The organism is Enterobacter sp. BIDMC 27, from assembly GCF_000534415.1.
GTDB classification, from domain to species: Bacteria; Pseudomonadota; Gammaproteobacteria; order Enterobacterales; family Enterobacteriaceae; genus Enterobacter; species Enterobacter hormaechei_C.
Genome location: NZ_KI973178.1, coordinates 3,345,256 through 3,402,926, shown reverse-complemented (window position 1 = coordinate 3,402,926; position 57,671 = coordinate 3,345,256). Strand labels below are relative to the sequence as shown.

Sequence of the window (57,671 nt, the reverse complement as noted above, 5' to 3'; positions counted from 1 at the left end):
GGATAAAGCCATGGCATTGTTAAAGAAAGGCGCTGCGGCCGATCGCAACAGCGCGCGCATCTCGATCATGATGGGGCGGGTCTTTATGGCTAACGGTGATTACGCCAAAGCCGTGGAGAGCCTGCTTCGCGTTATCGATCAGGACAAAGAGCTGGTCAGCGAAACGCTGGAAATGCTGCAAACCTGCTATCAGCAGTTAGGTAAGCAGGACGAGTGGGTTGCGTTTCTGCGTCGCTGCGTTGAAGAAAACACCGGTGCCACAGCCGAGCTGATGCTGTCCGACGTCGTTGAAGAGCACGAAGGGAGTGATACCGCCCAGGTATACATTACCCGTCAGTTGCAGCGTCATCCTACCATGCGTGTTTTCCATAAGCTGATGGATTATCACCTTAATGACGCAGAAGAAGGGCGTGCTAAAGAGAGCCTGATGGTGCTGCGAGACATGGTGGGTGAACAGGTGCGAAGCAAACCGCGCTATCGCTGCCAGAAATGCGGCTTCACCGCCTATTCGCTTTACTGGCATTGCCCTTCCTGCCGGGCGTGGTCCACCATTAAGCCAATCCGAGGTCTGGACGGGCAGTGATTTTTTAAAACGCCGCATTTTAGTTACAACATACTAATGCTTGCAGTGATTTCGTCAGCACCGTGCGGTCTGAGGTTCGGCAGGAAAATCATTCGATTCTGTTCATTTACCCCGAGGGCAGGTAGAATGCACGCCGTTTATCTGTTCCGCGCCGCTGCGCGCCCATAGACGAAAAGGGCTGGTCATGACGTCTGTTACATCCTCCACTTCCCGCGTAGTTACCGATTCTCCCGTAGTTGTCGCTCTGGATTACAATAACCGTGACGCCGCACTGGCCTTTGTTGATGGCATTGATCCCCGCGATTGCCGTCTGAAAGTAGGCAAAGAGATGTTTACGCTGTTCGGCCCGTCAATCGTCCGCGATCTGCACCAGCGTGGCTTCGACGTTTTCCTCGACCTGAAATTCCACGATATTCCGAATACCACTGCGCACGCCGTAGCTGCGGCGGCTGAACTGGGCGTGTGGATGGTTAACGTTCATGCATCCGGCGGGGCACGCATGATGACGGCTGCGCGCGAAGCGCTGGTGCCGTTTGGCAATGACGCTCCGCTTCTGATCGCCGTCACCGTGCTGACCAGTATGGATGAATCCGACCTGCGCGATCTGGGTGTGACGTTGTCACCTGCCGAACACGCGGAGCGTCTGGCGCGCCTCACGCAACAGTGTGGTCTCGATGGCGTGGTCTGTTCGGCTCAGGAGGCGGTTCGCTTCAAATCTGTGCTAGGCCGCGACTTTAAACTGGTAACGCCAGGTATCCGTCCGGCAGGCACCGATTCTGGGGATCAGCGACGCATCATGACGCCAGAGCAGGCGCTGAGCGCGGGTGTAGACTATATGGTGATTGGTCGCCCGGTGACGCAATCCGCTCATCCGGCAGAGACCCTGAAAGCGATTAATGCATCACTGAAAAAGGGGGCATAATGCGTGACGCCAACAGTCGTCTGGTCTATTCAACGGATACCGGGCGCATTGAAGAGCCAAAAGAGAAAGCTGAACGTCCAAAAGGCGATGGTATCGTGCGAATTCAGCGCCAGACCAGCGGCAGGAAAGGTAAAGGGGTTTGCCTTGTCACTGGCATTGATCTGGATGATGCAGACCTGGTAAAGCTCGCCGCTGAACTTAAAAAGAAGTGCGGATGCGGTGGGGCAGTAAAAGACGGCATTATTGAGATTCAGGGTGATAAACGGGATTTAATTAAAACGCTGCTGGAAGCCAAAGGAATGAAAGTTAAACTGGCGGGCGGCTAAAATAAATGAGCCACGGACATTGCCGTGGCTCTTTTTTTTACGTGCGTAAGTCAGACCTGAAAATACAAAATATATTATTATACCGGTGAGAGCCGTTATGGTGATTATTTGCCCACCTGGTGACCGATAACACCACCTACGGCAGCACCACCTAATGTACCCAGCGTACTACCATCCGTTAATACTGCACCACCAAGCGCACCAGCACCGGCACCAATCGCGGTGTTACGGTCACGTTTAGACCAGTTAGAGCAAGCGCTCAGGGACATTGCTACAGTGATTGCCAGAACAGCGGCGGCTAATTTTTTGCTGGTAAAGGTCATAATACTTTCTCCTGAATTATGGATTCACGGAAAGGAATGCACTTTAAGTATAGACAATATCCATACTTAAATTCTGTTCCCGTGAAAGCTGGTCGCGCAGGTGTTTCATCATCACGCAGGTGATAGTCACTTCCTGTTATATCGCTAATATTAATTTTACGTGTTTAGAACGGTTTCAACAGGTAAAAACTCTTAAAGGCAGGGTCAGAATACTCTCAGAGAAAGGTTTAAGTGCGCCCATTATTCGGGCGCAGCAGGATAATCAGGCCGTTTTTTTCACGATATCGACAGTCAGGCCGTCTTGTTCTAATTGCTGGCGATATTCATCGCGCAAACGCTCATCCGTAATCACACGGCTGAAGCGTGAAGCCGGACCCATCGTATAAGGGTGTACGGCGCCAAACTTAGAGCTGTCGGTCAGCACTATCGCTTCACACTCTTTGGCGAGCACTGCGTTAACCACGTCTGAACGCATCATGTCGCGACCAGTAAAGCCGGTGTCGGGCTGCCAGCCGTCAATACCAATGAATGCTTTACTGAAGTGAACCTGCTGAACATATTGACGCGTTAATGGCCCCACCATGCTTTCGCTTTTCTTCTGGTAAATGCCGCCCAGCAGTATCACCTCGCACTGAGTTTCCTTCAACAGATGGGCGATATAGCTGCTTACGGTGATGATGGTAACGTCTTTTTGATCGGCGAGCGTGCGCGCCAGAAGGGCATTACTGCTGCCATTTTCAATAAAGACGGTCTCACCGCTATTCACTAAGGATGCAGCAAACTCCGCCAGCTCCCGCTTGAGCGCATAATTGTTCATCATGCGGGTTTCGACGTCGTCGCTGTCCAGTGGAACGGCATATCCGTGTGCACGCCGCAGGTAGCTCTGTTTTTCCAGCAGATTCAGATCCTGACGAATGGTGACTTCAGAAACGCCGGTGGCTTTAGCGAGATCGACCACGCTTACGCGTCCCTGATCGATCACCATCTGCAAAATGATTTGTTGTCGGGAATTCATAGCATCCATTTAAAAGGCAAGGGCGGAAACGACGTGGCTACACTTCCCACGGGGCTTTAGGTTGAGTGGATTCTGGAGCGTTATCAGCGCCGTTCTCAGCCAGCAGTTCAGACTTGAGGATTTCAAGGTTACGGATAGCAGAGTGATAATCGCCTGCGACAAGAATATCCAGCACAGTATCAATACGCTGTGCCACGGCTGTTGCATCAATGTTAGACATAAGCTCACCCTGAAGCGAAAAGTTAATATTATCAATGATGCAGAAAATTGATTCAAAAGAGAAGGTAAAAAATGCAATAACCAAAGTTCATAAATGAAAGTGATAAATTTGGCCCCCGTATGCTGCGGGTTGTAGGGGTGGATTAGTCTAAAACTGCGCGCAACGCGCTTTTTTATAAGAGGAATTCGACTATGACAGTTATCAACCAGACAACCTGCACATTGTTTACTGATGCTGAACGATTCACTCAACTGGCGGCTTATTATGAGGCCGAACGGCGTACGGTGTGGATGATGTTACGTGCCACGCCACGGCCTTGCTTCAATCATGCGCTGATCGAGGAGATCATGAATCTCTCCTGGCTGGTTCGACAGTCCGGATTTATCGTTGATTTTTGGGTCACCGGATCGCTGGTCCCCGACATCTACAATACCGGCGGTGATTTACAGTTCTTCGTTGAGTGCATCAAAAACAACCGACGCGAAGCGTTACGCGCCTATGCCCGGGCCTGTGTGGACTGCGTTCATGCCGCCTCGCGAGGGTTTGATACCGGAGCTGTCACGCTGGCTATGGTGGAAGGAAGCGCGTTAGGGGGCGGGTTTGAAGCCGCGCTGGCGCATCATTTCATTCTGGCCCAGCGCGATGCCCGATTAGGCTTTCCGGAAATCGCGTTCAATCTGTTCCCGGGCATGGGCGGCTATTCACTGGTGGCGCGTCGTGCCGGCATGAAAATGGCGGAGGCGCTGATCTACAAAGGTGAGACGCATACGGCGGAATGGTATGAGCAGCATGGTCTTGTGGATCTCTTATTCGAGCCGTTACAGAGCTATGTTTCGGTGCGGACGTTTATCGACACGCTACAGCCGAAGCTCAACGGCGTAAGGGCCATGCTGCGTGCACGTACGCGCGTGCTGCCACTTCCGCGAAGCGAGCTGATGGACATTACCGAGGATTGGGTTGATGCCGCCTTCTGCCTTGAACCGAAGGATATCGCCTACATGGAGCGGCTGGTTATGCTGCAAAATCGCCATCAGGCGACGGGCTTACGCAAAGCCAGCTAACGGACATTTCTGGCCTGATAGCGCTTTAGCCATCGCTCGAATGCGGCAGCGGGCATGGGCTTAGCAAAAAGATAACCCTGCCGTTCGTTGACGCCATTCTTCGTCAGAAAGGCGTCTTCTTTTGCACTTTCCACCCCTTCAGCAATGACCTGCAAATTTAACGCCTGCGCCACGGCGACTATCGCACGCACCAGCGACTGTGAAATGGACTGCTTATGGATGTCCCGCACGAAAGCCTGGTCAAGCTTAATGGCATCGATAGGGAAGCGCGCCAGCTGCGACAGGGAAGAGTACCCCGTACCAAAGTCATCCAGGTGAATTTGCGCTCCCAGGCGGCTAAATTGCTGGATCACTGACAGGGCCAGCTCTTCATTTTCAATGAGACAGCTTTCGGTCAATTCCACGTCAATCGGGCAGTATTCAAAACTCAGGTCTTTCAGCGCCTGCTTCAGGTCGCTGAAGATGGTCTGGTCCGCCAGCTGACGGGCGGAGACGTTGACCGCGACGCGAAGGTTGATCCCCTTGTCGCGCCATTTTGCCACCTGGCGCACCACATCAAGCATAACCCAGCGGCCCAGGGGCACAATCAGCCCTGACTCCTCAGCATAGGAGATAAACTCCATCGGCGGGATCAGGCCACGCTCTGGCGACTGCCAGCGCACCAGCGCCTCCAGACTTCTGACTTCGCCGCGCCAGGTTATTTTGGGCTGGTAGTGGATTAACAGCTGATCGTTATCCAGAGCTTTACGCAGGTTGGTATCCAGCCACAGGTATTCAAATACGCGCTGGTTCATCTCTGGCGAGAAGACGCAGAATTTGCCCCGGCCATTTTCTTTGGCGGTGTACATGGCGGTGTCGGCATTACGAATGACGCTTTCGCGATCGTTACCGTGCTGGGGCGCAAGCGCGATGCCCAGCGAGCAGCCGGTGTAAACCTCTATCAGCCCGATGCGGAAAGGCTGACGAAGTCGGGTCAGTATGCGCGATGCCATGGCTTCCAGCGCGCCCTGCGAGGTATCGGTGGCCAGCACGATAAACTCATCCCCACCCAGGCGCGCCAGGGTTTGTCCTTCGTCCAGGCAGCTCAGGATCGCCAGCGCAACGGCCTGTAGCAGCTGGTCGCCAAACATATGCCCATAGGCATCATTCACTTTTTTAAAATTATCCAGATCGAGATAAACCACGCCTACCTGGGTGTCACCCCTAGCGGTGATGGCATCAGAGATCAGCTCATGGATGGCGTTTCGGTTAGGCAAACCGGTAATCGTATCCGTATTGGCGAGTACGCGCAGGCGCTCCTGGGCCCGACGCTCTTCGGTTATATCGGTACCTGAACAGATGAGGAAGATTTCATTTTTCCCGCTGCCGCTGTGAACAAATTTATTTCTGAAGAGAAACAGGCGCTGCCCTTTGCGGGTCTTGATCCAGCGTTCAACTTCGTACGAGCTGCCGTTACGAAAAAAACCGGTGATGTTGCGTTTGGAGGCCGCGGCTTCGCTACGACTCATAAACAGTTTGAACACGTTTTGCCCGATAACTTCCTGTTCCTTCAGGCCCGTATATTCTTCACTTAAACGGTTGAAGCGCTGAATATTCCCGTTCTGGTCGAGGATCACAATCACGGAGTTAGCCTCGGACACTACCTGTTCGGCGAAGGAGAGCCCCTGCGCCAGGTCCCGCGCCACGGAAGGAGTATCGTTCCAGGCTGATGCCGTTCCTGCCCACTCATTTTTGTTAATTTTACGGCCGACAAGATGAACGGGAACGTCCACACCGTACAAGGGCAGGGTCATGGCAATGCTGGAGGTTATCACGGTGAGCTGGCGGATCAGCGCGGCCTGCTCATCATCCAGCGCCACCACCTGAATGATGTCAGCGCTTTCACTGGCAGCAAGATGCAGAGCATTGCTGTCTGCTGTCAGTCGCCACCAGGGGCTATGCGTACCCATGTAACGAAACAGCAAATTCTGCTCCAGATCGTCCATCACGTTTTCTCCCGCGGCTGCTGAGTAGCGCACAAATTATTCATTTGCAGTCGACAATGACGGCTCTCTTTTACTGTAGATAATTCTGGCGAAATGTGGCGATGGGAAACAGAAAAGTGTGAGAAAAAACGATGATTTTGCGGGAGATAATTCAGGAGAGAACTCCCGGCCACCCCTTAACGGAACGGCCGGAAGTTTACGCGGTTATCAGGCGGCAGGGCGCGCGATAATACTGCGGGTTTCCATGCGCACTTCAGCGATGGTGACATCAATCACGTCAGTGACCTTGTAAACCGTTTCGCCTTTAATTTGCACGGTCCCGTTTTCCTGGCTACAAACCAGTTCGTCGCGAACGGCATGCAGGAACGGGGCAGGAATAAAGGCAACGGCGCCATTATCCACCAGACGAACGCGCATACCGCCGCGGCTGATGTCAATGATTTCCGCCAGGAAACGGGTGTCAGTCCCTGCCTTATCATTCAGGAAGCGCGCGTACAACCAGTCGCCGACATCACGCTCCGCCATACGGTTGAGACGGCGACGTTCTGCCATCTGCAATGTCGTATCATCCTGTGGGCGGGCAACAGATTCCCCTTTGATGATCGCTTTCAGCAGACGATGGTTAACCATATCGCCGTACTTACGGATCGGGGAGGTCCAGGTCGCGTAAGCCTCAAGGCCAAGGCCGAAGTGCGGGCCTGGCTCGGTGCTGATTTCCGCAAAGGACTGGAAGCGGCGAATACGGCTGTCGAGGAACCCTGACGGCTGCGCGTCCAGCTCGCGGCGCAGTTTGCAGAAACCTTGCAGGGTCAGCACTTCCTCAGGATCGACGTGTACGTCATGGGTTTTCAGCAGGGCAGCCAGCGCTTCGGTGTTCGCTGGATCAAACCCGGTGTGCACGTTGTAAATGCCAAAGCCTAATTTGTCGCGCAGCACGCGGGCGGCACAAATGTTGGCGGATATCATCGCTTCTTCAACGATGCGGTTGGCAATACGGCGCGGCTCAGCGACAATATTCAGCACTTCACCTTTTTCACCCAGCACAAAACGGTAGTCCGGACGATCTTTGAAGACCAGCGCGTGAGTTTGACGCCATTCGCTGCGGCTCAGGCAGACGCGGTGCAGCAGACGAATTTGTGCGGCAATGTTGTCGGACTCGGGTTTCCAGCTGCCCGTGTTCTCCAGCCAGTCGGACACGTCGTCATAGGCCAGCTTGGCTTTGGATTCGATGGTGGCGGCGAAGAATTCAATATCTTCTTCAATGGTACCGTCAGCCGCAATGGTCATCCGACAGGCCAGCACTGGACGTACTTTGTGCGCACGCAGCGAGCAAAGATCGTCGGAGAGTTCACGCGGCAGCATCGGAATGTTAAAGCCCGGCAGGTAGTTGGTGAACGAGCGCACTTTGGCCATCTCGTCCAGCTTGCTGCCTTCGACAATCCATGCGGTAGGGTCGGCAATGGCGACGGTCAGATGCAGTTTGCCATCGGCTGTCTCTTCGGCATACAGCGCATCGTCCATATCCTCGGTGCTGGCGCTGTCGATGGTGACAAAGTCCAGCGCCGTCAGATCGCGACGTTCCAGACCTTCGTCCTGCATTTCAGTCGCCACGCCCTCAGGCGCTTCTTTTTCGAGGTTGTGGCGCGCCAGCGTCACCCACCATGGGACGAAATGGTCGTCGCCGAAGGTAATGTATTGGGTAAGCTCGGCGTAGAAACCGCGATCGCCTTTTAAAGGATGACGGCGCATCTCAGCAACCGCCCAGTCACCCTCAACAAAATCATGCTCAACGCCACGCGCGGCGCGGCACGGAATAGCATCTTTCAGGAGAGGATGGTCCGGCACGACAGAAAGACGATCGTCTTTTTTATGCACTTTCCCGACAAAGCGGGTCAGGAAAGGTTCGATCAGTGCTTCCGGCTCGGCAGACTCTCGTTCCTTTTCGGTATGAATAACGGCCGAAATGCGGTCGCCATGCATCACTTTCTTCATCTGAGGAGGCGGAATGAAGTAGCTCTTCTGCCCGTCAACTTCAAGAAAGCCAAAGCCCTTTTCCGTGGCTTTTACTACCCCTTCTGCACGCGGCGTCTGGGAATGCAGTTGCTGTTTAAGCTGCGCTAGCAGCGGGTTGTCCTGAAACATAATGTTCTATTTTCGTAGCCATTGAGCGGCTGACAGTTTTACGCGAATCTCACTGCTACAGCAAGCGCTCTTTAGGTAAAGAGTATGGTTATTCCTCTTTGCCGAGCGCCACGCGCAGACGGTCCAGCCAGCCATAAAATGCATCTCGGGTAAGCAGGTTGATGGCCTTCTCTGGCGAGAGACCTGACCCGGTCAGGGGCGTTAACTGGGCGGCGCTAAAGCGATCCGGAGAGGCGACAAGCAGCGCACGAGCGGCTGAGAGCATCGAAGACGCGGGGCCTTCACTTCGCGGATGGTTAAGCAGAATTTCGCCCGTCAGATCAAGCAGCATCGGCTCATGACACAGCACAGGAGTAAGCGCTTCAAGCGCCGGTTCCGCCTGCCAGCGTGAGAGCGCCTCAAGCTGAAGCGCACTGGCATATTTTAGCTCAACCGCGGGTAGCGTGGCGGTCCATCTGCTGAAGCTGACCGGCAGCGTATGGGGCTGAATGTGATGCCCGGGCAGCCAGCGTACCGGATGGCCAAGCAATGCCTGAAATACCGCGACCACTCGCGCCTGAAAACCGACAAAGCCGATGATCTGGTTGATAAGCACAATGTCATACGTTGTGAGTCCAACCTCATCAAGCTGGTTTTGGGCTTTATCATCGATGACATCGGGTGAGCTGGTTAACTGGCGGGCATACTGGGTAATTTCTGCAAGGCGTCGATTGCTTTCCCGGGAGGAGTCCGGCCCCGGAAGAGGGGCGAGCAGAGCAGCGTAGTGGTTACAGAGCCGCTGAACGCCACACGCCTGGGCAACCGTTAATGCCGTGCTCAGCCTGTCGTAGGCGCTGAGCGTATGCAGACGGTTCACGGGAGTATCAAGCGGGAACAAAAGATGACACAAGGTTCGGGCAGGCGTAAGCCAACCAGCACAGCTTGCGAGAATGTCATCGGGCAGGGCTAAATCGAGCAAAAAACGGTCGTCGACGTTAGCGGCTTCGGGCACCAGCGGCAGAACGTCCGTCTGCGAATGATTCGACTGGGTTTCATGATACCAGTGGCCTTTGCCGGAAAAACGGCGTTGTTCCATGGGCGTTCCTTGATCTCAAAATGGCGATCAATATCCTGGCGTAAGGCGGGTGAGGGGAAAAATATTGTTAGGTGATAACAAATAGCAGAACGGAATAACGAGGGGCGGGGCGGGGGAAACTCTCTTCCCTGACGGGAAGAGAGTGACAAGCTTATTTAATTTCCAGCTCGTTCATTGCAGCGATGTTGAAGCCGCCGTCAACGTGAACCACTTCGCCGGAGATACCTGCGGAAAGGTCAGAGCACAGGAATGCCGCAGAGTTACCCACATCTTCGATAGTAACGGTACGACGAATCGGGGTAACCGCTTCGCAGTGTGCCAGCATTTTACGGAAATCTTTGATACCGGAAGCGGCCAGGGTACGGATTGGACCCGCAGAAATAGCGTTAACACGCACGCCTTCAGGACCCATCGCGTTCGCCATGTAGCGCACGTTGGCTTCCAGAGACGCTTTCGCCAGACCCATAACGTTGTAGTTAGGGATAGCACGTTCTGCGCCGAGGTAGGACAGAGTCAACAGGGCTGCGCCCGGGTTCAGCATCGCGCGGCAGGATTTTGCCATTGCAACGAAGCTGTAGGAGCTGATGTCGTGGGCGATTTTGAAGCCATCACGGGTAACCGCGTTCACGTAGTCGCCGTCCAGCTGGTCGCCAGGAGCGAAGCCGATGGAGTGAACAAAACCGTCGAATTTCGGCCATGCTTTTGCCAGTTCAGCAAACATGCCATCAATGCTTTCGTCTTGTGCAACGTCACATTCCAGAACAATGCTGGAACCCAGCTGCGCGGCAAATTCTTCAACACGGCCTTTCAGCTTGTCGTTCTGGTAGGTGAACGCCAGCTCAGCGCCTTCGCGATGCATTGCCTGTGCGATGCCGTATGCGATAGACAGTTTGCTGGCAACGCCAGTCACCAGAATGCGCTTACCGGAAAGAAAACCCATAGCTTTAATCCTTATATTCATTGCTTATTTTGCCTTGTAATTCATAGCGTTACAGGCAGTATTTCAAAATCATTCGAAATTAGCTCGAAATTATAGCCCACTCACAGCCCCGTGTCACGATATTTCTCGCTCCTGCGCCGTGAATGGGCTCACGGAAGAGGTCGAACTGTCTCTTCATCAGGCTGTTTCGTGTGTATCCCAGCAGTATATCACCGCACGCAGGGTTCGCCTCATCCAACCAGAGACTGCCCGGAGCACAGCCGGATCTTAATTCGCTGACGAGGGGATTCTGGCGATAACCTTAATTTCGAAATCAAAACCCGCAAGCCAGTTAACGCCTATTGCTGTCCAGTTTGGGTAAGGAGCGTGGGGAAATGCCAGTTTTTTCGCCTCCATGATAACGGGGAACTGGTTTTCAGGATCGGTATGAAACGTCGTGACATCAATCAGATCGTCAAAAGTACATCCCGCGGCTGCCAGGATCGCCCGTAAATTATCGAACGCCAGCTGCACCTGAGCGGGGAAGTCGGGTTCAGGTGTGCCATCGCTGCGGCTGCCAACCTGACCGGAAACAAATAACAGATCGCCAGAGCGAATTGCAGCTGAATAGCCATGCTCTTCATAGAGGGCATGTCGGTTAGCCGGGAAGACGGGATCACGTGAAGGCATGGCTTTTCCTTTTCTGTCAGAGGTATTGTTGTGCTTACGCGGTAGAAGTAACATACGCGACGTATGTGAAAAATGTAATTCACATACGTCGCGTATGTCAAATTATAGTTATCGCTTAATTAAGGAAGTCCCATGGCTACAAAACGTCGCGCTGAAACGGCCCAGGAAAATCGCGAGAAAATGATTCAGGCGGCGCGAAAGGCATTTGCTGAAAAAGGCTATGCCGCAGCGTCAATGGATGAACTCACGGCAAGCGTGGGGTTAACACGCGGCGCGCTATATCATAATTTCAACGACAAGAAGGGATTACTGGCGGCGGTGGTCGCGCAGATAGACAGCGAAATGGCAGCAAACGCAAAAGCGATTGCCGCCGCCGCCGAAGATGACTGGGAGCGACTGCTGGCGGAGGGCATCGCCTATATCAAAATGGCGCTCGTTCCGGAAGTTCAGCGTATCGTCCTCCTTGACGGCCCGGCTGTTCTGGGCGACCCGGCGCAATGGCCCAGCCAGAACAGCTGCCTTGAGTCGACCCGTCAGACCATCGAAAAAATGATGGAGTGCAACGTAATCAAAAAGATGGATGCCAGAGTCGCAGCCCATCTGCTGAATGGCGCTGCTCTGAATGCGGCTCTGCTGATTGCCGCGAGTGAAGAACCGCAGAAGACCCTCCCGCATGCCATAGAGGTGTTTACTCTGCTGGCAAGCGGGTTACGCAGCGGCTAACGATCTTTACGCCACGCGTCCGCCGTCAACGCTTCACCAAAGTGGCCGGCAATCAGGCGTTTTGTCAGATCGTGGAGCGGGGAGGCCAGCACGTCAGCGGTACTGCCGCGCTCAACAACTTCTCCCTGGTGCATTACCAGCACCTGATCGCTGATGTGCTTCATCATGCCCAGGTGCTGAGTCACGTAGATATACGAGATCCCCTGTTTTTCCTGTAACTCCAGCATCAGGTTAATGAGCTGCGAACGCATCGACATATCCAGCGACGCCAGCGCTTCGTCGGCGATGATGACCTTCGGGCGCAGGATCAGCGCGCGGGCCAGACCGAGACGCTGTTTTTGGCCCGGGGCCAGCATGTGCGGGTAATAGCTGACATGGTCGGGCAGGAGGCCTACCAGACGCAGGGTTTCGACAATCCGTTTGCGACGCGCTTCCGGCTCCAGGTCGGTATTCAACCGCAGCGGGAAATCCAGGATCTGGGAAATACGCTGACGCGGGTTCAGGGACGTCGACGGATCCTGAAAAATCATCCGGATGCGCTGACTGCGAAAAGAGTAGTCCCCAAATTCCAGAGGATGATCGTCAATCAGTATTTCACCGCCGCTCGGCTCGACCATACCCGCGAGCATTTTTGCCAGGGTCGATTTGCCCGAGCCGTTTTCACCGATAATCGCCAGCGTCTGCTTTTCGCGCAGCGTAAAGCTCAGCGGTTTAACAGCCTCGACGGTCTGACGGTGAAACAGGCCGGTGCGATAGCGAAAGGTCTTACTCAGGTTACGTACTTCCAGTAAGGTTTCAACCATTTCACTCTCTCTCCATGTTCAGCGGGAAATGACAGGCAAACAGATGATTTTTCGGCCCTGTCAGGCGCGGTGTTTCGATGCATTTGCGCTGAGCATACGGGCAACGCGGACCCAGACGGCAGCCAATGGGCAGCGATTCCAGCAGCGGTATCGCGCCAGGCAGCGTATTCAGACGGCTTTTGTGCGGCATCGCGCTGCCAAAGTCCGGGATCGCCCTGATCAGCGCCTGCGTGTAGGGATGATGCGGCGTCGTCACCAGGTCTTCGCTTGGCGCGGTTTCTACCGTCTGGCCGCAATACATTACGTCAATTTTATCCGCCCACTTGCTCAGCATTTGCAGGTCGTGGCTGATCAACAAAATGGTGGTGTTGTTATTCTGGTTCAGACGCGTGAGCAGGCGGAAAATCTGGGCCTGGGTGGTTGGCTCCATCGCGTTCGTTGGTTCGTCCGCAATCAGCAGACGCGGCTGATTCGCCAGGGCGATGGCAATCATCACTTTCTGGCATTCACCGTCGGTCAGTTCGTAGGGGAAACTGCGCATCGCGTCTTTATGGTCTTTGATCCCGACACGGTGCAACAGCTCAATGGCACGGCGTTTACGCCAGCCGAAACGCTGCCACCAGCGGCCTTTATAGGTCCACCCGGGGATGTTCTGCATCAGCTGTTTCCCGACGCGCTCGGACGGATCGAGACAGGATTGCGGCTCCTGGAAAATCATCGAGACGTTATGGCCCACCAGTTTACGGCGTTCGCGCGGGGAGAGACGCAACAAATCGATGTCGTCGAAGCGCATACGATCGGCGGTCACCCGCCAGTTGTCCTTCGCCACGCCGCAAATGGCCTTGGCGATCAGACTTTTCCCCGAACCCGATTCGCCCACCAGCCCGCGGATTTCGCCCTCTGCGAGCGTAATACTGATGCGATCCACGGCCTTGACCCAGCCTTCGCCCGTTTTAATTTCGATCGTGAGGTTGCGGATATCGAGTAACGGCATTATTGCACCCCCGCATTGATTGCGCGGCGGATCCCGTCGCCCAGCAGGTTAACGAGCAGCACGCTCACCATGATGGCCGCGCCCGGCAGCATGACCGTCCACGGCGCAACGTAAATCAGCTCCAGCGCATCGCCAAGCATGGCGCCCCATTCCGGGGAGGGGAGCTGCGCGCCAAGGTCCAGGAAGCCCAGCGCTGCGATATCCAGAATCGCCATCGACAGGGCGCGGGTGATCTCCGTCACCAGCCCGGCGGCAATGTTAGGCAGCACGGCAAACCACAAAATATTAAACGTGGTGGCGCCATCCAAACGGGCGGCGACGACATACTCTTTCTCCAGTTCGTCGTGAACCAGGCTGTAAACCGAGCGCACCATGCGCGGCAGAATGGCCAGCCAGACGGCGAACATCGCATGGGTGAGGTGCGGCCCCGCGAAGGCCACGACGATAATCGCCAGCAACAGCGAAGGAATAGAGAGCAGGGTATCAAGAATATGGTTAAGCACAGCCGACCGCAGCCCGTGGGTTGAGCCGGCAAAAATGCCCAGCGCCAGGCCGCAGATTGCGGCAGCCAGGGTGACCACGAACGCGCCGCCTACCGTCGGTGCGGCGCCGCTCAGCAAACGACTTAGCACGTCGCGTCCGAGATCGTCAGTCCCCAGGAAGAACGAAACCTCCCCGTAGCGCGACCACGACGGCGGTAAAAGCTGATAGCCAAGGAACTGCTGATCGATGCCATACGGCGCAAACCACGAACCCAAAACGCACAGCAACACGAGGCCAATGCAGCCGTAAAAGCCGATCATCGCCGTGGTGTCGCCGTAAAAATTACGCCACACGGTGCGTAGCGCACCGGGCGTGCGCTTTTCGCTGTAGACGTTATCGTAAGGCATACCATTCCTTATGCTTCAATGGGTTGGCCATGGCACCCAAAATATCGGAAATAACGTTAACAATAATGACCAGCGAGCCAATCACCATCACGCCGGCGGAGATCGCCGCATAATCCTGCTGGCGAATGGCATTGATCATCCAGCGCCCAAGGCCCGGCCAGCTGAAAACCATCTCGGTGATCATCGCCAGCGTCAGCATGGTTGAGAATTGCAGCCCAAGACGTGGGATTACGGGGGGCAACGCATTGTGCAGCACATGGCGACGTAAAATCGTCAGGCGAGACAGTCCGCGCGTGGCGGCGGCTTTCACATAGTTTTGATCGAAGACGTCGATAGTGCTGATGCGCATCAGGCGGATCACCTCGGTCGTCGGCGCGACGGCCAGCGTAAGCACCGGCAGCACCATGTGGCGCAGCGCACTCACGATCATTTCGTCGCGCCAGACTGAATCAGAAAGCCAGGCGTCAACGATGGCGAAGCCGCTAACCGTTTGCACGTTATACAGCAGGTCAAAACGGCCAGATACCGGCAGCCAGCCTAACGTCAGTGAGAAGAAGAGGGTAAGCAGCAGCGCCAGCCAGAAAACAGGGATGGAAAAGCCAATTAAGGCAAGCGCGCTAATAAATTTATCCTGCCATTTATTACGATAAATTCCCGCCAGCATTCCCACCGGGATCCCCACCATGAGGGCAAAGCCAAAGGCGAGTATACACAGCTCCATGGTGGCCGGGAAAACCACTTTCAGCTGTTCGGAGATGAGCTGTCCGTTGATGCTGGACACGCCAAAATCCCAGTGCAGCAGGCCATTAAACCAGAACAGCCAGGCGTCCCAGAGAGATGAGCCCTGAAGCGGGGCGTGCGGCGTAAAGTAGCTCAGGCTAAAGCCGACAAAGGTCAGGAAGAACAGGGTCACCAGCAGTAACAGTAGCCGACGCAAGGTAAATATAATCATGGTTTCTTCACCTCTTGTTCTTTCTCACGGGTCACGCCCGCGAAGGAGGCGTTACCAAACGGGCTGAGTACCAGCCCTTTAATATCGTAACGGTAGGCCTGGAGGCGCAGGGAAGAGGCAAGCGGCAACACGGGAAGTTCTCTGGCCAGAATATTTTGCGCTTCATCGTAGGCCTCAATGCGTGAGGCAAGCTGTTGAGACGCCAGCGCTTTTTGCAGCACGGCATCAAATTCCCGGTTACACCAGTGGGCGTAGTTGGTCTGGGAGTTGATTGCCGCACAGCTCAGCAGCGGACGGAAGAAGCTGTCCGGGTCGTTACTGTCGGTGGACCAGCCAGCCAGCGTTAAGTCGTGATTCATGTCCATCAGACGCGCCTCCTGGAAACGGCCTTCGACAGGCACGATGATCACCTTAACGCCCACCTGCGCCATATCAGCCTGCAACAGCTCAGCCGTTTTCAGCGGGCTGGGGTTCCACGCCTGAGAGCTGGTGGGCACCCACAGCTGTAGCGTCAGGTTTTCTGCCCCCAGCGCTTTAAGCTGTTCGCGCGCTTTCGCCGGATTATATTCCGTAATCTTCGCCTCGCCGTCATAGGCCCAGGAGGCGCGCGGAAGAATAGAGGCGGCGGTTTCCGCGGTACCGTAGTAAATCGACTGCATCAGACGCTGGTTGTTGATCGCTAACGCCAGCGCATGGCGCACGGCCGGATTATTTAGCGGCGGCTTATCGGTGTTAAACGCCAGATAAGCGATGTTCATGCCCGGGCGCAGGGTCAGGCGCAGGCGTGGGTCGTCGCGCAAAATGGTCAACTGGCTGGCCGCAGGCCAGGCAAGCACGTCGCACTCGCCGGTCAGCAGTTTGGAGAGTCGGCCTGTTCCACCTGAACCCAGATCAACAATAACCTGCGGCATCAGCGGCTTGCCGCGCCAGAAACGATCGTGGCGTTGCAGGCGAATGTATTGTCCGGCGCGGTACTCTGCTAACTGGAACGGACCGGTGCCTACAGGCTCACGATCGAGACGTTCCTGACGATCCTTTTTCGTCAGCTGATCCGCGTATTCGGCTGACATGACCGAGGCGTAGTGCGTCGCCAGATGCCAGAGGAAGGAGGCATCCGGGCGATTCAGACGAAACTCAACCGTACGGTTATCCAGTTTGCGAACGCTTTTGACCGAGTCCGCGAATTGCAGACTGTCGAAATAGGGGAAGTTCCCGCCATTAACGTTATGCCACGGATGATTGCGGTTGAATATGCGCTGGAAGGTGAAAACCACGTCATCCGCGTTGAGCTTACGGGTTGGGGTAAACCACGGGGTGTGCTGAAATGCGACATCATCGCGTAGACGAAAGCGGTATGTGGCACCGTTATCAAGCACTTCCCAACTTTCAGCAAGCTCCGGAACCAGCCGATAGGTATAAGGATCGACGTCGAGCAGGCGATCGTAGAGCTGTGCGGCCAGCGTATCGACAATCAGGCCGCTCCCCGCTTTTTGCGGATTAAAAATATCAACTTGCCCGCTGACGCAGTAGACGAAACCACTATCACGGATATCAGGAGGCACAGCGCGATCGGGCGCAGCAAAGGCCAGATTGCTGAACAGACCGAGTGCAAACAGGGACGATAAAACCAGGCGCATAGTTTTTAAGGTTTTTAGATTCGATCTGCAAAGTGTATCGCACTTACGCCTGCTTCGTAAAAATGTCTGGGGGTAAGTGCTGATAATGTCAGCGCATTTGATGTTTTTTGAGCAATGCCCTTAACTGATGGTAGGTCAGGCCCAGCAGTTCAGCTGCCCGTTTCTGATTATATTTCGCCTCTTTCAGGCTCTGCTCAAGCAACTGTTGCTCCTGCTGATGCTGGAAGTGGCGTAAATCGAGCGGCAACGCCGGAGCCTGCTGGCGCGTCGCCGGAGCCGGGGGCTGTTTATCCTCGCGCCGAAAAGGATCGAGAATAATGTTGTCCAGTTCGGTCTCGCTGCTGCCATGCCGGTAAACGGACCGTTCCACCACGTTTTTCAGTTCACGAATATTGCCCGGCCAGTGGTAACCGAGCAGGGTCCCGGTGGCCCGTTCGCTGAAGCCCGGAAAGAGAGGCAGACCCAGTTCCCGGCACATCTGAATGGCAAACTGATCGGCCAGCAGCATGATATCGCTGCGCCGCTCCCGCAGCGGCGGCAGCTGTACAACATCGAAAGCCAGCCTGTCCAGCAGGTCGGCGCGGAATTTGTCCTCAGCCACCATCGCGGGCAGGTCGGCGTTGGTGGCGCATACCAGGCGAACGTTGACCTGGAGGGGCTGACTGCCGCCAACGCGTTCCAGTTCACCGTACTCAATGACGCGCAGCAGTTTTTCCTGCACCAGCATCGGCGCGGTCGCCAGCTCGTCGAGAAAGAGCGTTCCGCCATCGGCGCGCTCAAAGCGTCCGGGATGGCGTTTTTGTGCGCCGGTGAAGGCGCCAGCTTCATGACCAAACAGCTCGGTGTCGAGCAGGTTTTCATTCAGCGCCGCGCAGTTAAGGGAAATAAAAGGGCCGTCCCAGCGGCCAGACAGAAAGTGCAGGCGGTTAGCGATAAGTTCTTTACCCGTTCCGCGCTCACCGATAATCAGCACCGGTTTATTCAGTGGCGCGAGGCGCGATACCTGTTCAAGCACTTCCAGGAAGCTGTTGGCCTCGCCAAGCAAATTATCTTTATATTCAGCCATGATGAAATTAACCACTCCTTAGTGATATTCACCAGGTGAGAATAGCCGCTGGCTGGATAAATATCAATCACACTCAGTAAAATCAATAAGATAAAAAGTTGGCATGGGATTTGTATTAACTACTCAGCAGGGCATCGCCCGATAACAGAACTATGAGGATTGAATTATGGGTATTTTTTCTCGTTTTGCCGACATCGTGAACGCCAACATCAACTCGCTGCTGGAGAAAGCGGAAGATCCGCAGAAGCTGGTGCGCCTGATGATTCAGGAGATGGAAGACACGCTGGTTGAAGTACGCTCCACCTCCGCCCGCGCGCTGGCAGAGAAAAAGCAGTTAACGCGTCGTATCGAGCAGGCAACTGCCCAGCTTAACGAATGGCAGGAAAAAGCGGAACTGGCGCTGCGTAAAGATAAAGAAGATCTGGCTCGCGCTGCGCTGATTGAGAAGCAGAAGCTGACCGACATGGTTGCCACGCTGGAACACGAAGTGACGCTGGTGGATGATACTCTGGCGCGTATGAAGAAAGAGATTGGTGAGCTTGAAAACAAACTCAGCGAAACCCGTGCACGTCAACAGGCGCTGGCGCTGCGCCACCAGGCTGCAAGCTCGTCTCGCGACGTGCGTCGCCAGCTGGACAGCGGCAAGCTGGATGAAGCGATGGCCCGTTTCGAATCGTTTGAACGTCGTATCGACCACATGGAAGCTGAAGCCGAGAGCCACAGCATCGGTAAACAGAAAACCCTCGATCAGCAGTTTGCTGACCTGAAGGCCGATGATGAAATTAGCGAGCAACTGGCTGCGCTGAAAGCCAAAATGAAACAAGACAACCAATAATAATTCCTGCGGCACCTGAGCGTGCCGCATCGTAAGACAAGGAGTACACATGAGCGCGCTTTTTCTGGCTATACCCCTGACCATTTTCGTGCTGTTTGTTCTGCCCATCTGGTTATGGCTGCACTACAGCAACCGCTCTTCACGCGGTGAGCTGTCGCAGAGTGAACAACAGCGGCTGGCGCAGCTCTCTGCCGAGGCAAATAAAATGCGCGAACGTATTCAGGCGCTGGAAGCGATCCTGGACGCGGAACACCCGAACTGGAGGGAACGGTAATGGCTGGACTGAATCTGAATAAAAAACTGTGGCGGATCCCACAGCAGGGCATGGTTCGGGGCGTTTGCGCCGGGCTGGCGCACTATCTGGATGTTCCGGTAAAACTGGTGCGTGTGGTCACCGTATTGTCGATTTTCTTCGGCCTGGCCTTTATTACACTGGTGGCATACATCATCCTGTCGTTTGTACTCGATCCTATGCCGGAAGGTGAGCTGGATGCGGAGAACACGCCAACCAGCAGCGATCTCCTGAACGCGGTGGATGAACAGCTGAGCGCAGGGGAGAAGCGATTGCGCGAGATGGAACGTTATGTCACCTCCGATACCTTTACGCTGAGAAGTCGTTTTCGTCAGCTTTAAGAGAGAACTTACATGAAACAAAACTGGCAACAGGCCGGTCAGAAGGTAAAACCCGGCCTGAAAATCGCAGGTAAACTGGTTCTGATGACGGCGTTACGTTATGGCCCGGCCGGTGTGGCGGGTTGGGCGATCAAGTCTGTTGCCCGCAAGCCGGTCAGAATGATGCTGGCGGTCGCTCTGGAGCCGCTGTTACAGAAGCTGGCAAAACGCGTTTCCCGGCGCTACCTGTCACGCTAGTTCCTCCCGCATAAGCCCTTTCTCGCCCAGAGAAGGGGCATGACTTTCCCTTCTGCGTTTCTTCTGCTTTTCTGCTTTCTTTGCGGCAGCTCACAATAATGCGTTGCGCTGCGCTGAGATTGCTGCTTTCTGCCCCCGGGTCCGTTGACAGATATTTTACATGGGAGTAGATTGCCAATCCGTGGGACCGCTACCATGGAAAATAATGTGAACGCAAAAATTAAAAAACTTATCAATCATATTTACGGTGAATCATTTTCAGATGCACACCTTAACGTGTTATTAACTAAGCTTGAAAAGGCGGCGGTTAATATTACGGAAAAGCGTAAGTCAGGCTGGGATGAAAAAGACGTTGTGCTGATTACCTATGCCGATCAGTTTTCCGCGAAAGGGGAGAAAGCGTTGCCGGTATTTACCCGTTTCTATAATGAATGGCTTTCTCGCACGTTTTCTCATGTCCATCTGTTACCGTTTTATCCGTGGTCGTCGGATGATGGATTTTCCGTTATTGATTATCACGAAGTTGCACCTGAAACCGGAACCTGGCGAGATGTCGCGGAATTAAAACAGTCTGCCAGCTTAATGTTTGACTTCGTTTGCAACCATATGTCAGCGAAAAGCGAATGGTTTGCTAATTATCTGGCGCAGAAGCCGGGCTACGAAGATTTCTTTATTTCTGTCGATCCCGAAACCGATTTATCGGCGGTGACGCGTCCCCGCGCATTACCGCTGCTGACGCCGTTTACGCTTAATGATGGCAGCGTTCGTCATCTGTGGACCACATTCAGCGATGACCAGATCGATCTCAATTTCGCCTCGCCGCAGGTGCTGATTGCCATGGTTGACGTTCTGCTCCATTACCTCATGGAAGGGGCGCGTTATATCCGTCTGGATGCGGTCGGGTTTATGTGGAAGATCCCGGGAACCACCTGTATCCATCTGGAACAAACCCATTGCCTTATCCAGCTGTTCCGCGCCATTACGGACGCCGTGGCGCCTGGAACGGTGATCATCACTGAGACAAATGTTCCCCACAAAGACAATATCTCTTACTTCGGTGATGGTGAAAATGAAGCCCAGATGGTCTATCAGTTTTCCTTACCGCCGCTGGTGCTGCACGCCGTTCATCGTCAGGATGTTAAAGCCCTGTGCCGGTGGGCGGGCTCGCTGGCGCTGCCTTCAACTTACACCACCTGGTTTAATTTCCTGGCTTCACATGATGGTATCGGATTGAACCCATTACGCGGCATCCTTCCGGAATCAGAGATCCTTTCGCTGGTCGAAAAGCTTCAGCAGGAAGGCGCGCTGGTCAACTGGAAAAATAATCCTGACGGAACGCGAAGCCCCTATGAAATTAATGTCACCTATCTTGATGCGTTGAGTTTGCGAGACAGCTCAGATGATGAGCGCATTGCGCGGTTCATCCTGGCGCATGCTGTGTTGTTAAGTTTTCCTGGCGTACCGGCTGTATATATTCAAAGCATTCTTGGTTCGCGTAACGATTATGAAGGTGTCGAACGTCTCGGATATAATCGCGCGATAAACAGGAAGAAATACACCGCAGGTCAGGTTGATCGGGAGCTTAATAATAATAAGAGTATACGTTATCAGATTTATTCTCGTTTGAGTGAGCTTATTGCTATTCGTCGCGGCGAGCGTGCGTTCCATCCGGATAGTCAGGCTATTTTTTACGCAATCGGTGAAAATATTCTTAAAATTGTTCGTGTTGCTGAAAATGGCGAGCGAATGACAGCATTATTTAATTTTAGCAATAAAATGCAGACCGTTTATGGACAAACGCTCTTTGGTAGGGAATTACTCTCAGGACAAGATATTAGCGGTACGGAACTGACCCTCAATCCATGGCAGGTAATGTGGATTAAAGAAAACTAAAAAGGACCCTAAAATGAAAATGCCCAAAATTGTGCTGTTATCAGCACTGGTTTCGTGCGCCCTGTTATCAGGCTGTAAGGACGATAAAGCATCTCAGGTCACCATTGAGTTTATGCACTCGTCGGTAGAACAGGAGCGTCAGGCAGTTATTACGAAACTGATCGAAAAATTCGAGAAAGAAAACCCGACTATTACGGTGAAACAGGTCCCCGTTGAGGAAGATGCCTATAACACCAAGGTCATTACGTTGGCCCGTACCGGCGCGCTGCCGGAAGTGATTGAAGTCAGCCATGACTACGCCAAAGTCATGGATAAAGAGCAACTGCTGGACCGTGACGCGATCGGCAACGCGATTAACGCCGTCGGCGAAGATACCTTTTACGACGGCATTTTACGCGTTGTTCGCACCGAAGACGGCAAGGCATGGACGGGGGTGCCGGTTAGCGCGTGGCTGTCCGGCGTCTGGTATCACAAAGACGCGCTCGCGGCAGCGGGAATCGAAGAACCGCACAACTGGGAGCAACTGCTGAAAGCCAGTCAGGCGCTCAACGATCCGGCGAAAAAACATTACGGTATCGCGCTTCCAACCGCAGAAAGCGTCATGACGGAGCAGGCCTTCTCGCAGTTTGCGTTGTCAGGCGGAGCCAACGTCTTTGATGCAAACGGCAACGTGAAAATCGATACCCCTGAAATGTCGAAAGCGCTGGCGTTTTATCGGGCACTGGCCGCGAACACCATGCCGGGCTCGAATGATGTCATGGAGATCAAAGACGCCTTTATGAACGGCTCTGCGCCTATGGCCGTTTACTCCACCTATATCCTGCCCGCGGTCTACAAAGATGGCAATCCGGCCAACCTGGGGTTCGTGGTCCCGACGGAAAAATCATCAGCCGTGTACGGCATGATCACCTCGTTGACGATCACGACCGGCCAGACCGAAGAGGAAACGCAGGCGGCAGAAAAATTTGTGACCTGGATGGAGCAGGCTCAAAACGCGTCTGACTGGGTGATGATGTCCCCTGGTGCGGCGCTGCCGGTGAACAAACTCGTGGTGGGCACTGAAAGCTGGAAAAACAACGACGTGATCAAAGCCTTTGGCCAACTGCCTTACGAGCTGATTGCCCAGTTCCCGAACGTCCAGGTATTTGGCGCCGTAGGCGACAAAAACTTTACCCGCATGGGAGATGTTACCGGCTCCGGCATTATCAGTTCCATGGTGCATAACGTGACGGTGGGACAAAAAGATCTCAGTGCGACGTTAAGCAACAGCCAGAAGAAACTGACTGACCTGATATCACAACGATAGGAGCGCTTTGCGAAGGGAATTATGAAGACGTTGTTTTCTGGTCGTTCAGATATGCCTTTCGCCATGCTGCTGTTGGCCCCCAGCCTGATTTTGCTGGGGGGCCTGGTGGCCTGGCCAATGATTTCCAACATTGAAATCAGTTTTTTACGTTTACCGCTGAACCCGCGTATTGATGCGGTGTTCGTCGGCCTGGATAACTACATTCGCATTCTGGGCGATGCTGCGTTCTGGCACTCCCTGTGGATGACGTTCTGGTATACGGCGCTGGTCGTGCTCGGCAGCACCGGGCTGGGACTGGCCGTAGCGATCTTCTTTAACCGTGAATTCCGCATGCGGAAAACGGCACGTTCACTGGTGATTTTGTCCTACGTGACGCCGTCTATTTCACTGGTATTTGCCTGGAAATACATGTTCAACAACGGCTACGGGATTGTGAACTATCTGGGCGTTGATCTGCTGCATCTCTACGATCAGGCGCCGCTATGGTTCGATAATCCTGGCAGCAGTTTTGTGCTGGTTGTCCTGTTCGCCATCTGGCGTTACTTCCCGTACGCCTTTATCTCGTTCCTCGCGATTTTACAGACCATTGATAAATCATTGTACGAAGCGGCAGAGATGGACGGAGCAAATGCCTGGCAGCGTTTTCGTATCGTGACGTTGCCCGCCATCATGCCGGTGCTGGCCACGGTGGTCACGCTGCGAACCATCTGGATGTTCTACATGTTTGCGGATGTGTATCTGCTCACCACCAAGGTCGACATTCTGGGCGTATATCTCTACAAAACCGCCTTTGCGTTCAATGACCTGGGTAAAGCAGCCGCCATTTCCGTTGTGCTGTTTGTGATCATCTTCGCTGTCATTCTGCTGACCAGAAAAAGGGTAAACCTCAATGGCAACAAATAAACGCGTTCTGGGCCGTATCGGTTTTTATCTGGGACTGGCGCTATTTCTGATTATCACGCTGTTTCCATTTTTTGTGATGTTGATGACGTCGTTCAAAAGCGCGAAAGAGGCGATCTCGCTGCACCCGACCATTCTGCCGCAGGAGTGGACGCTACAGCACTACATCGACATCTTTAACCCGCTGATTTTCCCGTTTGTGGATTACTTTCGTAACAGCATGGTGGTGTCGCTGACCTCCTCGGTCATTGCGGTGTTTCTCGGCACGCTGGGCGCGTATGCGTTATCCAAACTGCGCTTTAAAGGGCGCACGACGATCAATGCGAGCTTCTACACCGTCTATATGTTCTCCGGGATCCTGCTGGTGGTGCCGCTGTTCAAAATCATCACCGCGCTCGGCATTTATGACACCGAACTGGCGCTGATCATCACCATGGTGACGCAGACGTTGCCTACCGCGGTCTTTATGCTGCGCAGCTATTTCGACACCATCCCGGACGAAATCGAAGAAGCCGCGATGATGGACGGCCTGAACCGCCTGCAAATCATCTTCCGCATCACCGTGCCGCTGGCGATCTCGGGTCTGGTGTCGGTCTTTGTCTACTGCTTCATGGTGGCGTGGAATGACTATCTGTTCGCCTCCATTTTCCTGTCCAGCGCCAGCAACTTTACGTTGCCGGTGGGGCTGAACACGCTCTTCAGTACGCCAGATTACATCTGGGGTCGCATGATGGCGGCATCGCTGGTCACGGCACTTCCGGTCGTCATTATGTATGCCCTGTCTGAACGTTTCATTAAAAGTGGTTTGACCGCCGGCGGCGTGAAGGGCTGAGGCGGCCGATTTTAACAAGGAGTCAGTCATGAAAAAATTAGTTGCGACAGCGCCTCGTGTAGCGGCGCTGGTGGAATACGAAGATCGTCCTGTTGCAGCACATGAGGTGAAGATTCGTGCCCGTTATGGCGCCCCGAAACACGGCACTGAAGTCGTGGATTTCCGCGCGGCAAGCCCGTTCATTGATGAAGAGTTCAACGCTGAGTGGCAGATGTTTACCCCGCGTGAAGAAGGTGCAGCGCGCGGCATCGAATTTGGTAAATTCCAGCTGGGGAACATGATCGTCGGCGACATCATCGAATGTGGTGCGGACGTGACGGAATACCAGATCGGCGACAGCGTCTGCTGCTACGGCCCGTTGCAGGAAACGGTCATCGTTAACGCGGTGAACAACTATAAGCTGCGCAAAATGCCGAAGGGCGCATCCTGGAAAAACGCCGTTTGTTACGATCCGGCGCAGTTCGCCATGAGCGGCGTGCGTGATGCTAACGTCCGCGTAGGGGATTTCGTCGTGGTTGTGGGGCTGGGCGCGATTGGCCAGATTGCGATTCAGCTGGCGAAAAAAGCCGGCGCGTCAGTGGTTATTGGTGTCGATCCTATCGAACACCGCTGTGAGATCGCCCGCCGTCACGGTGCAGACCACTGCCTGAACCCAATCGGTACCGATGTCGGTCTGGAAATTAAGAAACTGACCGGCAAGCAGGGCGCAGATGTGATCATCGAAACCAGCGGATTCGCAGATGCGCTGCAATCTGCGCTGCGCGGTCTCGCCTACGGCGGCACCATCTCCTATGTGGCTTTCGCCAAGCCGTTCGCGGCGGGCTTCAACCTTGGTCGCGAAGCACACTTCAATAACGCCAAAATTGTCTTCTCCCGCGCATGCAGTGAACCCAACCCGGATTATCCGCGCTGGAGCCGCAAGCGTATTGAAGAGACCTGCTGGGAATTGCTGATGAACGGTTATCTCAATTGCGAAGATCTGATCGACCCGGTCGTCACCTTCACCACCAGCCCGGAAAGCTATATGAAGTATGTCGATCAGCACCCGGAACTCAGTATCAAAATGGGCGTCACTTTTTAAGCTAAGGACAGCAAATCATGAATATCGCAACACAAAACCAGGCCTTTTTCCCGACCGCTATCATGGAAAAATTCGAATACATCAAAGCGATGGGATTTGATGGCTACGAAATCGATGGCCGACTGCTGGTGGAAAACCTCGACGAAGTAAAAGCGGCTATCAAAGCCACCGGCCTGCCAGTCACGACGGCCTGTGGCGGTTACGATGGCTGGATCGGGGATTTTATCGAAGAACGCCGCCTGAACGGTCTACAGCAGATTGAACGCATTCTTGAAGCGCTGGCAGAAGTGGGCGGCAAGGGGATTATCGTCCCGGCTGCCTGGGGGATGTTTACCTTCCGTCTGCCGCCAATGACTTCGCCACGTAGTCTGGACGGCGATCGCAAAGCGGTCAGCGCTTCTCTGCGCTGGCTGGATGAGGTGGCAGCGCGCACCGGTACTACCGTCTACCTGGAGCCGCTGAACCGCTATCAGGATCATATGATCAACACTCTGGCCGACGCGCGTCGTTATATCGAAGAGAATGGCCTGAAGCACGTGCAGATCATCGGTGATTTCTACCACATGAATATTGAAGAAGACTCCCTGACGGAAGCGCTGCATCAGAACCGCGACCTGCTGGGTCATGTGCACATTGCTGATAACCACCGCTATCAGCCGGGCAGCGGCAGCCTCGATTTCGCCAGCCTGTTCGATCAGCTGCGTGCCGATAACTATCAGGGTTACGTCGTGTACGAGTGCCGGGTGCGTGCCGACGATCCGGCTCAGGCCTATAAGGACTCTCTCACTTACTTGCGTGAATGCTAAGGATGACTAGCGTGATGAGTGCTTCTACACCTTTGCCTCTGCGCGTCGCCATCATTGGCGCCGGGCAGGTTGCAGACAAAGTGCATGCCTCGTATTACGCCACGCGCAGTGATGTTCAAATGGTGGCTGTCATGGACAGCCGCCTTGAGCAGGCACAGGCGTTCGCGGAACGTTATGCTATTCCATCGGCATGGCAGGACGCTCACGAGATGTTGCAGGAAGTAAAACCGGATGTGGTGAGCGTCTGTTCGCCTAACCGGTTCCATTTTGAACATGTGATGGCGGCTCTCGAAGCAGGCTGTCATGTGATGTGTGAAAAGCCGCCGGCGATGACCCCGCACCAGGCAGATGAGATGCGTCTGGCGGCGCGCAAGGCTGGAAAAGTCCTCGCGTACGATTTTCACCATCGCTTTGCCCTGGATACCCAGCTCCTGCGCGATGCGGTTATGAACGGAACGCTCGGTGAAATTTACTTCACCTCCGCGCAGGCGCTGCGTCGTTGCGGTGTGCCGGGGTGGGGCGTGTTCACCAATAAATCGCTTCAGGGCGGCGGGCCGCTGATCGATATCGGCATTCATATGCTGGATGCCGCGATGTATGTGCTGGGCTTCCCGGCCGTGAAGCGGGTAACCGCGCACAGCTTCCAGAGACTGGGGAACCGGAAACACACCGGCCAGTTTGGCGAATGGGATCCTGCGCAGTTTACCGTGGAAGATGCCCTGTTTGGCACGATTGAGTTCTGCAACGGTGGCATTCTGCGTCTGGACACCTCTTTTGCGCTTAATATCCGCGAGCAGTCGATCATGAACGTCTCTTTCTGCGGTGAGAAGGCGGGTGCAACGCTGTTCCCGGCACACATTTATAACGACGAAGCCGGTGTTTTACAGACGCTGACCCAGCGGGAAGAGGCTGACGATCGCCGACATCTGCGCAGTATGGACGCGTTTGTTCGCCACGTATTGGGCGAGCCGGTCATGATTGCCGATGCGGAGCAGGGGCTGGTGATCCAGCAATTAGTCGCGGCGTTATATGAAGCCGCGGAAACAGGGGAAAGCGTGACGTTATGCTGAACCAGTCTGTATTAACCGATCCGGGCTTTTGCCCGCATAGCCTGAATAAGTACGCGTCCATTATGGCCTGCGGCAATGGCTACATGGGCATTCGCGCCACGCATGAAGAAGATTACACCCAGCAGACCAGAGGCATGTATCTCGCGGGGCTGTATCATCGCGCGGGACGCAACGAAACCACTGAGCTGATCAATCTGCCGGATGTCACCGGGATTGAAGTTGAGCTGGACGGCGTCAATTTCACGCTCCTTTCAGGCGAAATTCTTGAGTGGCAACGCGAGCTGGCCTTTGCTAACGGCGAACTGCATCGTAACGTTGTCTGGCGTTCGCCGGACGGAAAACGCTATCGCCTCGAGAGCCGTCGTTTTGTTTCGCTGGACCAGTTGCCCTTAGTGGCAATGCAGCTCTCGATCACACCGCTTGACGGCGCCGCTCAGGCCGTGCTGAAAACCGGCATAGATGCGACACAAACGAACAGCGGCAGGCAGCACCTGGATGAAATCTCGGTCAGGGTCTTTGACCAGCACTACATGCAGGGTGTGTATGAAACGCAGGACCGGGCGTCTGAAGTTGTTGTTTCGGCGTTTTGTCAGCTCTCCGCTAAGAGCGACAGCTGTTTCACCGCCAAAAATCGGCGCCTCAGCGTTCATCATTCTCTGACTATCTCGCAAGATGACACTGTCACGCTTGAGAAGAGCGTCTGGCTGACGCATCGCAGCGATAAAGCGCTCTCGCAGGAGTCTTTCGCCCGCAACGCGCTGGCCGATCTCAAAGTCTGCGCGGCAAGAGGCTACGATGCGTTGCTTGAGAGCTCAGCGTACGCCTGGGAAGCGGTCTGGCGTGATGCTCGGGTGGAAGTGACGTGTGCAGAACAGCAGGATCAGCTGGCGCTGGATTACGCCGTCTGGCATCTGACGACAATGACGCCTGCTCATGATGAGCGAAGCAGTATTGCGGCGAAAGGGCTGACGGGTGAGGGGTATAAGGGACACGTCTTCTGGGATACCGAAATTTTCCTGCTGCCGTTCCATCTGTTTACCCGTCCACAGATTGCCCGCAGTCTGCTGCGCTATCGCTGGCTCAATCTTTCGGGCGCGCGTGAAAAAGCACGGCGTAACGGTTGGCCGGGCGCGTTGTTCCCGTGGGAAAGCGCCGCCAGCGGACAGGAAGAGACGCCAGAATTCGCAGCCATTAACATCCGCACCGGGGTTCGCCAGAAGGTCGCCTCCGCTCTCGCTGAACACCACATCGTGGCTGATATTGCCTGGGCCGTTGTCGCTTACTGGCAGGCAACACACGACGATGCCTTTATGCGCAATGAGGGCCTGACGCTGCTGATGGAAACCGCTTCGTTCTGGATGGGACGCGCGACGGAAATTAATGGTCGTCTTGAGATCCATGACGTGATCGGACCGGATGAATACACCGAGCATGTCAACAACAATGCCTACACCAACTATCTGGCCTGGCACAACGTTGCCTGCGCGCGTCAGTTTATGGCGATGTTTGGGCGTGAAGATGCGCGTTTTACGGAGAATGCCGGGAAGTTCCTGGCGCGCCTGTGGCTGCCAGAGGCCGATGCAGACGGTGTGATCCCGCAGGACGATACCTTCATGGCGAAACCTGCCATCGATCTGAGCCGCTATAAAGCCAAAGCGGGTAAGCAAACCATTCTGCTTGATTACTCTCGCGCGGAAGTGAACGAGATGCAGATCCTGAAGCAGGCCGACGTGGTGATGCTTAACTACCTGCTGCCGGAACGGTTTACGCCGCAGCAATGTGCCGCCAATCTGGCGTTCTACGAGCCACGCACGATCCATGATTCATCCCTGAGTAAAGCCATTCACGGCATTGTGCTCGCACGCTGCGGTGACACCGACGGGGCGTATGCCTTCTGGCGTGATGGTATCGCCATCGACCTGGGGGACGACCCGCACAGCAGTGATGACGGTATTCATGCCGCCGCCACCGGTGCGATCTGGTTGGGCGCCATTCAGGGATTTGCTGGCCTGCACATTAGCGAAGGGGAGCTGCATCTTGCGCCGAAGCTGCCTGCTCACTGGCAGAAACTCGCCTTCCCGCTGCGGTGGCGGGACGCAACAATGCACGTTACCTGTGAAGATGACCAGTTAACCATTGAAACCACCGCACCTGTCACGTTGACGCTGTGGGGTAAAACGCTGCACGTATCAGGGCGAAAAGTCTGCGCGCGTAAGGACTTTCTTGCATCTGTTAATGGGACCGCTACCACGGAGGGGCGCCATGACGCTTAACGCTGTTGTATTCGATCTGGACGGGGTGATCACCGATACCGCGCATCTTCACTTTCTGGCCTGGCGCGCCGTGGCGGAAGAGATTGGTATCACCTTCGATGAAGTATTTAACGAACAGCTGAAGGGAATAAGCCGTATGGACTCCCTCCAGCGCATTCTGAAACATGGCGGGAAAGAGGGGATGTTCAGTGACGAGCAGCGCCTGGCGCTGGCGACGACAAAAAACGCGCTTTACGTCCAGTCGCTGGCATCACTGACCCAGGATTCGCTGCTGCCGGGTATTCGCGACGTGCTGGCGGATATTCGCGCCGCGAAGGTCAAAATTGGCCTGGCATCCGTATCGCTTAATGCTCCTGGGATTTTGCACGCGTTGGGTATTCATCAGGCTTTCGATTTTTGCGCCGATGCTTCGCGCATTAGCCGCTCAAAGCCGGACCCGGAAATCTTCCTTGCGGCCTGTAAAGGACTGAACGTGCGTGCTGAAGAGGCCATTGGTATCGAAGATGCCGCCGCAGGAGTAGATGCGATTAACGCCGCAGGAATGCTGTCGGTCGGGATTGGGCCTGGCCTGAACCATGCGGGATTACAACTTCATTCAACGCAGGAACTGACCTGGGAACGCCTGACGGCGTTCTGGGCATCCCGGGCGTATTGATAAGGAATTAATAATGGCTCAACTGTCTCTGAAACACATTCAGAAAATCTATGATAACCAGGTCCACGTGGTGAAGGATTTCAACCTCGAAATTGAAGACAAAGAATTTATTGTCTTCGTCGGTCCATCGGGCTGTGGGAAATCCACGACGCTGCGAATGATTGCCGGCCTCGAGGAGATCAGCGCGGGTGAACTGATTATTGATGGGGTTTGCATGAATGATGTTCCCGCCAAGTCCCGTGATATCGCGATGGTCTTCCAGAACTATGCGCTCTATCCGCATATGACGGTCTACGACAACATGGCGTTTGGCCTGAAAATGCAAAAAATTGCGCCCTCCGTCATTGAAGAACGCGTTAGCTGGGCGGCACAGATCCTGGGCTTGCGCGACTATCTCCAGCGTAAACCTGGCGCGTTGTCCGGCGGTCAGCGCCAGCGCGTGGCGTTAGGAAGGGCGATAGTGCGCGAAGCGGGGGTCTTCCTGATGGATGAGCCTTTATCCAACCTCGATGCCAAACTTCGCGTGCAGATGCGCGCTGAAATCAGCAAGCTGCACCAGAAGCTTAATACCACCATGATTTACGTGACGCACGATCAGACGGAAGCCATGACGATGGCGACACGCATCGTGATTTTAAAGGACGGCATCATTCAGCAGGTGGGCGCGCCGAAGCAGGTATACAACGAGCCGGCGAATATGTTCGTTGCAGGGTTTATTGGCTCACCGGCGATGAACTTCATTCGTGGCGCGATCGACGGCCGCTACTTTGTGACCGAAACGCTGCGCCTGGAGATCCCGGAGGACATTCTGGCCGTACTTAATGCGCAAGGTTACCAGCGTAAAGCGGTCGTCTTTGGGATCCGTCCGGAAGACATTCTCACCGCACAGCGAAGCAGTGAAAACATCACGGCGAAGATCAGCGTTGCTGAGCTGACCGGGGCTGAATTTATGCTTTATGCCACCGTGGGTGGGCATGAACTGGTCGTCCGTGCGGGAGCGGCGGATGATTACGTCGCCGGAGAGAATATCGGCATCCAGTTCGATATGAATAAGTGCCATTTCTTCGATGCTGATACTGAAACAGCTATTAGATAAGAAAGGTGTTCGCCGGAAATGAAAGTTTCCGGTTTTTTGTGTGTTAATTATAAAGGAATATTTTAATGAGTACTCTACTAAGAAGTGCTGCGCTCGTCCTGTGCGCAGGGGTGAGCTGCGCGCAAGCAACAGAATCAGCCAAACAGTGGGAATTTAATATTGGCGCCATGTATGAAATTGAAAACGTCGAAGGTCAGGCCGACGATAAAGATGGATTATATGAACCCTCCGTGTGGTTTAATGCCACATGGGATGCCTGGACCATTTCGCTGGCTATGTATCAGGAAGGGCCGGTCGATTACAGTAGCATGACGCGCGGCACCTATTTTGATCGTCCAGAAGTAGAATTACGCTATCGTATTATTGGTACCGATGATTTCACGCTGGGACTGACGGGAGGTTTCCGTAATTACAGCTATCATTTCAAAGACGAGGATGGCGCGAAAGCGGGCAGCGCGAATATGCAGCGCTATAAAATTCAACCTGACTGGGATGTAAAATTAACCGATGACTGGCGTTTTGGCGGATGGTTTGCCATGTACCAGTTTGCGAATGACCTGGCAAAAACAGGTTATTCAGACAGCCGTGTCGAAACGGAAACCGGTTTTACCTGGACAATTAACGAAACGGTCTCGGCAAAAGTTAATTACTATTTAGAGCGCGGTTTTAATATGGACGGCTCACGAAATAACGGTGAATTCTCCACTCAGGAAATTCGCGCCTATCTGCCGATTTCATTGGGTCAGACGACGCTAACGCCTTATACCCGTCTGGGACTCGATCGCTGGTCAAACTGGGACTGGCAAGACGATCCTGAGCGTGAAGGACATGATTTCAACCGTTTGGGTATGCTGTACGCCTATGATTTTAACAATGGTTTATCCATGACGCTGGAATATGCCTACGAATGGGAAAACCATGACGAAGGGGAAAGTGACCGCTTCCACTATGCCGGTATCGGCGTGAATTACGCGTTTTGATAACACTTCACCAGGGGCGTTTGCCCCTGGTTTTTAGCGTAATGAAGCCGCATCTGAAAAATGCGTTTCAACCAATATCTTATGCGGGGCAGGTTTACCCGCTATGCACCTGAACAACACATCGCAGCTCTCTTCGCCCAGCTTTCTGGTGGGGATATCAAAGCCGCCAGGCGCAGGGGTTAAAATGAGAGATAGCATTGGGTCGCTGTATCCTGCCATTGCGACCTGTTCCGGGATCGTCAGGTTTAGCGCATCCGCGGCACGATAAAGACTCAGCAATTTCATACTGTCTGTCGCAAAAACCGCATCGGGCGGGTTGTCTGAAGAGAGTAGCTGACAGGCCGCCTGAAGCGCGCTTTCATGGGTGTATCCGCCATCAATAACCCAGTCCGGGTTAATCGCAATACCCTGCTTCTCAAGGCTCGATTTATAGCCCGCCAGGCGATCGATAGAAACGTGATAATCGAGCGGGGCATGCAGGCAGGCAATTTTAGTGCGACCATGTTTGATAAATGAGTCGGTTAATATGGCGCTGTCGCGGAAATTATCCGTGTCGACAGAATAGATATTCTGGTAATTACCTTCCACTTTACCAATAACGACCACGGGCACGCCATATTCGTCCAGCGTCGCGAAAAAAGACTCGTTCGCCGGCGAGCTTAGCATGATGATCCCCTTGATCATCTTCTGCTTTATTTTACCCACGCATTTTTGCAGATCATCTTCGCTGCTTTTGGACGTTTGTAAAATAACATCAAAACCCTCTTCTTCTGCTTTTGCCGTAATGGCATGTAGTACATCAGAGAAAAACGGATTGCCGGCGGTGGTTTTGGTTGAACGGGTCGAAATAACCATAATGGCGTCGAAGCCAGAAGAGGTGAGTGCGCGGGCAAGTTTATTCGGTTGATAATTTAATTCTTCTATCGCCTTCAACACCTTTTCGCGCGCTTCAGGAGAAATATTCGTTTGTTTATTCAGAACGCGCGACACGGTTGATTTCGAAACGCCAGCAACGCGGGCAATATCATAGATGGTGGGTGACATACACCTTACTCACTCCAGACGGACAGCAATTGCGCCCATCTTACTGGAGAGAAAACGGCAATAGCAATAATTAAGAATTGATAATCAACGATCTGCCCCAATTTACTGTATTCTGAAGTGACTTTTTTCAGGGTTCCAGGCAATGAAGGACGGCGATGAAGCGACTTAAAAACGAATTCAATTCTCTGGTGAACCGTGGCGTTGATCGCCATCTGCGTCTTGCCGTGACGGGGCTGAGCCGCAGCGGTAAGACAGCATTCATTACGGCGATGGTCAATCAGCTGTTGAACCTGCATGCAGGGGCGCGCCTGCCACTGCTTAGCGCAGTGCGCGAGGAGCGGTTGCTTGGGGTGAAACGTGTACCGCAACGTGATTTTGGCATACCCCGTTTCACCTATGATGAAGGTCTGGCGCAGTTATACGGGGAGCCTCCCGCCTGGCCCACCCCGACGCGTGGCGTGAGCGAAATCCGTCTTGCGCTTCGTTTCCGCTCGAATGAATCCCTGATGCGTCACTTCAAAGAAACGTCCACGCTCTATCTCGAAATTGTGGATTATCCGGGCGAATGGTTGCTCGATTTACCGATGCTGGCGCAGGATTACCTGAGCTGGTCCCGACAGATGACCGGTCTGTTGCAGGGGCAGCGGGCAGAGTGGTCCACCAAATGGCGCCAGCTTTGCGAAGGGCTGGACCCGCTGGCACCGGCGGATGAAAACCGTCTGGCCGTCATAGCTGAAGCCTGGACGGATTACCTGCATCAGTGCAAGCAGGAGGGGTTGCATTTTATTCAGCCGGGCCGTTTTGTTCTGCCGGGCGATTTAGCCGGTGCTCCCGCGCTACAGTTTTTCCCGTGGCCGGACGTTGACAGCATCGGCGAATCGAAACTGGCGCAGGCGTACAAGACCACCAACGCCGGTATGCTCCGCGAGCGATACAATTATTACTGTGAGAAGGTGGTTAAGGGCTTTTATAAAAATCACTTTTTACGCTTTGACCGCCAGATCGTACTGGTGGACTGCCTGCAACCGCTCAACAGCGGGCCGCAGGCGTTCAATGATATGCGGCTGGCGCTGACGCAGCTGATGCAAAGCTTTCATTATGGCCAGCGTACGCTGTTTCGCCGTTTGTTCTCGCCGGTCATCGACAAGCTGCTGTTTGCCGCCACAAAAGCTGACCATGTGACGGTCGATCAGCACGCCAACATGGTATCCCTGCTGCAACAGCTGGTGCAGGATGCCTGGCAGAATGCGGCCTTCGAAGGGATCAGTATGGATTGTCTGGGGCTGGCGTCCGTACAGGCTACGCAGAGTGGGTTGATTGACCTGAATGGCGAGAAAATTCCGGCCCTGCGGGGCAACCGTCTCAGCGACGGTGCGCCGCTCACGGTCTATCCGGGGGAAGTTCCGGCGCGTCTGCCGGGCCAGGCTTTCTGGCAAAGCCAGGGTTTTCAGTTCGAAGCCTTCCGTCCGCAGAGTATGAACGTTGACCAGCCATTGCCGCATATCCGTCTGGATGCCGCGCTGGAGTTTTTAATTGGAGATAAATTGCGATGACGGAACCGTTAAAACCACGCATTGATTTTACCGGCCAGCTTGAGCAGTCCCCGCATGAGGCGTTTAAAACGGCGCAAACCTTCAGCGGCCCGCAGGCCGACAACTTTGCTCCCGTGCTGGCAGACGAGCCGTTGGCTGAAGAGGGGCAGGCGGAAGCGGTGGTTGATGCGGCACTGCGACCGAAACGCAGCCTGTGGCGCAAGATGGTGACCGCCGGGTTAGCCCTTTTTGGTGTGAGCGTAATCGGCCAGGGCGTGCAGTGGGGCGTCAATGCCTGGCAAACGCAGGACTGGGTGGCGCTGGGGGGATGCGCCGCCGGGGCGTTGATTGTTGGTGCGGGCGTTGGCTCAGTCGTCACCGAGTGGCGTCGCCTCTGGCGTTTGCGTCAGCGTGCCCACGAACGCGATGAAGCGCGGGATCTGCTGCACAGTCACGGCACAGGAAAAGGGCGTGCTTTTTGTGAAAAGCTTGCGGCTCAGGCCGGGATTGATCACTCTCACCCGGCGCTTCAGCGCTGGTATGCGGCGATCCACGAAACCCAGAATGACCAGGAAGTGGTCACGCTCTATGCCCACATTGTTCAGCCGGTGCTGGATGCGCAGGCTCGTCGTGAGATCAGCCGCTCGGCGGCGGAATCTACCCTGATGATCGCCGTCAGTCCGCTGGCGATGGTGGACATGGCCTTTATCGCCTGGCGCAACCTGCGCCTGATCAACCGCATCGCCAGACTGTATGGCATCGAGCTTGGCTATTACAGCCGGCTGCGCCTGTTCAAACTGGTATTGCTGAATATCGCCTTCGCCGGGGCAAGCGAACTGGTACGGGAGGTCGGGATGGACTGGATGTCGCAGGATCTTGCGGCCCGTCTCTCTGCCCGGGCGGCGCAGGGGATTGGTGCCGGTCTGCTGACGGCACGTCTGGGTATCAAAGCGATGGAGGTTTGTCGTCCACTCCCCTGGATCGATGGCGATAAGCCGCGGCTGGGGGATTTCCGTCGCGAATTGATTGGCCAGCTTAAAGAGACGCTCAATAAAAAACCTGCTCAGTGAGGTTTTGTTTACTAATCGTGCGGGCTGTCAATATTTGTTGACAGCCACCTTCCCGAATACCGTTATCTGACATATCATTTTATTGTTATTGGCTTAAACGGTGAATTTCCCATGCGTCTGGAAGTCTTTTGTGAGGACCGTCTCGGTCTGACCCGCGAGTTACTCGATCTTCTTGTTTTACGTAGCATTGATTTACGTGGCATAGAGATCGACCCTGTCGGGCGAATTTACCTCAATTTTGCCGAAATTGAATTTAATACCTTCAGTAGCCTGATGGCGGAAATCCGCCGTATCGCTGGCGTTACGGATGTACGCACCATCCCCTGGATGCCGTCCGAGCGGGAACATCTTGCGCTGAGCGCGCTGCTGGAAGCAATGCCGGAGCCGTTTCTCTCTCTCGATCTGAAAAATAAAGTCGAGCGCGTTAACCAGGCCAGCTGCCAGCTGTTTGCGCAGACTCAGGAAAAACTTATCGGGCACCACGCCACGCAACTGATTACCGGTTTTAATTTCCAGCGCTGGCTGGACAGCAACCCGCAAAATACCCATAGCGAGCATGTCGTTATCAACGGACAGAATTTCCTGATGGAGATCACGCCGGTCTACCTGAAAGGGGAAAATGCCGCGCGGGTGCTCACCGGCGCGGTGATCATGCTGCGCTCCACGGTGCGCATGGGACGCCAGTTACAGAATCTTTCCAGCCAGGACGTCGGCGCATTCAGCCAGATTATTGCGGTGAGCCCGAAGATGCGTCATGTAATCGACCAGGCGCGCAAGCTGGCAAATCTTACGGCGCCGCTGCTGATTACCGGGGATACCGGTACGGGGAAAGATCTGCTGGCGCATGCTGTGCACATGGCCAGCCCGCGTGCGGCAAAACCGTATCTGGCGCTGAACTGCGCCTCTATTCCTGAAGATGCGGTGGAAAGTGAGCTGTTCGGGCATGCGCCGGAAGGCAAAAAAGGCTTCTTTGAGCAGGCGAACGGCGGCTCGGTGCTGCTGGACGAGATTGGCGAAATGTCGCCACGCATGCAGGCGAAACTGCTGCGTTTTCTCAATGACGGCACGTTCCGCCGTGTGGGGGAAGATCATGAAGTACACGTGGATGTGCGCGTCATCTGCGCCACCCAGAAAAACCTGGTGGAGCTGGTGCAGAAAGGGGTATTCCGCGAAGATCTCTACTATCGTCTCAACGTTCTGACGCTCAATATTCCGCCGCTGCGCGATTGCCCGCAGGACATCATGCCGTTGACAGAACTGTTCGTGGCCCGTTTTGCCGACGAGCAGGGCGTGCCGCGTCCGAAGCTCTCTGCCGACCTGGGCACCGTGCTGACGCGTTACGGCTGGCCGGGCAATATTCGTCAGCTTAAAAATGCGGTCTATCGCGCATTAACTCAGCTTGAAGGGTATGAACTGCGCCCTCAGGATATTCTGTTGCCGGATTACGATGCCGGGACGGTCTCGGTAGGCGAAGAGGCAATGGAAGGCTCGCTGGATGACATCACCAGCCGTTTCGAGCGTTCGGTGTTAACGCAGCTTTATCGCAGCTATCCGAGCACGCGCAAGCTGGCTAAACGTCTTGGGGTGTCACATACCGCGATTGCGAATAAGCTGCGCGAGTATGGGTTAAATCAGAAGAAGGGTGACGAATAAATAAAAAAGCCTCTTTGCAGAGGCTTTTTTACGTTTAGGCTTTAAGCGCCTCAAGTGCAGCGGTGTAATCCGGTTCGGTAGTGATTTCGTTAACCAGCTCACTGAAAACAACGTTGTCGTTTTCGTCGATCACCAGTACCGCACGAGCAGCCAGACCTTTCAGCGCGCCTTCGGAAATGGCAACACCGTATTTTTCCAGGAAATCCGGGCTGCGCAGAGTGGAAAGGGTGATGACGTTGCTCAGGCCTTCAGCGCCGCAGAAGCGGGACTGGGCAAACGGCAGGTCAGCAGAAATGCACAGCACCACGGTGTTGTTCATTTCGGTCGCCAGCTGGTTGAATTTACGCACTGATGCAGCGCAAACGCCAGTATCGATGCTTGGGAAAATGTTCAGGACTTTACGTTTGCCAGCAAACTGGCTCAGCGTGACGTCAGACAGATCTTTAGCCACCAGAGTAAAAGGCTGTGCTTTGCTGCCAGACTGTGGGATGGAACCTGCAACAGCAACCGGGTTGCCCTGGAAATGAACGAGTTGTGACATAGATATCTTCCTGTTTACAAATAGTTAACGTCGTGGCTAGTGTATGTCATCCGCAGTTAGCACGGCAAACCAATTTTCTGCCTTTCCGGCCTGCAAGGAGTCAGTGATGAGAAGCGTTAAGGTCTATGAAGAAGCCTGGCCATTGCACACCCCGTTTGTGATCTCGCGCGGCAGCCGTAATGAGGCCTGTGTGGTCGTGGTTGAATGTGAAGAGGACGGCGTAAAAGGCGTCGGGGAATGTACCCCTTATCCTCGCTACGGAGAAAGCCTGGCGTCAGTCATGGCGCAAATTATGACGGTGGTGCCCGAGTTGCAGGCGGGCCTGACGCGTGAGGCTCTTCAGCTTCGGTTGCCGGCCGGCGCAGCACGCAACGCGGTTGACTGCGCACTCTGGAGTCTGGAAGCGGCGAAACAACAAAAACCGCTGCCTGCGCTGCTGGACGTTACGCTGCCGCAATCGATCGTCACCGCGCAAACGGTGGTCATCGGTGAACCAGAGCAAATGGCCGCCAGCGCTCAGGCGTTGTATGCCACCGGTGCAACCTTATTAAAGGTGAAGCTCGACGATCGTCTGATTAGCGAACGCATGGTCGCCATTCGTGCGGCGGTGCCTGATGCCACTCTTATCGTCGATGCGAATGAATCATGGCATAGCGAAGGGCTGGCAGCCCGTTGTCAGCTGCTTGCCGATCTGGGCGTCGCCATGCTGGAGCAACCCCTACCGGCAGAAGACGATGCCGCGCTGGCGAATTTTATTCATCCGCTTCCCGTCTGTGCAGATGAAAGCTGTCATACCCGTGAGAGCCTGTCAGCTCTCAAGGGACGCTACGAGATGGTGAACATTAAGCTGGATAAAACAGGTGGATTAACCGAGGCCCTGGCACTGGCACAAGATGCGCAGGCGCAAGGCTTTGCTCTGATGCTGGGCTGCATGTTGTGCACATCCAGAGCGATCGGCGCTGCGCTCCCGCTGGTGAACTGCGTGCGCTTTGCCGATCTGGATGGCCCAACCTGGCTGGCGGTTGACGTATCACCCGCCCTGAATTTTACCTCCGGTGTACTTCATCTTTGAGGCTGCCAGCGCAGGAGATCTGTCATCGCCCGCAGGTATTTTTCGCTCGCTTCATCCGAGGAGATGGGCGGAAACTCTGCGGTGATACAGTGAAGGCTGAGGTCTGCGCACCAGCTGCCAAACGACCCGGGTGTTTCATAGCCAACGCTGCTCACCAGAGGTAGAGCAAACGCATCCGCCAGCCACTGTCCGAGCGCCGTATGACGAGGATCTTCAATACAGGCGAGGGGATCGTGGAAAGAGACAACCCAGGCCGGGTGGATCTTATGAATAAGCTGGCACAAGGCCTGAGTCTCCGGTTCGGAACCGGGTTTTTCTCCCGTGAGCAGGACAACATCTCGCTCCTGCGCTGAACTGTTCCAGCGATACACCGTTTCACCGGCGCGCCAGTTTGCCGCCGGGAAGTTCCTGTTCAGGTCAACGCCGCGTGCATTCGCCCGTAATCCAAGCTGACAACCGTCCGGATTGACGGTCAAAATCACATGATGACGTCGTAAATCGGGGGCCAGCGTACGTAGCGCGCACGAGAGCGTCACGACAGACGAGTTTTCATCGCCATGCGTGCCCGCAATGATTAAGCCGCTATTGCGATCGGCCTCGGGTGCCGGAAACCAGATCAGCGGCGCGCCTAAAAACGAGCGTCCATAATGTTCAGTCCCGGGCGGGAAGGCGCCGCGTTCCGTTCTTGGTCGGGTAGTTGCCATAGTAAACCCTGATGATAAAGTCACTTCTGGCAGTGTTGTGCAAAAGCCGCGCTTAATCAAATAGTTTCCGTGTATGTGGAAAATTGCCTGACATCAACTTTCCGGAGGAAGCATTTGCATTTCTCCGTTTCGAAACAAATAATTACGCATCTGCCTGTTACCTGACATCATTAAGGGGATCGTATGAAGCATCCTGTTTCGCTTCTTTGTACTGCGCTGTGGCTGTGCGGGCTTTCTTCACTTTCATATGCCGCGGAGGTTCCCGAAGGAACGGTTCTGGCGCAAAAGCAGGAGCTGGTTCGACATATTAAAGATGAGCCCGCTTCGCTCGATCCGGCAAAAGCGGTGGGGTTGCCCGAGATACAGGTGATCCGCGACCTCTATGAAGGGCTGGTAAATCAGAACGAAAAAGGGGAGTTAGTTCCCGGCGTGGCGACGCGCTGGCAGAGCAATGACAACCGCGTCTGGACGTTCACGTTGCGGGATAACGCTAAGTGGTCTGACGGAACCCCGGTGACGGCACAAGATTTTGTCTATAGCTGGCGTCGTCTGGTTGATCCTAAAACAACGTCACCTTTCGCCTGGTTTGCGGCGCTGGCGGGCATTAACAATGCCCAGGCCATTATCGACGGCAAAGCTGCTCCGGATACCCTCGGCGTGACGGCGGTGGATGCTAAAACGTTGCGCGTGCAGCTGGACAAACCGCTGCCCTGGTTCAGCAATCTGACGGCTAACTTCGCGTTTTATCCTGTTCAAAAGGCCAATGTGGAAAGCGGTAAGGAATGGACGCGCCCTGGCGCGCTCATTGGCAACGGTGCGTATGTGCTGAAAGATCGCGTGGTGAATGAAAAACTGGTGGTTGAGCCAAATTCTCATTACTGGGATAACGGCAGGACGGTGCTTAAAAAAGTCACCTTTGTGCCAATCAACCAGGAGTCCTCAGCGACCAAACGCTATCTGGCGGGCGATATCGATATTACAGAATCGTTTCCGAAAAACATGTACCAGAAGCTGCTTAAAGATATTCCGGGTCAGGTATATACACCGCCACAGCTTGGGACCTATTACTACGCGTTTAACACGCAAAAAGGCCCAACCGCGGATGCCCGCGTACGTCTCGCGCTCAGCATGACTATCGACAGACGTATTATGGCGGAGAAAGTCCTGGGGACCGGTGAGAAACCGGCCTGGCATTTTACTCCCGATGTCACTGCGGGTTTTACGCCGGAAGCCTCGCCATTTGAGCAGATGACGCAGCAGGAGCTGAATGCGCAGGCGAAAACGTTGTTGCAGGCGGCAGGCTATAGCCCTCAGCGGCCGCTAAAATTAACGCTGCTGTACAACACGTCTGAAAACCATCAGAAAATTGCGATTGCCGTCGCATCCATGTGGAAGAAAAATCTGGGTGTTGACGTTAAGTTGCAGAATCAGGAGTGGAAAACCTACATCGACAGCCGCAATACCGGGAATTTTGACGTCATCCGTGCATCGTGGGTAGGGGACTACAATGAGCCGTCGACATTCCTGTCGCTGCTGACCTCCTCCCACAGCGGGAATATCTCACGATTCAACGATCCTGCTTACGATAAGATTATTCATCAGGCGACGCTCGAAACTACTGAAAAAGCGCGTAATGCCGACTACAACATGGCCGAGAAGATCCTCACCGAGAAAGCACCGATTGCCCCTATTTATCAGTACACCAATGGCCGTCTCATCAAGCCATGGGTTAAAGGTTATCCGATAAATAACCCAGAGGATGTTGCGTACAGCCGTACAATGTATATTGAAAAGCACTAAAAAGAGCTCAGGGCGCTACGTGATTATGGTTAACATCCATTAACCGCATAAGCGCCCGCTCTCAGGGTTGATAGTTTTACAGCCTGGTTATTTCCGAATATCCCCTTCATATCAGCCCATCACTCATTGTCATGATGAATATCTTCAGAGAGATTCTTCCTCCCGTTTATCGAAAAACGCGTAGTCATTTATTCGCCATTCCTGTAGCAGTGTAGTCATTACTGTTTTTAAGATTAAATTTGTCCGATACAGGATTTTTTCATATTCAGGCCATTTATTGAATTAAAACCTTATTTCTCTGCACTGTTACGGGACGCGTTAATAAATGCATTGATGTAAATCAATTATTCAACCTCATGGAACAATAAGTTCAATATTTCCAATCAAAGCAGTCATTTCTGCCAAATTAATGTGAATAAATAGTTAATTTTTACTGTGTATCATGTATCTATGGCATTTATGAGTACAATTATTTAGTGGAATATTCTTAAGAAAAGTCTAATGGTAGATCTTTGATCTGGGAAGTTGATTTTAAATGGGCTTTTGCTCTAATATGGTTTTGTAAAGAAACGTCACTCACTTAACATTTATTTCTTTTAAAGAAAGGGACTGCTATGGCCGATTCATTCCAGAATGAGGTGCCCAAGGCACGCATAAACTTAAAGCTGGCTCTGCATACAGGTGGCGCGCAGAAGAAAATCGAACTGCCGCTTAAACTCCTCACCCTCGGTGATTTCAGTAATGGAAAAGAGAATCGCCCATTATCGGAAAGGGAGAAAATTAACGTCAATAAAAATAACTTCAACAGCGTACTTTCGGAATTTAACCCGGAAGTGAATCTGACGGTTCCTAACACAATGGCCGGGGATGGTTCGGAAGAAAGCATAAAACTGAATTTCTCCGATATTAAGGATTTCGAACCTGAACAGGTTGCCCGCCAGATCCCCCAGCTCCGCGCCATGCTGGCCATGCGTAATTTATTACGCGACCTCAAATCCAATCTCCTTGATAACGCCACTTTCAGAAAAGAACTCGAGAAAATTCTTAAAGACCCGGCGCTGTCTCAGGAATTACGCGACGAAATGAGTGCACTGGCCCCGAAATAAGCGGCATGTGTAATTTAATGGATTAACCGGGAATATGCTGATGTCTGTGAATACTGAAACCGCCTCCGCGCAGGGGCAGACCACCGTACTGGAAAAAGAGGGCGTTTACGCCTCCCTGTTTGAAAAAATCAACCTGACCCCGGCCTCCAGCCTGGGGGATATCAATGCGTTTCTGGATGACGCCGCGCTTTCTGACGCTCCGGCGGGTGAACGCCTGACGGCGGCGATGCAGGTGTTTATGGACTGCATCCGCAAATCCGGTCAGCCGGTGGAGAAGCTCGACAAAACGCTGATTGACCACCATATCGCTGAGCTGGATTTCCAGATCAGCCGTCAGCTGGATGCCGTAATGCATCACCAGGAGTTCCAGAAGGTGGAGTCCCTGTGGCGCGGCCTGAAGCAGCTGGTGGACAGCACCGACTACCGCCAGAACGTGAAAACCGAAATTCTGGATGTGTCGAAAGAAGATCTGCGTCAGGACTTTGAAGACGCGCCGGAACTTATCCAGAGCGGCCTCTACTGGCACACCTATACCGCCGAATACGACACCCCGGGCGGAGAGCCGATTGGTTCCGTGATTTCATCCTATGAATTTGACGCCAGCCCGCAGGATGTGGCGCTGCTGCGCAACATCTCTAAAGTGTCAGCTGCCGCACATATGCCGTTTATTGGCTCTGTCGGGCCGAAATTCTTCCTGAAAGACTCCATGGAAGAGGTGGCTGCAATTAAGGATATCGGCAACTACTTCGACCGCGCGGAATACATCAAGTGGAAATCCTTCCGCGACACCGACGACGCCCGCTACATCGGCCTCGTGATGCCGCGCGTGCTGGGGCGTCTGCCGTATGGCCCGGACACCGTACCTGTACGCAGCTTTAACTACGTTGAGCAGGTGAAAGGCCCGGATCACGAGAAATACCTGTGGACCAGCGCGTCGTTCTCCTTCGCGTCAAACATGGTGAAGAGCTTCATCAATAACGGCTGGTGCGTGCAGATCCGTGGCCCGCAGGCGGGCGGGGCGGTGAAAGACCTGCCTATTCATCTGTACGATCTGGGTACCGGCAACCAGGTGAAAATCCCGTCTGAGGTGATGATCCCGGAGACCCGCGAGTTTGAGTTTGCCAACCTCGGCTTTATCCCGCTCTCGTATTACAAAAACCGCGACTATGCCTGCTTCTTCTCGGCGAACTCCGCGCAGAAACCGGCGCTGTATGACACCGCAGATGCCACGGCCAACAGCCGCATCAACGCCCGTCTGCCGTATATCTTCCTGCTGTCGCGTATTGCGCACTATCTGAAGCTCATCCAGCGCGAGAACATTGGCACCACCAAGGACCGCCGTCTGCTGGAGCTGGAGCTGAATACCTGGGTGCGTAGTCTGGTGACGGAAATGACCGATCCGGGCGATGAGTTGCAGGCATCTCATCCGCTGCGTGACGCGAAGGTGGTGGTGGAAGATATCGAAGACAACCCGGGTTTCTTCCGCGTGAAGCTGTTTGCGGTGCCGCACTTCCAGGTGGAAGGCATGGATGTGAACCTGTCTCTGGTGAGCCAGATGCCGAAAGCGAAAGCGTAACGTAAGGCAGGAAGCATGAAAACGGAACAACCGTTATGGGGCAGGGGCCAGATGGTCTCTCCCCAGCACTTCCAGCAACAGGCCGCCTATGCGGCCTGGTCTGCGGAATGTATCGCCCGACTGGGTCTCTCCCATCCCTGGGGGGTGATTAATGCCACTTTCGAACCGGATGTACTGAAGTTGGGCCGTCTACAGGCCCGTCATCTGCACCTCCGGTTCCCTGACGGGACATTAATCGATACGGATAATGCTGACGACCTGCCACCGGTGCTGGCGCTTGAGAGTGAAACACAGGACGTGGTGGTGGTTCTGGCTCTTCCGCTGCTGCGCGCGAATGGTGGCAACTGCCTTAAGCCTGATGAGGTGGCCGCGCGTCCTGTTCGCTATCGCCAGCGCTGGCGGGATGTCCGCAACCTTTTTGGCGATGATACCCGCCAGATTGCAGTGATGCGGCCAGAGCTGACGTTGCGATTTGCCCATCAGAACAACAGCGATTACCTGACCTGTCCGGTTGCCCGCCTGCAACAAGATTCGCAGGGGAACTGGGCACTTGATGAGACATACCTTCCGCCGCTGTTGGCGTTACTGGGCAGTCGCTGGCTGATGACCCAGCTGGAGCAACTGTTGACGCAACTGCGCGCCCGTCTGGGCCGCCTGATGGACATGCGCCGGGAAAGTAATGAGCGCATGGCGGATTTTGCCGTAGCCGATGTTTCATTGTTCTGGCTGCTCAATGCCCTGAACAGTGCTGAGCCCGTGCTGGGTCAGTTTCAGCGCCACCCGCAAAGCCCGCCTGAGCGTCTCTATCCGGAGCTGGCAAGGCTTGCAGGCAGCCTGTTGACATTCTCGCTGGAGCATCAGGTCAGTGCGATCCCGGCATGGCAGCATGAGCAGCTGAATAACGTCTTCCCGCCGCTGTTTGATTTACTTGGCGATCTTCTGGAAGCCAGCCTGCCGTCGCGGGTAGTGGCAATTGAGCTTGAGCATGATGACCGGCTTCACTTCTGGCAGGCCCGTCTGCATGATCCACGTCTGCGCGAAGGGGCTGATTATTACCTCTCCGTGCGTTCACCGATGCCGGTGGCACAATTGCAGGAGCAGTTCCCGCGCCAGTGCAAGGTCGGCAGTCCCGATCATGTCAGGAGTATCGTCAATTCATCGCGGGTGGGCGTCCCTCTGATGCCGCTGCGCCATGTGCCGGCAGCCATTCCACTACGTCTGGAAAATCAGTATTTCAGCCTTGATGTCTCTCATCCTCTGGCCATCGAAATGTTCCAGAGCGGCACCTGTATGTTTTACGTTCCGGGAATGCTCGCCGAGCCTGAACTTGAACTCTTTGCGGTACTGAGAACATGAATGATCGTAAACGCGCTACTGCCGCGTTCATTGATATTGATGCCCTGTTACAGGACACCTGGCTACAGGTGATCAGTCTGCGTCACGGCCCGACATTCCAGGACGGGGAAGGTCGTACGCTTTGGGAGCGCTGCATTGATGATGTCGGGCGTGTGCAGCGAGAACTGAAAGCGAGCGAACTCGATGAAGCCAGCTGCCAGCATATTCTTACGGCACAGTGTGCGCTGCTTGATGAGGCGGTCAAAGGTCGCGGTGTAGCGGATGACGCCTGTATACAGTGGTATGACATTCCCTTACAGGGATACTTTCTTGGCACCATGGACGCCGGTGACACGTTATGCGATCGGATGCGTGATGTGCTGCGTGAACCGGCTCCTGACCACGCCGTTGTGACCTGCTTCCAGCGAGTCATGATGCTCGGATTCCTCGGCAACTTCCGCTCCCTGAACGATCCTGAGCGGCAGAAACTCATGAATGCACTGAATGAATATGTTGCGCCGTTCAGCTATTCACAACCCCATCCCGTTCTGGCGGAAAGCCATGCCGGACGGGGGATAGGGGGGTGGCTGGCATCATGGCCTATGCGCATTGGCCTGAGTGTGGTGGTGGTCACCGCATTATGGTGGGGACTGGATTGCTGGCTGGATCAGACACTGCTTACCCTGCTGCCGGGAGCCGTGAAATGAGCCCTGCACAACAGCGCGGGCTTGCGCTCTGGGCTGCCCTGCTGAGTGCAGTGGTCTGCCTGTGGTTTCTGCCAGCATCCCGTCTGGTTTCCGTTCTCGTCCTGCTGGCGGTACTGGGACTCATCATAGCGTTCTGGGCTGTCGCCTGCCGTCGCGTGCAGCACGATTTCACCCTGTGTCTGGAGGACCTGCCTGAAGCCAATTATTGTCAGCCCGTGGTACTGGTCTGTGGCGATCTGCCGCTTGCCTGGCCGCATCAGTCACCTGTGCTTACTGTCACGCAGGGCTGCTGGATCCGTGTGGAGGATCATCTGGAACTGGAGCAGGCCGCCCGTCAGGTACTGTGGTTGCGCCCCGACTGGGGACGTCAGCTGTCAGTGATGATCAATGTTTGTCCGCAGCAGCACCCTGATAGTGAGCGCCTTACCAGTCGTTTGCTAGCCCTGCGCTGGCAGATTAGTCGATTGCGTAAAGCAACCGGCCATTCTGTGCCACTGGTTCTGAATGGACAGGTCGGCAGTGCGATGATGAATGACATGCTCTGGCAGACGGCGATCCTGGGGGAAGGGGTAAAGGTCTGGAGTGGAACTTCAGCGCCTGGCTCAGTTGCTGAATGGGTTAATTCTGGCGGAACGCCTGCGATGCAGCAACAGGTGCTGATGAACAGCCTGATGAGCTGGTTCCAACAGCACGTCCAGGCTGTCCTTATGGATGAAAACCCCGATATTCCTGTTATTGAACCTGTTGCGGTTCTGTGGGGATTGGGTCCGATCCTGACCGGAAGCATGGTCACCTCTGTCTGGACAGCGTGGTTGTCCCGCCATACTGCGATGCAGCAGGTGTCTGGCTGGCAGCCGGCGGGAACGGACAGTACGGTTATTTCCCTGTTCCCGAATTTTGTCCTCCCGTTACTGCCAGAAGGACGAGGCCTGACACCGCATGGTCGAACCTGGCGCGGTGCGCTCGGAATCTTAACGCTGGCGACCATTGCTGCGCTACTCAGCAGTGGCTGGAATAATCGCCAGCTGTTGCAACGCGTGAGCTTCGATATTGCACGCTATGAACGTATACCGATGAATGACTCCGGGCCGAAAGCTGACGCCGTTGCCGTGCTGCGCGAGGATGCGGCATTGCTGGACGACCATGCACGTAACGGTGTACCGGCCCGGCTGAGTCTGGGTCTGTATCAGGGCGGACGTCTGCGTATGCCAGTGCTGAATGCGATTCGCTCTTATGTGCCTCCGCCTCCGCCGCCTGAACCGGAACTCAAACCGGCACCGAAAATTGTCCGCCTCGACAGCATGTCGCTGTTCGATACCGGAAAGTGGGCGCTTAAACCCGCCTCAACAAAGCTGCTGGTGAACTCGCTTGTGGGGATCAAGGCGAAGCCCGGCTGGCTGATTGTGGTCGCGGGCCATACCGACAGCACCGGGGATGACCAGTCCAACCAGGTGCTGTCGCTTAAGCGTGCGGAGTCGGTGCGCGACTGGATGCGGGATACCGGCGATGTGCCGGAGAGCTGTTTTGCGGTGCAGGGCTATGGTGAAAGCCGTCCTGTCGCCACCAACGACACGGCGGAAGGCCGGGCGCTGAACCGCCGTGTCGAAATCAGTCTGGTACCGCAGGCGAATGCCTGTCAGGCGCCGGGCACGACCCATGCGTCATCTCAGGATGATGGCGCTGATAACAATGTAACGGAGTAATTAACATGGCAATTCCAGTCTATCTGTGGCTGAAGGACGACGGCGGCGCGGACATCAAAGGGTCCGTGGACGTTCAGGATCGTGAAGGCAGTATCGAAGTGGTGGCCCAGGAGCACAACCTGTACATCCCGACCGATAACAATACCGGCAAGCTGACCGGCACCCGTATCCACACCCCGTTCCTGTTCACCAAGGAAATCGACTCCTCCAGCCCGTACCTGTACAAGGCGGTGACGACCGGCCAGACCCTGAAATCTGCTGAGTTCAAATGGTACAGAATCAATGACGCAGGCCAGGAAGTGGAGTACTTCAACACGAAGCTTGAGAACGTGAAGCTGGTGAAAGTGAATCCGAAGATGCATGACATCAAGGATCCTGCTTTCGAGAAGCACAACCACCTCGAGCAGATTGAACTGCGCTACGAAAAAATCACCTGGACCTACAAGGACGGCAACATCATTCATTCCGATTCCTGGAACGAACGCGCCACTGCGTAAGTCCCCGAGCAGACGGTCAGCCGTCTGCTTTTTTTGCTGAGCGCCTGCACTGACGGGTGGTCAGCAAAGAAAAACACAATCTGCCTGCCCGACCTGATGCGCTTTGGGTTCCTGAATAACAGGGAACAGCGACGGGCGGTAGCGTGTCCGGAACTGATAAAGAGAGAGTCTCATGGAAAATCCAGCCATCCTGTTACGCCGTCTTAACCCTTACTGTGCCCGCGCGATGGAAGGGGCCGCTTCCCTGTGCCAGACCCGCGCCCATGCGGAAATCCTGCCTGAGCACTGGCTGCTGAAACTGCTGGAACAGGGTGAGGGCGACCTGACGGTGCTGGCGCGGCGCTACGAATGGGATATGGATACGATATGGCAGGATATGCTGGGTTTTCTGGACAGCCTGCCACGGTCAGTGCGCAGCCGTCCGCAGCTTTCGGAGGGCGTGCAGTCACTGATGCAGGATGCCTGGCTGCACGCCTCGCTGGCGGAGGAAGAGCATATCCGCAGCATTCACCTCCTGATGGCTCTGGTGGAAAAACCGAAACTGCTGCGCTGCGACGGCCTGTGGCCGCTGCTGACGCTGGCGCAGAGCCAGCTTGAGCGCCTGCGTGGACTTCTGGATGCGCAGTCGGATGAACGCCCGGAGGTGCAGCAGGAAGCGGAGCTTACGCAGGGTGATGAGGTGGAGTTTGTCGGTCGTCCGGTGAATGCGGATATAAAAGGAGAGCTGAACCCGGCGTTGCAGAATGCGCTGGACAGGTTCACCCTCGACGTCACCGCCCGCGCCCGTGAGGGCAGAATCGACCCGGTCTATGGCCGCGACAATGAAATCCGCCAGATGGTGGACATTCTTTCCCGGCGCCGCAAGAACAACCCGATTCTGGTCGGCGAACCGGGGGTGGGTAAGACCGCGCTCGTGGAAGGACTGGCGCTGCGCATTCATAAGGGCAATGTGCCGGACGCGCTGAAGCCGGTCTCGGTACGCACCCTTGACCTCGGCCTGTTACAGGCCGGGGCGGGTGTGAAGGGGGAATTCGAGCAGCGCCTGAAAAACATCATCGACGCGGTGCAGCAGTCACCCCAGCCGGTTCTGCTCTTCATTGACGAGGCGCACACCATTATCGGCGCGGGCAACCAGGCGGGCGGCGCCGATGCGGCCAACCTGCTGAAACCGGCGCTCGCCCGCGGTGAGCTCAGAACCATCGCCGCCACCACCTGGAGTGAGTACAAACAGTACTTTGAGCGCGACGCCGCGCTGGAGCGTCGTTTCCAGATGGTTAAAGTTGATGAGCCGGACGACGACACCGCCTGCCTGATGCTGCGCGGACTCAAGTCACGCTACGCGGAGCACCATGGCGTACACATTACGGATGAGGCGGTTAAAGCTGCCGTCACGTTGTCCAGACGCTATCTGACCGGACGCCAGCTTCCTGACAAGGCGGTGGATTTGCTGGATACTGCCTCTGCCCGTGTCCGTATGAGCCTGGATACGGTGCCGGAGCCGCTGACCCGCATGAAGGCGCAGCTCACGGCACTGACTATGGAGAAGCAGGCGTTGCTGGAGGATATCGCGGTGAGCAACACCGCTCACGGCGAACGTCTGGCCGCCATCGGAGAGGAAGAGGTCGCCATCATTTTGCAGCTCGACGAACGGGAAGCCCAGTACGGCCAGGAGCTGAAACTGACGGAAGAACTGCTTGCCTGCCGCACGGATATCTCCCGTCAGGGGGAGATTGCGGACCTTCAGATGCAGCTTACTGCCGTGCAGCAGAATACCCCGCTGCTGGGGCTGGATGTGGACGCGCGTACCGTCGCCACCGTTATCGCCGACTGGACGGGCGTACCGCTCTCTTCCCTGATGAAGGACGAGCAGACGGAACTGCTGAGCCTTGAGCACAGTCTGGCGAAACGCGTTGTCGGTCAGGACAGTGCTCTCAATGCCATTGCGCAGCGCCTGCGCGCCAGCAAAACCGGTCTGGCGCCGGAGAACGGCCCGCAGGGCGTGTTCCTGCTTGTGGGGCCGAGCGGCACCGGCAAGACCGAAACCGCCCTGGCGCTGGCCGATGAACTGTTCGGCGGCGAGAAGTCCCTTATCACCATCAACCTTTCGGAATACCAGGAGCCACACACCGTCTCGCAGCTCAAGGGCTCACCTCCGGGCTACGTGGGTTACGGTCAGGGCGGCATTCTGACCGAAGCCGTCCGTAAGCGCCCGTACAGCGTGGTGCTGCTGGATGAAGTGGAAAAGGCGCACCGGGACGTGATGAACCTGTTCTACCAGGTGTTTGACCGGGGCGTCATGCGCGACGGCGAGGGGCGGGAAATTGACTTCCGCAACACGGTGATTCTGATGACCTCTAATCTCGGCAGCGACCTCATCATGCAGATGCTGGAGGAACAGCCGGAGGCGACAGAGCCGGATCTGCATGAACTGCTGCGTCCTGTCCTGCGGGACCACTTCCAGCCCGCGCTGCTGGCGCGCTTCCAGACGGTGATTTACCGTCCGCTGGCGCAGGCAGCGATGCGCACCATCGTGGAAATGAAGCTGGCGCAGGTCAGTAAACGCCTCAACCGTCACTACGGTATGAAGACCGATATCCACGAAAGTCTGTACGACGCACTGACCGATGCCTGCCTGCTGCCGGACACCGGGGCGCGCAATATCGACAGCCTGCTGAACCAGCAGATTCTGCCGGTGCTGAGCCAGCAGTTGCTGACCCACATGGCAGCGGGGCAGAAGCCGCATACCCTGACGCTCGGCTGGGATGAGGAAGAGGGCATAGTGCTCGAGTTTGACCGGACAGAAGGAGTGCACGCATGAGCAGCAATCCCCCGCTGAGATTCAGCCACAGCCATCACCTGCTGTCGGTGAAGGGCTGCGATGCAGAGCTTGATGTACTGGCGTTTGAGGGTGATGAAGCCCTGAGCACACCGTTCAGCTACCGTACTGAATTCACCAGCGCGGACCATGCCATCAGCAAAGAGATGATGCTGATGAAAGCGGCTTCCCTGACGCTTCAGGCCCCGGTTGACCAGGGTTACGGCATCAAAATACAGCAGCCGGTGCGGGTGATTCAGGGCGTGGTCACGGGTTTTGAACGTCTGGGTACCTCAAAGGATGAAACCCGTTACGCAGTGACGCTTGAGCCGCGTCTGGCCCTGCTCAGCCGTTCGCACCAGAACGCCGTCTACCAGGATATGTCCGTCCCGCAGATTGTGGAGAAAATCCTGCGCGAGCGCCACGGCATGCGCGGCCAGGACTTCCTGTTCTCACTGAGTAAAGAGTATCCGCGCCGTGAGCAGGTGATGCAGTACGCTGAGGACGACCTGCACTTTATCACCCGCCTGCTGGGCGAGGTCGGTATCTGGTTCCGCTTCACCACCGACACGCGACTGAACATCGACGTGGTGGAGTTTTACGACAGCCAGCAGGGGTATGAGAAAGGCCTGACTCTGCCGTCGGTGCCGCCGTCAGGGCAGCACGCACAGGGGGTGGACTCGGTGTGGGATATGGAGTGCCACCATAACGTGGTACAGAAGGAGGTCAGCACCTGCGACTACAACTACCGTCAGGCCTCGGAGGATATGAACACCCGGGTTGACGCAACCGGCGGGGATACCACCACCTACGGTGAGGCCTATCACTGGGCCGATAACTACCTGACACCCGGCAGCGCGTATGACCGCAACCCGGCCCCGGAGTCCGGGGCGTTTTATGCCCGCATTCGTCACGAACGCTACCTGAATGGCCAGACGCAAACCGTTGCCTTCACCAGCTGCCCGGCCCTTTCACCGGGTATGCTGCTGAAAGTCACCGGCGGGTACGAAGTGGCAGAAGTGTTTGCGCAGGGCGTGGTTGTCACGGCGATGCACAGCCATGCGCAGCGTGATGCGGACTTTTGCGTCAGGTTTGACGGTATCCCGGACAGTCCGGATTTCAGTTTCCGCCCGGAACCTGGTTCACGTCCGGTGATGGCCGGTACCTTACCGGCCCGCGTCACCAGTACCACTGAAAATGACATCTACGGGCATATCGATAAAGACGGCCGCTACCGCGTCAACATGCTGTTTGACCGTGAGAACTGGGAGACAGGGTTCGAGAGCCTGTGGGTCCGTCAGTCCCGGCCGTACGCCGGGAATACCTACGGCCTGCACCTGCCGCTGCTGGCGGGTACCGAGGTGGCGATTGGCTTTGAGGACGGCAACCCGGACCGGCCGTACATTGCCGGTGTGCTGCACGACTCGGCGCACGGCGACCACGTCACCATCCGCAACTACAGACGCAACGTGCTGCGCACGCCGGCGAACAACAAAATCCGCCTCGACGACGAGCGCGGGAAAGAGCATATCAAGGTCAGCACGGAGTACGGCGGCAAGAGCCAGCTGAATCTAGGCCACCTGGTCGACAGCGAGAAACAGCAGCGCGGTGAGGGGTTTGAGCTCAGGACGGACAGCTGGGGGGCCATCCGGGCGCAGAAAGGACTATTCATCTCGGCGGACGGGCAGGCGAAAGCGAAGGGACTGCAGCGTGAAATGCAAGCTGCGCTCAAAGAACTTGACGCTGCCAGAGAGGTGACTTCTGGATTACGTCACGCTGCTCAAGCAGCCCAGGCGGAATTAGCCGATCTTGAGAAACAAACAACATTAATGAATCAGACGCTTAGCGATCTTAAGCAGCAAGCGTTACTTCTGTCTGCCCCTTCAGGAATTGCGCAGGTCACCCCCGCGAGCATACAAGTCTCGGCAGGGGAGAATCTAATTGTTACCGCAGGTCAAAATGCAGACATTAGCATTGCCAAAAAATTAACCCTGGCGGTGGGCGATATTCTGAGCTTATTTGCACACAAACTGGGAATAAAAATGTATGCCTCGGAGGGCAAAGTAGATATTCAGGCACAGTCGGACGCGCTGAATTTATTTGCTAAAGAAAAGCTTTCTGTTGCCAGTTCTGACAACAGCGTTGTCATATCAGCCAAAAAAGAAATCCTTTTGGTTTGTGGGGGGGCATTTATACGGTTAAGTGACGCGGGGGTTGAAGTTGGTACTGGCAAAAACGTCACGTTGAAATGTATTGCGGTTCAACAGCAGTCTGCGGCGACGTTAAATTCAACGCTTTCGCTACCTTCTGGTTGCAAACCTGGAGTAATTTCTGCAGCCCAACAGCAAGGGGCTGTGGTGATGCTTAGCTAATACTTGAGGAAAAAGATGACTACAAAATTAGCCGTTTTAGGTGACAGGACGAGTAATGGGAAAATAATTACTGCAACTGCGAATTATTTTAGTGATGGAAAACAGGTGGCACAAAATAATGACAAAGCCATCTGTACTGTCTGTAAGGGAACATTTCCCATCCTGGCCACTGCAGTTGGTATCGTCAGTAATGGCATAGTTCTGGTACAGGATCAGGACCGTGTGCTTTGTCTATGTTCCGGCCATAAAGTGATCGCAGGCTCTAATTTTTTCACTGGTTGAATAAGAATTTTTTATTTACAGGCTTAATTAAAAAAAGGATGTGAATATGGCATGCCAGGGGTTATGCACAACGAAAGGCCTGACAGTACTGCCCGTGCGCTATGCTGTTGTGCCGGAAAATATTAATGCTAGTTTACCGGGATGGGCGAATGATCCGTGCATCACCGGGGTAACGCTCGCCAGTAATGAAAAGTACACACTCCGCGCGCTTCGCCAGGGCTACCTTTACGTTTTTTATGAAAAAGGAAAGCAGGGCACCAATTACTGGCAGTGCTACAGCGTTGCGCCGGACGGCTCACTGTGGCTGCAACAGGTGGCGTCTAATCCTGTACCGGTGGATAAAGCGCTGTGCGAAACGGGCGAGCATATCGCTCAAAACGTCGAGTTCATGAGCATTGAATCCCCGGATAAGTGCGGCAATGTGTGGTTTGCGTTCAGTCAGTATCCGTGGGAGCAGGAAACGCTCGATCGGTATCGCACCAGGCCAGAAGAGCGCACTGAGAGAATGCAGAAAGTGATGCCTTCGGTGGCGGGATCTCAGCGCACAAAAACAGGGACCGACGTTACCGGGGCAAGCCTGAATCAGGTACTGGACTATCAGGTTCCTTCTGTTTCTGGTCTGCTTCCTGGTCCGGATGATGCGAAAGTGGTAAACGTCAGCCGGGCATCGTCACTCTGGGATCCGACGGTGGATGATCCCTGGCGGGTTAATAATGATGTGGTGAAACTGCAGTCCAGTCTGTATCCGTGGGCAAAAAACCGCAGTGGCATGGCAGACGCGACGGTCACGGCCATGGAAAACCGAAGTGAGGGGATGACGCCGCTGCTGCTTCCACTCTGGGATCCGGTGGGGATTGTTCATGAACTTAACGGATGGAGCCAGGATGTGCTGGGGCGCCAGGCGCAGTTTCTGCAGGAACGTGAGCTTGAGTTCGCCACCAAAACAAATCTCGATGCCGTCAGAACGCTGCTGGAAAGCAATGCCGAATCTCGGGAGGACGCAATGCGGAGACGAAGAACTGATGGTCCCATGCTGACAGACGAATATCTGGATTCGCGTCTGCAGGCGCTTGAGAAAAGGTATCAGGGTAAGCCTGATGTGCTGGCACAAATCAGGGCAGATGACAGGTTAGTGAGAAACTGGCATGCGCAGAACGTGACGGCATCATACCCGGAGAGTGTGCTGATGAGTCCACCCGAACCGCTGGCTGCTCACCAGCGACGGGTTGCCGCGATACAGGCGCAGGTCGATGAGGAGCTGGCGTTAAATCTGCCTAAACCCTCGCAGGATTTCAGTGGAGTCCGGGCCCGGAGCTGGGCACCCTATCAGAAAAAGCTCAACGCAACCCGACAGGCGAACTTTGATACATGCTACACGAACCTGGTTGATTCGGTTAACGCTATCTTCCAGAAGCGTATCGTCAGCGTGGTGAACTGGCTCAGTGCACCGGTACTGCTGGCAACGCTGGATGATTTCCACTGCGAGGCACAGCGGGCAGGGCTGTTCTACCAGTCAGCGGTGGGGATGGTCATGCACGGGATCAACAGTTGTCCGGCAGGGGCGGCAAAGATAGACGGCTGGTGGAATGAGTACAGCACTAAAAATCGCGGGAATCTGCTGTGGCGGCATGTGGCGGCCAATAACCCGCAGCTAATCAGTGAGCTGGAGCCGTATCTGGCGACGGTGAAAGGGAAAAAGGACGAGGACGTGACGCCTCTGACGGCGACCGCCATGACGGCAGCCCTGATGCAGCAGGTCAGCAATATGAAAAAGCTGGAGGGGTATTACCAGAAATCGATGAACAGTGTCGTGAAGGGGCTGAGGGAAAATGCCAGCAAACTGGAAGTACAGCTCTTCAACACGGATGCGTTTATCGTCACGGTGGGAGACAGGGTAAGCCGCATTCTGCGGGTGGATAAGGCAGGCGAGAAGCTGGCGACCACGGCGTTCAGGCTGATATTTATGATAAGGGCGGGAATACCTTCAGAAGAAGTTCACTCGTTAGTGAATGCGTATCTGAAAGATGCCCCGGCGTTACGTCAGACGGTGCTGGAAGGTATACGGCGCAGTGGACGTTTTATGGCGAGCGGGAATGAAGTCGCCGAGATTAAACAGAGAATGAGCAGCAGGCTGGAAGAGCACTTTGCATCAGAAAAGGGCAAGGCCGAATACCGGCTGGCGGGAATAAACAGTCTGTTGCTGGTGCTGAATGCGATGGATTTTATCTACCTGTGCGGACAGGTAAGGGATGAAAAGAAGCCGCTGGCGAGCCTGCTGGCCAGCGGGCTGGCGATGGTGAGTCAGGGGACGTCGGTTATTTTGCAGGCAATAGAAAAAGGTCTGGAAGCGCGTGAGCTTACAGTGGCCTGGGTCAAGGGGGTTGGGGCGGCAGCGGGTGGAACTGCGTCTTTAATTTCGGTGTTTGCTGATGGTGCAAGTACTTACGAAGAGTTGCAAAGCAATCGTTTTTTACTTTCCTCTGTATTGCTTATTAAAACAACAGTTGATGTCCTGGCAGTCACAAAATCAGTCGGTCTTCTGCTGGAACAGTTTAGTCAACCGATAGCTAAAAAAGTAGCTGGGAAAATTACAGGTTTTTTGGCTTGGGAAATTTTAGGGATCCGAATACTTGCAGTACTGATGACCTGGGAAGTGATGGTTGCGATAACTTTGTTACAGGTGGTTGTGACCTGGATATCGGACGATGAGCTTCAGATATGGTGTAGAAAATGCGTGTTCGGTACAGCACCTTTCAACCGCAGTCTGACAGACCAGAATAAAGCCCTGGAAGGGGCGATAAAGGATATTTCATGAATTCAGTTGAAAATCAGCAGATATGCTCCCGTTTTGTTGAGCCAGAAAAATTAGCAGACCTGCGTACAAAGCGAGAGATTGAGGTGATGAACGGCAGGCCGTGGACACGTGAGCTTCCGCCGCC

53 protein-coding genes (2 of these 53 only partly in view) are annotated in these 57,671 nt (G+C 54.8%); 36 read left to right on the top strand and 17 right to left on the bottom strand.

Annotated elements, in window-relative coordinates:
• The 3 genes from lapB to yciH form a co-directional block, all read left to right on the top strand.
• Window positions 1-583, top strand: the final stretch of a protein-coding gene (gene lapB, locus L463_RS06695) for a lipopolysaccharide assembly protein LapB (protein ID WP_003856819.1). It extends 587 nt beyond the left edge of the window; 583 of the gene's 1,170 nt are visible here — the last part of the coding sequence; its start codon lies beyond the left edge, outside the window; its stop codon occupies window positions 581-583.
• Window positions 584-767: 184 nt separating this feature from the next.
• Window positions 768-1,505 (top strand): orotidine-5'-phosphate decarboxylase, encoded by a 738-nt coding sequence (pyrF, locus tag L463_RS06700; protein WP_032103384.1) that lies wholly within the window; start codon window positions 768-770, stop codon window positions 1,503-1,505.
• Window positions 1,505-1,831 (top strand): stress response translation initiation inhibitor YciH, encoded by a 327-nt coding sequence (gene yciH / locus L463_RS06705; protein WP_003856822.1) that lies wholly within the window; start codon window positions 1,505-1,507, stop codon window positions 1,829-1,831. Before pyrF ends, yciH begins: the two co-directional genes overlap by 1 nt.
• A gap of 104 nt (window positions 1,832-1,935) precedes the next feature.
• On the opposite strand, the gene osmB is transcribed toward yciH, so the two are convergent.
• From osmB to L463_RS06720, 3 genes are all read right to left on the bottom strand, one after another.
• Complete coding sequence (gene osmB, locus L463_RS06710) at window positions 1,936-2,154, bottom strand: osmotically-inducible lipoprotein OsmB (RefSeq protein ID WP_017384212.1); 219 nt, start codon at window positions 2,152-2,154, stop codon at window positions 1,936-1,938.
• Window positions 2,155-2,416: 262 nt separating this feature from the next.
• Entirely contained in the window at window positions 2,417-3,169 is a 753-nt protein-coding gene (locus tag L463_RS06715) for a DNA-binding transcriptional regulator YciT (RefSeq protein ID WP_023296713.1), read from the bottom strand.
• Window positions 3,170-3,206: 37 nt separating this feature from the next.
• Complete coding sequence (locus L463_RS06720) at window positions 3,207-3,389, bottom strand: YciZ family protein (RefSeq protein WP_003856825.1); 183 nt, start codon at window positions 3,387-3,389, stop codon at window positions 3,207-3,209.
• 191 nt (window positions 3,390-3,580) lie between these two features.
• On the opposite strand from L463_RS06720, the gene L463_RS06725 reads away from it, so the two are divergent.
• Window positions 3,581-4,450: a crotonase/enoyl-CoA hydratase family protein gene (locus L463_RS06725; RefSeq protein WP_023296712.1), complete on the top strand. Its 870-nt coding sequence runs from the start codon at window positions 3,581-3,583 to the stop codon at window positions 4,448-4,450.
• Here L463_RS06725 and pdeR read toward each other — a convergent pair.
• The 5 genes from pdeR to L463_RS06750 all read right to left on the bottom strand — a co-directional run bounded on the left by pdeR (window position 4,447) and on the right by L463_RS06750 (window position 11,261).
• Window positions 4,447-6,438, bottom strand: coding sequence for a cyclic di-GMP phosphodiesterase (gene pdeR, locus L463_RS06730; RefSeq protein WP_032103394.1), 1,992 nt, complete (start codon window positions 6,436-6,438; stop codon window positions 4,447-4,449). The genes L463_RS06725 and pdeR overlap by 4 nt on opposite strands.
• Before the next feature lie 204 nt (window positions 6,439-6,642).
• Window positions 6,643-8,577, bottom strand: a complete 1,935-nt coding sequence (locus L463_RS06735) for an exoribonuclease II (protein ID WP_023296710.1) — start codon at window positions 8,575-8,577, stop codon at window positions 6,643-6,645.
• An 88-nt stretch (window positions 8,578-8,665) separates the two neighbouring features.
• Window positions 8,666-9,652, bottom strand: coding sequence for a CMD domain-containing protein (locus tag L463_RS06740; RefSeq protein WP_023296709.1), 987 nt, complete (start codon window positions 9,650-9,652; stop codon window positions 8,666-8,668).
• A 151-nt stretch (window positions 9,653-9,803) separates the two neighbouring features.
• Window positions 9,804-10,592 (bottom strand): enoyl-ACP reductase FabI, encoded by a 789-nt coding sequence (fabI, locus tag L463_RS06745; protein WP_003856831.1) that lies wholly within the window; start codon window positions 10,590-10,592, stop codon window positions 9,804-9,806.
• A 267-nt stretch (window positions 10,593-10,859) separates the two neighbouring features.
• Window positions 10,860-11,261 carry a RidA family protein gene (locus L463_RS06750; protein ID WP_023296708.1) on the bottom strand — a complete coding sequence of 134 codons (402 nt, stop codon included), beginning with the start codon at window positions 11,259-11,261 and terminating at the stop codon, window positions 10,860-10,862.
• A 132-nt stretch (window positions 11,262-11,393) separates the two neighbouring features.
• Between L463_RS06750 and L463_RS06755 the strand changes: the two genes are divergently transcribed.
• Window positions 11,394-11,984: a TetR/AcrR family transcriptional regulator gene (locus L463_RS06755; protein WP_023296707.1), complete on the top strand. Its 591-nt coding sequence runs from the start codon at window positions 11,394-11,396 to the stop codon at window positions 11,982-11,984.
• On the opposite strand, the gene sapF is transcribed toward L463_RS06755, so the two are convergent.
• The 6 genes from sapF to pspF form a co-directional block, all read right to left on the bottom strand.
• Window positions 11,981-12,787 (bottom strand): putrescine export ABC transporter ATP-binding protein SapF, encoded by an 807-nt coding sequence (gene sapF, locus L463_RS06760; protein WP_003856838.1) that lies wholly within the window; start codon window positions 12,785-12,787, stop codon window positions 11,981-11,983. The two genes, L463_RS06755 and sapF, sit on opposite strands and share 4 nt — an antisense overlap.
• A gap of 1 nt (window position 12,788) precedes the next feature.
• Complete coding sequence (gene sapD, locus L463_RS06765; RefSeq protein ID WP_003856840.1) at window positions 12,789-13,781, bottom strand: putrescine export ABC transporter ATP-binding protein SapD; 993 nt, start codon at window positions 13,779-13,781, stop codon at window positions 12,789-12,791.
• Window positions 13,781-14,671 carry a putrescine export ABC transporter permease SapC gene (gene sapC, locus L463_RS06770; RefSeq protein WP_003856843.1) on the bottom strand — a complete coding sequence of 297 codons (891 nt, stop codon included), beginning with the start codon at window positions 14,669-14,671 and terminating at the stop codon, window positions 13,781-13,783. Before sapC ends, sapD begins: the two co-directional genes overlap by 1 nt.
• On the bottom strand, window positions 14,658-15,623 hold the full coding sequence (gene sapB, locus L463_RS06775) for a putrescine export ABC transporter permease SapB (RefSeq protein ID WP_017383081.1): 966 nt from the start codon (window positions 15,621-15,623) through the stop codon (window positions 14,658-14,660). The genes sapC and sapB overlap by 14 nt, the downstream gene beginning before the upstream one ends.
• Window positions 15,620-17,260 carry an ABC transporter substrate-binding protein SapA gene (gene sapA, locus L463_RS06780; protein ID WP_017383082.1) on the bottom strand — a complete coding sequence of 547 codons (1,641 nt, stop codon included), beginning with the start codon at window positions 17,258-17,260 and terminating at the stop codon, window positions 15,620-15,622. Before sapA ends, sapB begins: the two co-directional genes overlap by 4 nt.
• Window positions 17,261-17,348: 88 nt before the next feature.
• Window positions 17,349-18,341, bottom strand: a complete 993-nt coding sequence (gene pspF / locus L463_RS06785) for a phage shock protein operon transcriptional activator (protein WP_162200891.1) — start codon at window positions 18,339-18,341, stop codon at window positions 17,349-17,351.
• Window positions 18,342-18,492: 151 nt separating this feature from the next.
• Between pspF and pspA the strand changes: the two genes are divergently transcribed.
• The 15 genes from pspA (at window position 18,493) to L463_RS06860 (ending at window position 32,923) form a co-directional block, all read left to right on the top strand.
• Complete coding sequence (pspA, locus tag L463_RS06790; RefSeq protein ID WP_015570399.1) at window positions 18,493-19,161, top strand: phage shock protein PspA; 669 nt, start codon at window positions 18,493-18,495, stop codon at window positions 19,159-19,161.
• 49 nt (window positions 19,162-19,210) lie between these two features.
• The gene (gene pspB, locus L463_RS06795; protein WP_003856853.1) at window positions 19,211-19,435 is read left to right on the top strand and encodes an envelope stress response membrane protein PspB; all 225 of its coding nucleotides are present in this window, start codon (window positions 19,211-19,213) and stop codon (window positions 19,433-19,435) included.
• The gene (pspC, locus tag L463_RS06800) at window positions 19,435-19,794 is read left to right on the top strand and encodes an envelope stress response membrane protein PspC (protein ID WP_006810819.1); all 360 of its coding nucleotides are present in this window, start codon (window positions 19,435-19,437) and stop codon (window positions 19,792-19,794) included. Before pspB ends, pspC begins: the two co-directional genes overlap by 1 nt.
• 12 nt (window positions 19,795-19,806) lie before the next feature.
• Window positions 19,807-20,031, top strand: a complete 225-nt coding sequence (pspD, locus tag L463_RS06805) for a phage shock protein PspD (protein ID WP_003856857.1) — start codon at window positions 19,807-19,809, stop codon at window positions 20,029-20,031.
• Between the two features lie 195 nt (window positions 20,032-20,226).
• Complete coding sequence (locus L463_RS06810; protein ID WP_032103385.1) at window positions 20,227-21,924, top strand: sugar phosphorylase; 1,698 nt, start codon at window positions 20,227-20,229, stop codon at window positions 21,922-21,924.
• 13 nt (window positions 21,925-21,937) lie between these two features.
• On the top strand, window positions 21,938-23,230 hold the full coding sequence (locus L463_RS06815) for an ABC transporter substrate-binding protein (RefSeq protein ID WP_032103386.1): 1,293 nt from the start codon (window positions 21,938-21,940) through the stop codon (window positions 23,228-23,230).
• A gap of 21 nt (window positions 23,231-23,251) precedes the next feature.
• Window positions 23,252-24,133 carry a carbohydrate ABC transporter permease gene (locus L463_RS06820; protein WP_003856862.1) on the top strand — a complete coding sequence of 294 codons (882 nt, stop codon included), beginning with the start codon at window positions 23,252-23,254 and terminating at the stop codon, window positions 24,131-24,133.
• The gene (locus L463_RS06825; protein WP_015570402.1) at window positions 24,120-24,962 is read left to right on the top strand and encodes a carbohydrate ABC transporter permease; all 843 of its coding nucleotides are present in this window, start codon (window positions 24,120-24,122) and stop codon (window positions 24,960-24,962) included. The genes L463_RS06820 and L463_RS06825 overlap by 14 nt, the downstream gene beginning before the upstream one ends.
• Window positions 24,963-24,990: 28 nt before the next feature.
• A complete protein-coding gene (locus tag L463_RS06830) occupies window positions 24,991-26,043 on the top strand; it encodes a zinc-dependent alcohol dehydrogenase (RefSeq protein ID WP_032103387.1) in 1,053 nt (350 codons plus the stop codon).
• A gap of 17 nt (window positions 26,044-26,060) precedes the next feature.
• On the top strand, window positions 26,061-26,849 hold the full coding sequence (locus L463_RS06835) for a sugar phosphate isomerase/epimerase family protein (RefSeq protein WP_032103388.1): 789 nt from the start codon (window positions 26,061-26,063) through the stop codon (window positions 26,847-26,849).
• Window positions 26,850-26,860: 11 nt separating this feature from the next.
• Window positions 26,861-27,919: a Gfo/Idh/MocA family protein gene (locus L463_RS06840; RefSeq protein WP_108454265.1), complete on the top strand. Its 1,059-nt coding sequence runs from the start codon at window positions 26,861-26,863 to the stop codon at window positions 27,917-27,919.
• Window positions 27,913-30,192 (top strand): glycoside hydrolase family 65 protein, encoded by a 2,280-nt coding sequence (locus L463_RS06845; protein WP_032673236.1) that lies wholly within the window; start codon window positions 27,913-27,915, stop codon window positions 30,190-30,192. Before L463_RS06840 ends, L463_RS06845 begins: the two co-directional genes overlap by 7 nt.
• A complete protein-coding gene (pgmB, locus tag L463_RS06850; protein ID WP_023296699.1) occupies window positions 30,182-30,847 on the top strand; it encodes a beta-phosphoglucomutase in 666 nt (221 codons plus the stop codon). Before L463_RS06845 ends, pgmB begins: the two co-directional genes overlap by 11 nt.
• A 13-nt stretch (window positions 30,848-30,860) precedes the next feature.
• A complete protein-coding gene (locus L463_RS06855) occupies window positions 30,861-31,943 on the top strand; it encodes an ABC transporter ATP-binding protein (RefSeq protein ID WP_023296698.1) in 1,083 nt (360 codons plus the stop codon).
• A 65-nt stretch (window positions 31,944-32,008) separates the two neighbouring features.
• Window positions 32,009-32,923, top strand: a complete 915-nt coding sequence (locus tag L463_RS06860) for an OmpG family monomeric porin (RefSeq protein WP_023296697.1) — start codon at window positions 32,009-32,011, stop codon at window positions 32,921-32,923.
• A 33-nt stretch (window positions 32,924-32,956) separates the two neighbouring features.
• Here L463_RS06860 and L463_RS06865 read toward each other — a convergent pair whose 3' ends face one another.
• Window positions 32,957-33,967, bottom strand: a complete 1,011-nt coding sequence (locus tag L463_RS06865; RefSeq protein WP_023296696.1) for a LacI family DNA-binding transcriptional regulator — start codon at window positions 33,965-33,967, stop codon at window positions 32,957-32,959.
• A gap of 155 nt (window positions 33,968-34,122) precedes the next feature.
• On the opposite strand from L463_RS06865, the gene L463_RS06870 reads away from it, so the two are divergent.
• The 3 genes from L463_RS06870 to tyrR all read left to right on the top strand — a co-directional run bounded on the left by L463_RS06870 (window position 34,123) and on the right by tyrR (window position 38,222).
• Window positions 34,123-35,520 carry a YcjX family GTP-binding protein gene (locus L463_RS06870; RefSeq protein WP_032673235.1) on the top strand — a complete coding sequence of 466 codons (1,398 nt, stop codon included), beginning with the start codon at window positions 34,123-34,125 and terminating at the stop codon, window positions 35,518-35,520.
• Window positions 35,517-36,569: a YcjF family protein gene (locus L463_RS06875; protein WP_023296694.1), complete on the top strand. Its 1,053-nt coding sequence runs from the start codon at window positions 35,517-35,519 to the stop codon at window positions 36,567-36,569. The genes L463_RS06870 and L463_RS06875 overlap by 4 nt, the downstream gene beginning before the upstream one ends.
• A 111-nt stretch (window positions 36,570-36,680) precedes the next feature.
• Window positions 36,681-38,222 (top strand): transcriptional regulator TyrR, encoded by a 1,542-nt coding sequence (gene tyrR / locus L463_RS06880; RefSeq protein ID WP_003856887.1) that lies wholly within the window; start codon window positions 36,681-36,683, stop codon window positions 38,220-38,222.
• A 34-nt stretch (window positions 38,223-38,256) separates the two neighbouring features.
• Here tyrR and tpx read toward each other — a convergent pair whose 3' ends face one another.
• Window positions 38,257-38,763, bottom strand: coding sequence for a thiol peroxidase (gene tpx, locus L463_RS06885; protein ID WP_015570410.1), 507 nt, complete (start codon window positions 38,761-38,763; stop codon window positions 38,257-38,259).
• Between the two features lie 106 nt (window positions 38,764-38,869).
• Between tpx and ycjG the strand changes: the two genes are divergently transcribed.
• On the top strand, window positions 38,870-39,835 hold the full coding sequence (gene ycjG, locus L463_RS06890) for an L-Ala-D/L-Glu epimerase (RefSeq protein WP_023296693.1): 966 nt from the start codon (window positions 38,870-38,872) through the stop codon (window positions 39,833-39,835).
• Here the strand turns inward: ycjG and mpaA are convergent.
• Complete coding sequence (mpaA, locus tag L463_RS06895; protein ID WP_023296692.1) at window positions 39,826-40,539, bottom strand: murein tripeptide amidase MpaA; 714 nt, start codon at window positions 40,537-40,539, stop codon at window positions 39,826-39,828. The genes ycjG and mpaA overlap by 10 nt on opposite strands.
• Before the next feature lie 183 nt (window positions 40,540-40,722).
• Here mpaA and L463_RS06900 point away from each other — a divergent pair, with 183 nt between their 5' ends.
• The 12 genes from L463_RS06900 to L463_RS06955 form a co-directional block, all read left to right on the top strand.
• A complete protein-coding gene (locus L463_RS06900) occupies window positions 40,723-42,339 on the top strand; it encodes a peptide ABC transporter substrate-binding protein (RefSeq protein ID WP_023296691.1) in 1,617 nt (538 codons plus the stop codon).
• Between the two features lie 614 nt (window positions 42,340-42,953).
• A complete protein-coding gene (gene tssB / locus L463_RS06905) occupies window positions 42,954-43,445 on the top strand; it encodes a type VI secretion system contractile sheath small subunit (protein ID WP_032673234.1) in 492 nt (163 codons plus the stop codon).
• Between the two features lie 40 nt (window positions 43,446-43,485).
• The gene (gene tssC, locus L463_RS06910; protein ID WP_023324775.1) at window positions 43,486-45,021 is read left to right on the top strand and encodes a type VI secretion system contractile sheath large subunit; all 1,536 of its coding nucleotides are present in this window, start codon (window positions 43,486-43,488) and stop codon (window positions 45,019-45,021) included.
• Between the two features lie 15 nt (window positions 45,022-45,036).
• Window positions 45,037-46,377 (top strand): type VI secretion system baseplate subunit TssK, encoded by a 1,341-nt coding sequence (gene tssK / locus L463_RS06915; protein ID WP_015570415.1) that lies wholly within the window; start codon window positions 45,037-45,039, stop codon window positions 46,375-46,377.
• Window positions 46,374-47,063, top strand: a complete 690-nt coding sequence (tssL, locus tag L463_RS06920) for a type VI secretion system protein TssL, short form (protein ID WP_032104876.1) — start codon at window positions 46,374-46,376, stop codon at window positions 47,061-47,063. The genes tssK and tssL overlap by 4 nt, the downstream gene beginning before the upstream one ends.
• Window positions 47,060-48,766 carry an OmpA family protein gene (locus L463_RS06925; protein ID WP_032673232.1) on the top strand — a complete coding sequence of 569 codons (1,707 nt, stop codon included), beginning with the start codon at window positions 47,060-47,062 and terminating at the stop codon, window positions 48,764-48,766. The genes tssL and L463_RS06925 overlap by 4 nt, the downstream gene beginning before the upstream one ends.
• Window positions 48,767-48,771: 5 nt before the next feature.
• Window positions 48,772-49,263 carry a type VI secretion system effector Hcp gene (gene hcp, locus L463_RS06930; protein WP_009653685.1) on the top strand — a complete coding sequence of 164 codons (492 nt, stop codon included), beginning with the start codon at window positions 48,772-48,774 and terminating at the stop codon, window positions 49,261-49,263.
• 172 nt (window positions 49,264-49,435) lie between these two features.
• Window positions 49,436-52,081: a type VI secretion system ATPase TssH gene (gene tssH / locus L463_RS06935; protein WP_032104873.1), complete on the top strand. Its 2,646-nt coding sequence runs from the start codon at window positions 49,436-49,438 to the stop codon at window positions 52,079-52,081.
• Complete coding sequence (locus L463_RS06940) at window positions 52,078-54,450, top strand: type VI secretion system Vgr family protein (protein WP_032673231.1); 2,373 nt, start codon at window positions 52,078-52,080, stop codon at window positions 54,448-54,450. The genes tssH and L463_RS06940 overlap by 4 nt, the downstream gene beginning before the upstream one ends.
• A gap of 15 nt (window positions 54,451-54,465) precedes the next feature.
• The gene (locus L463_RS06945) at window positions 54,466-54,732 is read left to right on the top strand and encodes a PAAR domain-containing protein (RefSeq protein ID WP_017382243.1); all 267 of its coding nucleotides are present in this window, start codon (window positions 54,466-54,468) and stop codon (window positions 54,730-54,732) included.
• Between the two features lie 46 nt (window positions 54,733-54,778).
• A complete protein-coding gene (locus L463_RS06950; RefSeq protein ID WP_032103623.1) occupies window positions 54,779-57,547 on the top strand; it encodes a T6SS effector BTH_I2691 family protein in 2,769 nt (922 codons plus the stop codon).
• A protein-coding gene (locus L463_RS06955; protein ID WP_032103621.1) for a putative type VI secretion system effector crosses the window boundary here: on the top strand, window positions 57,544-57,671 show its 5' portion. Its footprint extends 832 nt past the window's final position; 128 of the gene's 960 nt are visible here — the first part of the coding sequence; the start codon lies at window positions 57,544-57,546; its stop codon lies off the right edge, out of view. The genes L463_RS06950 and L463_RS06955 overlap by 4 nt, the downstream gene beginning before the upstream one ends.

Excerpts from the sequence above, each read along its gene's own strand:
- pyrF (WP_032103384.1), top strand. The coding sequence starts at position 768 with ATGACGTCTGTTACATCCTCCACTTCCCGCGTAGTTACCGATTCTCCC.
- yciH (WP_003856822.1), top strand. The coding sequence starts at position 1,505 with ATGCGTGACGCCAACAGTCGTCTGGTCTATTCAACGGATACCGGGCGC.
- osmB (WP_017384212.1), bottom strand. The coding sequence starts at position 2,154 with ATGACCTTTACCAGCAAAAAATTAGCCGCCGCTGTTCTGGCAATCACT.
- L463_RS06715 (WP_023296713.1), bottom strand. The coding sequence starts at position 3,169 with ATGAATTCCCGACAACAAATCATTTTGCAGATGGTGATCGATCAGGGA.
- L463_RS06720 (WP_003856825.1), bottom strand. The coding sequence starts at position 3,389 with ATGTCTAACATTGATGCAACAGCCGTGGCACAGCGTATTGATACTGTG.
- L463_RS06725 (WP_023296712.1), top strand. The coding sequence starts at position 3,581 with ATGACAGTTATCAACCAGACAACCTGCACATTGTTTACTGATGCTGAA.
- L463_RS06735 (WP_023296710.1), bottom strand. The coding sequence starts at position 8,577 with ATGTTTCAGGACAACCCGCTGCTAGCGCAGCTTAAACAGCAACTGCAT.
- L463_RS06740 (WP_023296709.1), bottom strand. The coding sequence starts at position 9,652 with ATGGAACAACGCCGTTTTTCCGGCAAAGGCCACTGGTATCATGAAACC.
- fabI (WP_003856831.1), bottom strand. The coding sequence starts at position 10,592 with ATGGGTTTTCTTTCCGGTAAGCGCATTCTGGTGACTGGCGTTGCCAGC.
- L463_RS06750 (WP_023296708.1), bottom strand. The coding sequence starts at position 11,261 with ATGCCTTCACGTGATCCCGTCTTCCCGGCTAACCGACATGCCCTCTAT.
- L463_RS06755 (WP_023296707.1), top strand. The coding sequence starts at position 11,394 with ATGGCTACAAAACGTCGCGCTGAAACGGCCCAGGAAAATCGCGAGAAA.
- sapF (WP_003856838.1), bottom strand. The coding sequence starts at position 12,787 with ATGGTTGAAACCTTACTGGAAGTACGTAACCTGAGTAAGACCTTTCGC.
- sapD (WP_003856840.1), bottom strand. The coding sequence starts at position 13,781 with ATGCCGTTACTCGATATCCGCAACCTCACGATCGAAATTAAAACGGGC.
- sapC (WP_003856843.1), bottom strand. The coding sequence starts at position 14,671 with ATGCCTTACGATAACGTCTACAGCGAAAAGCGCACGCCCGGTGCGCTA.
- sapB (WP_017383081.1), bottom strand. The coding sequence starts at position 15,623 with ATGATTATATTTACCTTGCGTCGGCTACTGTTACTGCTGGTGACCCTG.
- sapA (WP_017383082.1), bottom strand. The coding sequence starts at position 17,260 with ATGCGCCTGGTTTTATCGTCCCTGTTTGCACTCGGTCTGTTCAGCAAT.
- pspA (WP_015570399.1), top strand. The coding sequence starts at position 18,493 with ATGGGTATTTTTTCTCGTTTTGCCGACATCGTGAACGCCAACATCAAC.
- pspB (WP_003856853.1), top strand. The coding sequence starts at position 19,211 with ATGAGCGCGCTTTTTCTGGCTATACCCCTGACCATTTTCGTGCTGTTT.
- pspC (WP_006810819.1), top strand. The coding sequence starts at position 19,435 with ATGGCTGGACTGAATCTGAATAAAAAACTGTGGCGGATCCCACAGCAG.
- pspD (WP_003856857.1), top strand. The coding sequence starts at position 19,807 with ATGAAACAAAACTGGCAACAGGCCGGTCAGAAGGTAAAACCCGGCCTG.
- L463_RS06810 (WP_032103385.1), top strand. The coding sequence starts at position 20,227 with ATGGAAAATAATGTGAACGCAAAAATTAAAAAACTTATCAATCATATT.
- L463_RS06815 (WP_032103386.1), top strand. The coding sequence starts at position 21,938 with ATGAAAATGCCCAAAATTGTGCTGTTATCAGCACTGGTTTCGTGCGCC.
- L463_RS06820 (WP_003856862.1), top strand. The coding sequence starts at position 23,252 with ATGAAGACGTTGTTTTCTGGTCGTTCAGATATGCCTTTCGCCATGCTG.
- L463_RS06825 (WP_015570402.1), top strand. The coding sequence starts at position 24,120 with ATGGCAACAAATAAACGCGTTCTGGGCCGTATCGGTTTTTATCTGGGA.
- L463_RS06830 (WP_032103387.1), top strand. The coding sequence starts at position 24,991 with ATGAAAAAATTAGTTGCGACAGCGCCTCGTGTAGCGGCGCTGGTGGAA.
- L463_RS06835 (WP_032103388.1), top strand. The coding sequence starts at position 26,061 with ATGAATATCGCAACACAAAACCAGGCCTTTTTCCCGACCGCTATCATG.
- L463_RS06845 (WP_032673236.1), top strand. The coding sequence starts at position 27,913 with ATGCTGAACCAGTCTGTATTAACCGATCCGGGCTTTTGCCCGCATAGC.
- pgmB (WP_023296699.1), top strand. The coding sequence starts at position 30,182 with ATGACGCTTAACGCTGTTGTATTCGATCTGGACGGGGTGATCACCGAT.
- L463_RS06855 (WP_023296698.1), top strand. The coding sequence starts at position 30,861 with ATGGCTCAACTGTCTCTGAAACACATTCAGAAAATCTATGATAACCAG.
- L463_RS06860 (WP_023296697.1), top strand. The coding sequence starts at position 32,009 with ATGAGTACTCTACTAAGAAGTGCTGCGCTCGTCCTGTGCGCAGGGGTG.
- L463_RS06865 (WP_023296696.1), bottom strand. The coding sequence starts at position 33,967 with ATGTCACCCACCATCTATGATATTGCCCGCGTTGCTGGCGTTTCGAAA.
- L463_RS06870 (WP_032673235.1), top strand. The coding sequence starts at position 34,123 with ATGAAGCGACTTAAAAACGAATTCAATTCTCTGGTGAACCGTGGCGTT.
- L463_RS06875 (WP_023296694.1), top strand. The coding sequence starts at position 35,517 with ATGACGGAACCGTTAAAACCACGCATTGATTTTACCGGCCAGCTTGAG.
- tyrR (WP_003856887.1), top strand. The coding sequence starts at position 36,681 with ATGCGTCTGGAAGTCTTTTGTGAGGACCGTCTCGGTCTGACCCGCGAG.
- tpx (WP_015570410.1), bottom strand. The coding sequence starts at position 38,763 with ATGTCACAACTCGTTCATTTCCAGGGCAACCCGGTTGCTGTTGCAGGT.
- ycjG (WP_023296693.1), top strand. The coding sequence starts at position 38,870 with ATGAGAAGCGTTAAGGTCTATGAAGAAGCCTGGCCATTGCACACCCCG.
- mpaA (WP_023296692.1), bottom strand. The coding sequence starts at position 40,539 with ATGGCAACTACCCGACCAAGAACGGAACGCGGCGCCTTCCCGCCCGGG.
- L463_RS06900 (WP_023296691.1), top strand. The coding sequence starts at position 40,723 with ATGAAGCATCCTGTTTCGCTTCTTTGTACTGCGCTGTGGCTGTGCGGG.
- tssB (WP_032673234.1), top strand. The coding sequence starts at position 42,954 with ATGGCCGATTCATTCCAGAATGAGGTGCCCAAGGCACGCATAAACTTA.
- tssC (WP_023324775.1), top strand. The coding sequence starts at position 43,486 with ATGTCTGTGAATACTGAAACCGCCTCCGCGCAGGGGCAGACCACCGTA.
- tssK (WP_015570415.1), top strand. The coding sequence starts at position 45,037 with ATGAAAACGGAACAACCGTTATGGGGCAGGGGCCAGATGGTCTCTCCC.
- tssL (WP_032104876.1), top strand. The coding sequence starts at position 46,374 with ATGAATGATCGTAAACGCGCTACTGCCGCGTTCATTGATATTGATGCC.
- L463_RS06925 (WP_032673232.1), top strand. The coding sequence starts at position 47,060 with ATGAGCCCTGCACAACAGCGCGGGCTTGCGCTCTGGGCTGCCCTGCTG.
- hcp (WP_009653685.1), top strand. The coding sequence starts at position 48,772 with ATGGCAATTCCAGTCTATCTGTGGCTGAAGGACGACGGCGGCGCGGAC.
- tssH (WP_032104873.1), top strand. The coding sequence starts at position 49,436 with ATGGAAAATCCAGCCATCCTGTTACGCCGTCTTAACCCTTACTGTGCC.
- L463_RS06940 (WP_032673231.1), top strand. The coding sequence starts at position 52,078 with ATGAGCAGCAATCCCCCGCTGAGATTCAGCCACAGCCATCACCTGCTG.
- L463_RS06945 (WP_017382243.1), top strand. The coding sequence starts at position 54,466 with ATGACTACAAAATTAGCCGTTTTAGGTGACAGGACGAGTAATGGGAAA.
- L463_RS06950 (WP_032103623.1), top strand. The coding sequence starts at position 54,779 with ATGGCATGCCAGGGGTTATGCACAACGAAAGGCCTGACAGTACTGCCC.